This window comes from Streptomyces sp. (genome assembly GCF_031181555.1).
GTDB classification, from domain to species: Bacteria; Actinomycetota; Actinomycetes; order Streptomycetales; family Streptomycetaceae; genus Streptomyces; species Streptomyces fimbriatus.
This window is the reverse complement of the sequence record NZ_JAPSKQ010000017.1, coordinates 1-57,099: the sequence shown is the minus strand read 5'-3', so window position 1 is coordinate 57,099 and position 57,099 is coordinate 1. Positions and strand designations below refer to the sequence as shown.

At 73.0% G+C, this 57,099-nt stretch carries 52 protein-coding genes (1 of these 52 only partly in view); 31 read left to right on the top strand and 21 right to left on the bottom strand.

All coding sequences use genetic code 11. The features are described from left to right. Positions 1–783, top strand: the 3' portion of a protein-coding gene (locus tag RIM90_RS06355) for a hypothetical protein (protein WP_309059572.1). 138 nt of this gene lie to the left of the window's left edge; only the last 783 of its 921 coding nucleotides appear in the window; the start codon falls outside the window, past its left edge; the stop codon is at positions 781–783. 533 nt (positions 784–1,316) lie between these two features. On the opposite strand, the gene RIM90_RS06345 is transcribed toward RIM90_RS06355, so the two are convergent. The 4 genes from RIM90_RS06345 to RIM90_RS06330 all read right to left on the bottom strand — a co-directional run bounded on the left by RIM90_RS06345 (position 1,317) and on the right by RIM90_RS06330 (position 3,855). After that, the gene (locus RIM90_RS06345; protein ID WP_309059571.1) at positions 1,317–1,487 is read right to left on the bottom strand and encodes a hypothetical protein; all 171 of its coding nucleotides are present in this window, start codon (positions 1,485–1,487) and stop codon (positions 1,317–1,319) included. Positions 1,488–1,498: 11 nt separating this feature from the next. Next, entirely contained in the window at positions 1,499–1,909 is a 411-nt protein-coding gene (locus RIM90_RS06340; RefSeq protein ID WP_309059570.1) for a DUF2071 domain-containing protein, read from the bottom strand. 100 nt (positions 1,910–2,009) lie between these two features. Beyond that, entirely contained in the window at positions 2,010–3,104 is a 1,095-nt protein-coding gene (locus tag RIM90_RS06335) for a glutamate--cysteine ligase (RefSeq protein WP_309059569.1), read from the bottom strand. Positions 3,105–3,387: 283 nt separating this feature from the next. Next, a complete protein-coding gene (locus tag RIM90_RS06330) occupies positions 3,388–3,855 on the bottom strand; it encodes a hemerythrin domain-containing protein (protein ID WP_309059568.1) in 468 nt (155 codons plus the stop codon). A 325-nt stretch (positions 3,856–4,180) separates the two neighbouring features. Here RIM90_RS06330 and RIM90_RS06325 point away from each other — a divergent pair, with 325 nt between their 5' ends. The 4 genes from RIM90_RS06325 to RIM90_RS06310 all read left to right on the top strand — a co-directional run bounded on the left by RIM90_RS06325 (position 4,181) and on the right by RIM90_RS06310 (position 6,263). Beyond that, positions 4,181–4,585 carry a DUF1998 domain-containing protein gene (locus RIM90_RS06325; RefSeq protein WP_309059567.1) on the top strand — a complete coding sequence of 135 codons (405 nt, stop codon included), beginning with the start codon at positions 4,181–4,183 and terminating at the stop codon, positions 4,583–4,585. A gap of 226 nt (positions 4,586–4,811) precedes the next feature. After that, positions 4,812–5,231: an aspartate 1-decarboxylase gene (gene panD / locus RIM90_RS06320; RefSeq protein WP_309059566.1), complete on the top strand. Its 420-nt coding sequence runs from the start codon at positions 4,812–4,814 to the stop codon at positions 5,229–5,231. 34 nt (positions 5,232–5,265) lie between these two features. Further along, complete coding sequence (locus RIM90_RS06315) at positions 5,266–5,610, top strand: GNAT family N-acetyltransferase (protein ID WP_309059565.1); 345 nt, start codon at positions 5,266–5,268, stop codon at positions 5,608–5,610. A gap of 14 nt (positions 5,611–5,624) precedes the next feature. Next, positions 5,625–6,263, top strand: a complete 639-nt coding sequence (locus RIM90_RS06310; RefSeq protein ID WP_309059564.1) for an aspartate/glutamate racemase family protein — start codon at positions 5,625–5,627, stop codon at positions 6,261–6,263. A 499-nt stretch (positions 6,264–6,762) separates the two neighbouring features. Here the strand turns inward: RIM90_RS06310 and gndA are convergent, their stop codons facing one another. After that, positions 6,763–8,202, bottom strand: a complete 1,440-nt coding sequence (gene gndA, locus RIM90_RS06305) for an NADP-dependent phosphogluconate dehydrogenase (RefSeq protein ID WP_309059563.1) — start codon at positions 8,200–8,202, stop codon at positions 6,763–6,765. Positions 8,203–8,583: 381 nt separating this feature from the next. Here gndA and RIM90_RS06300 point away from each other — a divergent pair, with 381 nt between their 5' ends. Further along, positions 8,584–9,831, top strand: coding sequence for a transglycosylase family protein (locus RIM90_RS06300; protein WP_309059562.1), 1,248 nt, complete (start codon positions 8,584–8,586; stop codon positions 9,829–9,831). Here the strand turns inward: RIM90_RS06300 and RIM90_RS06295 are convergent. After that, positions 9,821–10,975, bottom strand: a complete 1,155-nt coding sequence (locus tag RIM90_RS06295; protein ID WP_309059561.1) for a DMT family transporter — start codon at positions 10,973–10,975, stop codon at positions 9,821–9,823. The two genes, RIM90_RS06300 and RIM90_RS06295, sit on opposite strands and share 11 nt — an antisense overlap. A gap of 210 nt (positions 10,976–11,185) precedes the next feature. Here RIM90_RS06295 and RIM90_RS06290 point away from each other — a divergent pair, with 210 nt between their 5' ends. The 6 genes from RIM90_RS06290 (at position 11,186) to RIM90_RS06265 (ending at position 20,552) form a co-directional block, all read left to right on the top strand. After that, the gene (locus RIM90_RS06290) at positions 11,186–11,941 is read left to right on the top strand and encodes a (2Fe-2S)-binding protein (RefSeq protein ID WP_375165404.1); all 756 of its coding nucleotides are present in this window, start codon (positions 11,186–11,188) and stop codon (positions 11,939–11,941) included. A gap of 38 nt (positions 11,942–11,979) precedes the next feature. Next, the gene (glgA, locus tag RIM90_RS06285) at positions 11,980–13,131 is read left to right on the top strand and encodes a glycogen synthase (protein ID WP_309059560.1); all 1,152 of its coding nucleotides are present in this window, start codon (positions 11,980–11,982) and stop codon (positions 13,129–13,131) included. 51 nt (positions 13,132–13,182) lie between these two features. Next, on the top strand, positions 13,183–14,439 hold the full coding sequence (gene glgC / locus RIM90_RS06280) for a glucose-1-phosphate adenylyltransferase (protein WP_309059559.1): 1,257 nt from the start codon (positions 13,183–13,185) through the stop codon (positions 14,437–14,439). A gap of 225 nt (positions 14,440–14,664) precedes the next feature. Continuing rightward, on the top strand, positions 14,665–17,295 hold the full coding sequence (locus RIM90_RS06275; RefSeq protein WP_309059558.1) for a PA14 domain-containing protein: 2,631 nt from the start codon (positions 14,665–14,667) through the stop codon (positions 17,293–17,295). A 248-nt stretch (positions 17,296–17,543) separates the two neighbouring features. Beyond that, positions 17,544–18,971, top strand: coding sequence for a wax ester/triacylglycerol synthase family O-acyltransferase (locus RIM90_RS06270; protein ID WP_309059557.1), 1,428 nt, complete (start codon positions 17,544–17,546; stop codon positions 18,969–18,971). Between the two features lie 105 nt (positions 18,972–19,076). Then, on the top strand, positions 19,077–20,552 hold the full coding sequence (locus RIM90_RS06265) for an SDR family NAD(P)-dependent oxidoreductase (RefSeq protein WP_309059556.1): 1,476 nt from the start codon (positions 19,077–19,079) through the stop codon (positions 20,550–20,552). Positions 20,553–20,577: 25 nt separating this feature from the next. Here RIM90_RS06265 and RIM90_RS06260 read toward each other — a convergent pair whose 3' ends face one another. Then, positions 20,578–21,027 carry a hypothetical protein gene (locus RIM90_RS06260; protein ID WP_309059555.1) on the bottom strand — a complete coding sequence of 150 codons (450 nt, stop codon included), beginning with the start codon at positions 21,025–21,027 and terminating at the stop codon, positions 20,578–20,580. Between the two features lie 472 nt (positions 21,028–21,499). Here RIM90_RS06260 and RIM90_RS06255 point away from each other — a divergent pair, with 472 nt between their 5' ends. After that, positions 21,500–21,673 (top strand): hypothetical protein, encoded by a 174-nt coding sequence (locus tag RIM90_RS06255; RefSeq protein ID WP_309059554.1) that lies wholly within the window; start codon positions 21,500–21,502, stop codon positions 21,671–21,673. A 53-nt stretch (positions 21,674–21,726) separates the two neighbouring features. Next, on the top strand, positions 21,727–22,209 hold the full coding sequence (locus RIM90_RS06250) for an N-acetyltransferase (protein ID WP_309059553.1): 483 nt from the start codon (positions 21,727–21,729) through the stop codon (positions 22,207–22,209). Positions 22,210–22,224: 15 nt separating this feature from the next. Here RIM90_RS06250 and RIM90_RS06245 read toward each other — a convergent pair whose 3' ends face one another. Then, complete coding sequence (locus RIM90_RS06245; RefSeq protein ID WP_309059552.1) at positions 22,225–22,650, bottom strand: VOC family protein; 426 nt, start codon at positions 22,648–22,650, stop codon at positions 22,225–22,227. A gap of 256 nt (positions 22,651–22,906) precedes the next feature. Further along, positions 22,907–24,250 (bottom strand): amidase, encoded by a 1,344-nt coding sequence (locus RIM90_RS06240; RefSeq protein WP_309059551.1) that lies wholly within the window; start codon positions 24,248–24,250, stop codon positions 22,907–22,909. A 314-nt stretch (positions 24,251–24,564) separates the two neighbouring features. Here RIM90_RS06240 and RIM90_RS06235 point away from each other — a divergent pair, with 314 nt between their 5' ends. Further along, positions 24,565–27,585 (top strand): glycoside hydrolase family 38 C-terminal domain-containing protein, encoded by a 3,021-nt coding sequence (locus RIM90_RS06235; protein ID WP_309059550.1) that lies wholly within the window; start codon positions 24,565–24,567, stop codon positions 27,583–27,585. Positions 27,586–27,630: 45 nt separating this feature from the next. Here the strand turns inward: RIM90_RS06235 and RIM90_RS06230 are convergent, their stop codons facing one another. Then, complete coding sequence (locus tag RIM90_RS06230; RefSeq protein ID WP_309059549.1) at positions 27,631–28,332, bottom strand: FadR/GntR family transcriptional regulator; 702 nt, start codon at positions 28,330–28,332, stop codon at positions 27,631–27,633. Positions 28,333–28,487: 155 nt separating this feature from the next. Here RIM90_RS06230 and RIM90_RS06225 point away from each other — a divergent pair, with 155 nt between their 5' ends. The 4 genes from RIM90_RS06225 (at position 28,488) to RIM90_RS06210 (ending at position 32,479) form a co-directional block, all read left to right on the top strand. Beyond that, positions 28,488–29,834, top strand: a complete 1,347-nt coding sequence (locus RIM90_RS06225; RefSeq protein WP_309059548.1) for an enolase C-terminal domain-like protein — start codon at positions 28,488–28,490, stop codon at positions 29,832–29,834. Further along, entirely contained in the window at positions 29,831–30,595 is a 765-nt protein-coding gene (locus RIM90_RS06220) for an SDR family oxidoreductase (RefSeq protein WP_309059547.1), read from the top strand. Before RIM90_RS06225 ends, RIM90_RS06220 begins: the two co-directional genes overlap by 4 nt. Then, a complete protein-coding gene (locus RIM90_RS06215; RefSeq protein WP_309059546.1) occupies positions 30,592–31,578 on the top strand; it encodes an aldo/keto reductase in 987 nt (328 codons plus the stop codon). The genes RIM90_RS06220 and RIM90_RS06215 overlap by 4 nt, the downstream gene beginning before the upstream one ends. 61 nt (positions 31,579–31,639) lie before the next feature. Then, complete coding sequence (locus RIM90_RS06210) at positions 31,640–32,479, top strand: amidohydrolase family protein (protein ID WP_309059545.1); 840 nt, start codon at positions 31,640–31,642, stop codon at positions 32,477–32,479. On the opposite strand, the gene RIM90_RS06205 is transcribed toward RIM90_RS06210, so the two are convergent. Beyond that, positions 32,467–33,888: a lipase maturation factor family protein gene (locus tag RIM90_RS06205; protein ID WP_309059544.1), complete on the bottom strand. Its 1,422-nt coding sequence runs from the start codon at positions 33,886–33,888 to the stop codon at positions 32,467–32,469. The two genes, RIM90_RS06210 and RIM90_RS06205, sit on opposite strands and share 13 nt — an antisense overlap. Positions 33,889–34,145: 257 nt before the next feature. Between RIM90_RS06205 and RIM90_RS06200 the strand changes: the two genes are divergently transcribed. Then, positions 34,146–36,242, top strand: coding sequence for a SpoIIE family protein phosphatase (locus RIM90_RS06200; RefSeq protein ID WP_309059543.1), 2,097 nt, complete (start codon positions 34,146–34,148; stop codon positions 36,240–36,242). 391 nt (positions 36,243–36,633) lie between these two features. On the opposite strand, the gene RIM90_RS06195 is transcribed toward RIM90_RS06200, so the two are convergent. The 3 genes from RIM90_RS06195 to RIM90_RS06185 all read right to left on the bottom strand — a co-directional run bounded on the left by RIM90_RS06195 (position 36,634) and on the right by RIM90_RS06185 (position 38,642). After that, the gene (locus RIM90_RS06195) at positions 36,634–37,287 is read right to left on the bottom strand and encodes a zf-HC2 domain-containing protein (protein ID WP_309059542.1); all 654 of its coding nucleotides are present in this window, start codon (positions 37,285–37,287) and stop codon (positions 36,634–36,636) included. A gap of 151 nt (positions 37,288–37,438) precedes the next feature. Continuing rightward, positions 37,439–37,960, bottom strand: a complete 522-nt coding sequence (locus tag RIM90_RS06190; RefSeq protein ID WP_309059541.1) for a hypothetical protein — start codon at positions 37,958–37,960, stop codon at positions 37,439–37,441. A gap of 136 nt (positions 37,961–38,096) precedes the next feature. Next, complete coding sequence (locus RIM90_RS06185; protein WP_309059540.1) at positions 38,097–38,642, bottom strand: sigma-70 family RNA polymerase sigma factor; 546 nt, start codon at positions 38,640–38,642, stop codon at positions 38,097–38,099. 211 nt (positions 38,643–38,853) lie between these two features. On the opposite strand from RIM90_RS06185, the gene RIM90_RS06180 reads away from it, so the two are divergent. After that, positions 38,854–40,008, top strand: a complete 1,155-nt coding sequence (locus RIM90_RS06180) for a CapA family protein (protein ID WP_309059539.1) — start codon at positions 38,854–38,856, stop codon at positions 40,006–40,008. Between the two features lie 23 nt (positions 40,009–40,031). Here the strand turns inward: RIM90_RS06180 and RIM90_RS06175 are convergent, their stop codons facing one another. Further along, positions 40,032–40,505 carry a MarR family transcriptional regulator gene (locus RIM90_RS06175; protein ID WP_309059538.1) on the bottom strand — a complete coding sequence of 158 codons (474 nt, stop codon included), beginning with the start codon at positions 40,503–40,505 and terminating at the stop codon, positions 40,032–40,034. A gap of 57 nt (positions 40,506–40,562) precedes the next feature. Between RIM90_RS06175 and RIM90_RS06170 the strand changes: the two genes are divergently transcribed. Further along, a complete protein-coding gene (locus RIM90_RS06170) occupies positions 40,563–41,378 on the top strand; it encodes an alpha/beta hydrolase (RefSeq protein WP_309059537.1) in 816 nt (271 codons plus the stop codon). A gap of 16 nt (positions 41,379–41,394) precedes the next feature. On the opposite strand, the gene RIM90_RS06165 is transcribed toward RIM90_RS06170, so the two are convergent. Together RIM90_RS06165 and RIM90_RS06160 are read right to left on the bottom strand one after the other, a co-directional pair. Then, on the bottom strand, positions 41,395–42,807 hold the full coding sequence (locus RIM90_RS06165; RefSeq protein WP_309059536.1) for an amino acid permease: 1,413 nt from the start codon (positions 42,805–42,807) through the stop codon (positions 41,395–41,397). Between the two features lie 104 nt (positions 42,808–42,911). Continuing rightward, entirely contained in the window at positions 42,912–43,373 is a 462-nt protein-coding gene (locus tag RIM90_RS06160; protein ID WP_309059535.1) for a universal stress protein, read from the bottom strand. Positions 43,374–43,537: 164 nt separating this feature from the next. Between RIM90_RS06160 and RIM90_RS06155 the strand changes: the two genes are divergently transcribed. Next, positions 43,538–44,377: a polysaccharide deacetylase family protein gene (locus RIM90_RS06155; RefSeq protein WP_309059534.1), complete on the top strand. Its 840-nt coding sequence runs from the start codon at positions 43,538–43,540 to the stop codon at positions 44,375–44,377. 31 nt (positions 44,378–44,408) lie between these two features. On the opposite strand, the gene RIM90_RS06150 is transcribed toward RIM90_RS06155, so the two are convergent. Continuing rightward, entirely contained in the window at positions 44,409–45,080 is a 672-nt protein-coding gene (locus tag RIM90_RS06150; RefSeq protein ID WP_309059533.1) for a class F sortase, read from the bottom strand. Between the two features lie 333 nt (positions 45,081–45,413). Here RIM90_RS06150 and RIM90_RS06145 point away from each other — a divergent pair, with 333 nt between their 5' ends. Beyond that, the gene (locus RIM90_RS06145; RefSeq protein WP_309059532.1) at positions 45,414–45,911 is read left to right on the top strand and encodes a hypothetical protein; all 498 of its coding nucleotides are present in this window, start codon (positions 45,414–45,416) and stop codon (positions 45,909–45,911) included. An 81-nt stretch (positions 45,912–45,992) separates the two neighbouring features. Here RIM90_RS06145 and RIM90_RS06140 read toward each other — a convergent pair whose 3' ends face one another. Then, positions 45,993–46,757 carry a DUF4239 domain-containing protein gene (locus RIM90_RS06140; protein ID WP_309059531.1) on the bottom strand — a complete coding sequence of 255 codons (765 nt, stop codon included), beginning with the start codon at positions 46,755–46,757 and terminating at the stop codon, positions 45,993–45,995. A gap of 39 nt (positions 46,758–46,796) precedes the next feature. Next, entirely contained in the window at positions 46,797–46,925 is a 129-nt protein-coding gene (locus RIM90_RS06135) for a hypothetical protein (protein WP_309059530.1), read from the bottom strand. Positions 46,926–47,622: 697 nt separating this feature from the next. On the opposite strand from RIM90_RS06135, the gene RIM90_RS06130 reads away from it, so the two are divergent. The 4 genes from RIM90_RS06130 (at position 47,623) to RIM90_RS06115 (ending at position 52,302) form a co-directional block, all read left to right on the top strand. Next, positions 47,623–48,558: an SCO0930 family lipoprotein gene (locus RIM90_RS06130; RefSeq protein WP_309059575.1), complete on the top strand. Its 936-nt coding sequence runs from the start codon at positions 47,623–47,625 to the stop codon at positions 48,556–48,558. A 343-nt stretch (positions 48,559–48,901) separates the two neighbouring features. Further along, complete coding sequence (locus tag RIM90_RS06125) at positions 48,902–49,714, top strand: SAM-dependent methyltransferase (protein ID WP_309059529.1); 813 nt, start codon at positions 48,902–48,904, stop codon at positions 49,712–49,714. Continuing rightward, the gene (locus RIM90_RS06120; protein WP_309059528.1) at positions 49,711–51,855 is read left to right on the top strand and encodes an EAL domain-containing protein; all 2,145 of its coding nucleotides are present in this window, start codon (positions 49,711–49,713) and stop codon (positions 51,853–51,855) included. The genes RIM90_RS06125 and RIM90_RS06120 overlap by 4 nt, the downstream gene beginning before the upstream one ends. A gap of 114 nt (positions 51,856–51,969) precedes the next feature. Beyond that, positions 51,970–52,302, top strand: coding sequence for a DUF4440 domain-containing protein (locus RIM90_RS06115; RefSeq protein ID WP_309059574.1), 333 nt, complete (start codon positions 51,970–51,972; stop codon positions 52,300–52,302). A gap of 1 nt (position 52,303) precedes the next feature. Here the strand turns inward: RIM90_RS06115 and RIM90_RS06110 are convergent, their stop codons facing one another. Beyond that, positions 52,304–53,188 (bottom strand): LysR substrate-binding domain-containing protein, encoded by an 885-nt coding sequence (locus RIM90_RS06110; protein WP_309059527.1) that lies wholly within the window; start codon positions 53,186–53,188, stop codon positions 52,304–52,306. A 120-nt stretch (positions 53,189–53,308) separates the two neighbouring features. Between RIM90_RS06110 and RIM90_RS06105 the strand changes: the two genes are divergently transcribed. The 3 genes from RIM90_RS06105 to RIM90_RS06095 are packed head-to-tail and all read left to right on the top strand — an operon-like array spanning position 53,309 to position 56,678. Further along, positions 53,309–53,980: a succinate dehydrogenase gene (locus RIM90_RS06105; RefSeq protein ID WP_309059526.1), complete on the top strand. Its 672-nt coding sequence runs from the start codon at positions 53,309–53,311 to the stop codon at positions 53,978–53,980. A gap of 2 nt (positions 53,981–53,982) precedes the next feature. Beyond that, positions 53,983–55,932: a fumarate reductase/succinate dehydrogenase flavoprotein subunit gene (locus tag RIM90_RS06100; protein WP_309059525.1), complete on the top strand. Its 1,950-nt coding sequence runs from the start codon at positions 53,983–53,985 to the stop codon at positions 55,930–55,932. After that, positions 55,929–56,678: a succinate dehydrogenase/fumarate reductase iron-sulfur subunit gene (locus RIM90_RS06095; RefSeq protein WP_309059524.1), complete on the top strand. Its 750-nt coding sequence runs from the start codon at positions 55,929–55,931 to the stop codon at positions 56,676–56,678. Before RIM90_RS06100 ends, RIM90_RS06095 begins: the two co-directional genes overlap by 4 nt. Positions 56,679–57,099: the final 421 nt, after the last annotated feature.

The following is a 57,099-nucleotide window of genomic DNA, read 5'->3' as shown; positions in this document are numbered from 1 at the left end:
GTGTACGCGGAGGTGCGCGCCCGCGAGGTCGCCGACGCCTGGGACGGCTCCGAAGCCGCCGGTGTGTGGCGCGAGGGCTACCACCCCGTGGAGGACGTGGTGGAGCCGCCCGAGGGAGGCTTCCACGACGAAGCCGACGAACGCGCCTTCGAAACGGGCAACTTCGCTCTGCGCGGCGGTCTTCCCGATCTCCCGCGGGAGGACGGGGAAGTGAAGTGGCAGAGGGGCGGTTCGCTCACCCTCCCGCTGATCGGGGCCCGCCAGGCGTACGAGACCCTGGACCGTGGTGACCCCGACGGACCGGGTCTCACGGTGACCGGGGCGAGGCTCGGCGAGATGACCCACGCGACGAGTCGCGGCCCGGCGACCGTTCCGGCGTGGCTGTTCACCGTGGAAGGGTACGAGACGTCCCTCACGCATGCCGCCGTCCTCCCTTCCGCGTCGCCCGCCCCGCCGATCGACGCCGCTCGTGATCCGTCCGGCAGCGAGTTGACCGCCTTGGACGGACTGGTCGAAGTGGCCCGGGACGGCCGGTCCGTCACGGTGCTGGCCCACCACGGAGCCTGCGACGACGGGCCTCGTGTGCGGGTGCTGGAAACGGACGGCAGCGTGGTCCTGTCCGCGTCCGTGGCCGGAGCGGCGGACGGTCCCTGTCCCGGCAGGAGGGACATCGATCCGGTGGAGGTGGAACTCGACCGGCCGGTCGGCGAACGGATCCTGCTGGACGCCTTCACGGGTCGGCCCGTGCCGTACGGACGGCCGGACGGGACTCCCGCGCGGTAGTGCCGGGCCGCCCGCGTCGGCCACGGAGGGCGAAGCCGTGAGGTCGCCTTCGAGCGGACGCGGGGCGTGGACGGTGCGCCGGATCCTCCGCTCCGCCGTGTGAGGAGCGCGGGAGCGTGGTGCTGTCGCCCGGCGCCCAGGCGTCCTCGCCGATCACGCGCCAGGGTCACGCACCCCTCGTGCAGGGGCCGCCACACGCCTTCGTGAACGAGGCCGCGCTGATGTCGAGCGCGTACAGGGTGGTTCCGTTCTGCATGACTGCACCTTCCGGCTCGTCCGACGCGGCCGGGTCCGGCCGCCGCCGCCCGTGGCGGGCGGGAGCGCACGGAGGGGGCGTGCCGCCTGGGTGTTTCCGCAAGTGAGCGGTGGACACAGCCGGGCAACGCCTGACGACGACCCGCCACCGCGCGTGTCACAGACTTGACCGACTCGAACGTCGCGGAAGCCGCCGCGGCGCCCGTGAGGGCGGGGAGCGACAGGAACAGGGGAACGGTGCCGGCAGGGGACGGACGCTCGTCCGGGCGGCCTGGGTGTCAGCCGGGGCCCTCCTCTGTCTCCGCCCGTCCCTTCAGGGCCTCGTCGGTGGCCTCGCCGGACGTGTCGGGCTCGGGGCGTCCTTCCTCCTCCGGGTGGACGTCCCGCTCACCCGTCTCCCGCTCCAAAGGCGACGCGGGCTCGCGCTTTCCTTCTCCGGAACTGCTCATGGCTGCCTCCCTCAGGGCTTCGCTGGGACGTACCGGGTTCCCCGGACCATGGCGTAAAACGGGGCTCGGCGAGGCTGAGCGGCAGCCGCACGCTGGTTCGTCGGCAGGGGAACCGTTCGACGTGCCCTGCGGTGCCACGTCGGACGGTGCCTGTGGTGTCGCGGGAGGTGATGCCCGGGACCCGGAGCGCGGGCGGGTCCCTTCCCCGGGGGGAGGAGGAGGAGGTGTCCGACCGGGCCGACTGTGCTGTGAGCGTCCACTCGGTGCGCCATGACGAAGGGCGTCAGTCCCACCCATGCGGCGCCGTCATACTCGTTCACGACCAGTTCCTCGGGCAGCAGCGCCTCCACCGCCCCCGGCCGGCAGGGCCGGTGGGCGGATGCCTGCGTGAGCCAGGCGGCCCGCAATGCGGGCAGGCCCACTCGCTGTTCCGCTTCATATTCCTATGCCGCCGTAGGCGGGGAATCCCCCCGCACGATCGGGGAAAACGCACGGGCACGCACCTGACGGGGCCGCGGCAGGTCAGGGCATGGTGCTGCTGTCGATGATCAGATCGGTGACCGCGGGCAGGCCGCCCCGGGCCAGGGCGGCGCGTTGCCGATCGGTACCGGTGCCGTCCTGCAGGAGCCGGTGGACCAGGGCCGTCACCTGCCGGTTGTCGCCGGACGCGTCGAGCGCGGGAGTGACGTGGCGCAGCAGCTCGTACAGCATCTCGCCGGCCCGGCGTTGCCGGCCACCGGGGTCGACCAGGGTGCTGCTCAGTCCGTGGCGGGCGGCGTGCCACATGCTCGCTTGCAGCAGTTCCTGGTCGCAGTCGAGCGCCGGAGCGCCGGCGGCGGCCTCCGCGAGCGCGGTCTCCACAAGGGCCCGGACGAGGCCCGTGAGCATCACCGCGTCGTCCGCGCGCAGCTGCACGTCCAGGCACCGGACCTCGATGGTGGGGTACCGCGCCGAGAGCCGGGCCTGCCAGTACAGCTGACCGGTGTCCGAGATCAGACCGCTGTCCAGCAGTTGCCGCACGCGCCGGTCGTGGTCGGCGATGTCGGCGAAGTGCGGGGGCATGCCGCTGACCGGCCAGCGGCTGAAGATCACGGTGCGCCAGCTGGCGAAGCCGGTGTCGCGGCCGTCCCACAGCGGAGAGTTCGCGGACAGGGCGGTGAGGGTCGGCAGCCACACCCGGATCCGGTTCAGGACCTGCACGCCGGTCTCCCGGCTGGGGACGCCGACGTGCACGTGCATGCCGTTGACCAGCTGTTCCGCCACGAGCTGGGGCGCCTGGGCGAGCATGGCCCGGTACCGGGCCTGGCTGGTGACGGCCACGGGACGGCCGTGGCGCAGTGGGGGTGTGGCGCAGGCCGCGATCCGGCAGCCGTGCCCCTCGGCGGCCGCTCCGACGGCGTGCCGCAGCCGGAGCAGATGCCCGCCGACCTCCTCCAGCGTGCCGCACACCGGCGTGGCCACCTCCACCTGCGCCTGCAGCAGCTCGCACTGCACCTCCTGGTCGGCCGCGAGGCGACCCAGGCCGACCGCGGCACGCACCTTGTCCGCCAGGGGTACCGGCAGGCCCGTGACCGGGTCGAGCAGCAGGTACTCCTCTTCGACACCGATCGTCGTCATCGATCGCCTTCTGTTCCGCCCGGATGCCGGGCTCGACATCGATGCGCCTGGCCGGTGCATCTCATCGTGATGGTCGCCTCGCAGCGGGGCATCGCGGTGACCGAGTGCCGCAGTCACCTCATGGCAAAACCTGACGCGGCGCCGCGGTGCGCTTGCGCGCCGGTGGACGCCGGCGCGGACGGCGGCGTCCACCGCTTCGCACCCAGGAGCGGCGTTCGTCCTCGGGGAGGTCGGCCTCCGCGGGTCCCGGTCCGAGCGCCGCCCGGCCCGGGACCGGCCGGCGTCAGTCCTTGCCCATGGCCTGGCGGACGGTGCCCTTGGTGCGGTCCATCACGGCGGCCACGGGGCCGAGGGCCACGTTGGCCGCGGCGGACTCGACTCCGGGGTGGGGCCGGGTGGGGGCGATGGCCTCGGCGGCCCTGACGGCCCCGGCCATGGCGGCGAGGTTGGCGTCGGTGCTGCGCCGGATGTGCGAGAACCCGTAGCGTCCCTCCGCCCGGGCGTGCCCCTGCACCCCGGTGCGCAGTTCCATGAGCCTGGGCGTGAACCCGGGGTCGTCGGTGTCCATGCCGTCCAGGGCAGCGAGGGTCTCCTCGGCCGACTTCTCCTCCGCGAGGCGGTCCCTGACGACCTGCTCGCCGCCCTCGACCGCCCTGCGGACGAAGGGGGGACGACCTCTTCCCAGCAGAGCCACTACGCCGATGTCGGGGGCCCGGTCGTCACCGGCCCGGGGCGTCTGCAGCTCGGACATCCGGGGCGGCCTCACTTCCCGCGCGGGGCGGGGTCGGGGTGCTCGCCCCCGGTCCGGACGCGGTACTCGCGGCCGAACACCGCCTCGTGCTCGGCCATGACCCTGTCGCTCGGCGGGCCTCACCGCCGTGGATCCGCTCCTGCACCTTCTCGATCCGCTCGTGGGCCTTCCGCACATGGCCCCCGCCGAGGGTGGGTGAGGGCCATGGGGGTGCCCAGCAGCTCCCGCAGGTACTGCTTGTTCGGCTCGAAGGCGAGCACGTTGGGCAGCTCGGGGCCAGGACCTCCTGCCCGACGACACCACCGGCGAGAGTGCGGCCCACCTCGTGCGCGACTGGCTCACGCCCGTCCCGGAGAGCACGGCGGCCTCGGTCCGCCGGGTGCTTCCCCCGAGCGTCCAGGACGAGATCGAGCTGGAAGGCGCGGCCACCCACCTGGAGATCAGCCGGGACGACATCGACAGCACGGTCCACACCGGAGCCGGCGGCATGCCCTCGCTGCCGCTCTTCGGCACCACACCTGGCGGGGCGGGGAACGTGATCCGGATCGGCGAGCACCTCGAACCGGTCGTCGAGGCCGCACCCGCACGCGTGGGCGGACGCGAGTGCGGCCCGGGGAGCAGCTGCCACGCGTGCCTGCGCACCTTCCGCAACGAACGCTTCCACGAGTTGCTGAGCCGCGGTGAAGCCGTCGTACTGCTCGATGCCCTGGCGGGCAGAAGCACGAGCTGAATGGTGGGCAGGCGCTTGCCCTGTGCCCTCCTCCTGTGGCCGGGACCGAGTGAGTGGAGCAGCCCGGTCCTGTCCTGGTCATTCACCAGGACAGTCGGCAACGGGTCCGTGTGGGTCCTGGAACACCTGGCGGCAGCTGACCGGACACGCGAATGGTTGTACTCTGCGGAGACCGCCCTTGACCTGCAAGAAGCAGGCAGGGAGCAGACAGACCGGGAGTTTCTCCATGCTGCGCACCATGTTCAAGTCCAAGATCCACCGCGCCACCGTCACCCAGGCCGACCTGCACTACGTGGGATCGGTGACCATCGACGCCGATCTGCTCGACGCCGCCGACCTGCTGCCCGGCGAGCTCGTGCACATCGTCGACATCACCAACGGGGCCCGGCTGGAGACGTACGTCATCGAGGGCGAACGGGGCTCCGGGGTCGTCGGGATCAACGGGGCGGCGGCCCATCTCGTGCACCCCGGCGATCTGGTGATCATCATCAGTTACGCTCAGGTCACCGACGCCGAGGCGCGGGCGCTGGAACCCCGGATCGTGCACGTGGACCGCGACAACCGCATCGTGTCCCTGGGCGCCGACCCGTCCGAGCCGGTGCCGGGATCGGACCAGCAGCGCAGCCCGCAGGCCGTCACGGCCTGACCGGGGAGGACCGAGACAGGAGCGTGACGCGTCCATGGGTGACATCGAGATCCGCGACGACCGGGCGGCGGGCCGGCTCGAGGCGGTGACGGGCGGCGAGGTCGTCGGCCGGATCGAGTACTTCGTCCTCGACGCCCCCGGGCGCGCGCTCGTGCCGGTCCACACCATCGTGGAGCCCGCCCACGAGGGCAGGGGCATCGCCGGCGGCCTCGCGCGCGAGCTGTACGCCGTCGCCGCGCGCGAGGACAGCGCGGTCGCCCCGCTCTGCCCGTACGTCGTCAAGTGGGCCGAACGCCACCCCGACCAGGCCCCGGCGGCCGGTCCGGAGCTGATCCGGGCGGCGAAGCAGTGGCTGGCGGCCCACCCCGGGCACTTCTGACCCCGGCCGTCCGCGTGCTCGCCCTCCTGCACACCTCACCCGTCCACGTCCCCGTCTTCGACGCGCTGCGCGACGAGGACCGTCCCGGCCTGGAACTGCGGCACCTCGTCGCCGAGGACCTGCTGCGCCGGGCCCGCCTCGCCGGTCCCGAGGCGGTCGCCGAGGACGTACGGGCGAGGGTGCGGGAGGCCGTCGACGGCGGGGCCCGGGCCGTGCTGTGCACGTGCTCGACCATCGGCGGCGTGGCGGAGGCGGCGGCCGCCGAGGTGGGTGTTCCCGTGCTGCGCGTCGACCGGCCGATGGCGCGCGCGGCCGTGGCCGCCGGTCCGCGTGTCGTCGTCCTCGCCGCCCTGGAGAGCACCGTGCGGCCCACGGTGGTGCTCATCGAGGAGGAGGCGCGTCGCGCCGGCCGTGCCGTCGAGGTGCGCACCGTGCTGGTCGAGGATGCCTGGGCCCGCTTCGAGGCGGGCGACCGGGAAGGGTACGTACGCCGGGTCGCGGACGCGGCCGACGAGGTCACCGGCGCCGACGTGATCGTCCTCGCCCAGGCCTCCATGGCGCCGGCCGGGCGGCTCAGCACGGCCGGCGTCCCGGTGCTGTCCAGCCCGCGCCCCGGACTCGCGGCGGGCGCGGCGGCAGCGGGCGTCCCGTAGCGGCGTCCGGGACCCCGCCGCCCGGCCGGCCGAGTGCGCCATCCGGGCCCCCGCCGTCATACGGGCGGGTGACTGAGGACGCGGCCCCCGGGTAGGCGGGGGAGTAGTCCAGAGCCGACGTCGACCGACTGGCCGGAGGACACCCGCCATGACCGAGCCGTACCCGGACCCCGTCCAGCCGGGTCCCCTCCCGGGCCCGGACCCCTCGCCCCCTCAGCCCCACCCGGTCCCGCCCCCGGAGCCGCCTCCGGGCCCCGAGCCGCCTCCGGGCCCCACGCCCCCGCCTCCCCGGCCCACCCCGCCGCCGCCGCACCCGGGCCCGCCCGAGCCCTCCCCCTCACCGATCCCGCCGGGGCCCGAACCGGTGCCCGACCCGGAGCCCGGACCGCCGCTGAGCTGAACCGGCCCACGCGCACGAGAAGGGCGGTGGACGGCCGTCGAGGCCGTCCACCGCCCTTCTCCGCGGGCCACGCCGGCCGGCGTGGCCCGCCGCGGTCCGCTACGCGGTCACCTCCGACCGGTCCCCGCCCCACAGCGTGTGGAACGAACCCTCGCGGTCCGTGCGCCGGTAGGTGTGCGCGCCGAAGTAGTCCCGCTGGCCCTGGGTGAGCGCGGCCGGCAGGCGCTCCGCGCGCAGGGCGTCGTAGTAGGCGAGGGCCGCGGCGAAACCGGGGGTGGGCACGCCCTGGCGGGTCGCGGCGACCAGCACCTCGCGCCAGTCGTCCTGCGCGTCGGCGATCTCCCGCGCGAACGTCTCGTCGGACAGCAGGCTCGGCAGGTCCGCCCGCGCGTCGTAGGCGGCGCGGATGCGGTCCAGGAAGGCCGCCCGGATGATGCAGCCGCCGCGCCAGATCGCGGAGACCGCGCCGAGGTCGATGTCCCAGCCGTACTCCTCGCTGCCCGCGGCGATCTCGTGGAAGCCCTGCGTGTACGACACGATCTTCGACGCGTACAGCGCCTGCTCCACCCGGTCGGCGAACGCCGCCGCCTCCGCCTCGCCCAGCGGCGCGGCCTTCGGACCGGCGAGACCGCGCGAGGCCTCGCGCAGCGCCGCGTGACCGGACAGCGAGCGCGCGAACACCGCCTCCGCGATGCCCGACACCGGCACGCCCAGGTCGAGCGCGATCTGCACGGTCCAGCGGCCCGTGCCCTTCTGCTCCGCCCGGTCCACCACCACGTCCACGAACGGCTTGCCCGTCGCCGCGTCCACGTGGGAGAGCACCTCGGCCGTGATCTCGATCAGGTACGAGTCCAGGCGGCCGGTGTTCCAGGTGCGGAAGATCTCCGCGATCTGCGCGGGGGAGTACCCGGCGACGTCGCGCAGCAGCTGGTACGCCTCACCGATCAGCTGCATGTCGGCGTACTCGATGCCGTTGTGGACCATCTTCACGAAGTGCCCGGCACCGTCGGGGCCGACATGGGTGACGCAGGGCGCGCCGTCGGCCGCCTTGGCGGAGATCTTCTCCAGCATCGGGCCGAGGGATTCGTACGACTCCTTCGAACCGCCCGGCATGATGCTCGGCCCGTTGAGCGCGCCCTCCTCCCCGCCGGAGATGCCGGTGCCGACGAAGTGGATGCCCCGCTCGCGCAGCTCGCGCTCCCGGCGCCGGGTGTCGGCGAAGTGCGCGTTGCCGCCGTCGATGATCATGTCGCCGGGCTCCAGCAGCGGGGCGAACTCCTCGATCACGGCGTCCGTCGGCTCGCCGGCCTTCACCATGACGACCAGCCGCCGCGGCCGCTCCAGCGCCGCCACGAACTCCTTGGCCGTCTCGGCCGCCACGAAGCCGCCCTCGTGTCCGAACTCCTCCACCAGCGCGTGCGTGCGCGCCGCCGTCCGGTTGTGCACCGCGACCGTGTAGCCGTTGCGGGCGAAGTTGCGCGCGAGGTTGCGGCCCATGACCGCGAGGCCCGTGACGCCGATCTGCGCTGAACTGCTCATGGGGTTGGCTCCTAGTGACCTTGGTGTCGGTGCTGCCGGGGTGTCGGTGCTGCCGGTCGGTGCCCGCCAGACCTGCCCCCGCCCATCCTGACGTGCCGTGCTTGCGTCCGCACGCGCGGGTCGTGCGACTCCGCGCACGCAGGCGCATACGGGCGGAAGCCCTCCCCGCACGCACCCGACGCGCTCACCCGGCGCACGCGTCCGTGCGCCCGCGGGCGGGCGCACCCGCCCGCGCGTGCGGTGTGCCGGCGGTGGCAGCGGGGCGCAACGGGGGGAGAGTCCCGGCCACTTGGCGCAGCCGTGCGGCCGATAGCCGTCTTGTCACGGCCAGTTCGCAACGCTTACTTTTGCCCCTCCTGACGCGTTGTCGAAGGGGATTCCATGGCCGTGCGCGGCCGGCACCGCCGGTACCAGCCGAACAGGATCAACCGCGCCTCACTCACCGTCACCGCGGGTGGTGCCGGAATGGCGCTCCCGTTGATGGGCACCGGCGCCGCCCAGGCCGCCGACGTGGAGACCTGGGACAAGGTCGCCACGTGCGAATCCAGCAACGACTGGGACATCAACACGGGCAACGGCTTCTACGGCGGGCTGCAGTTCACCCAGTCCACGTGGGAGGCGTTCGGCGGCACCCGGTACGCGCCGCGCGCGGACCTGGCCACCAAGGACCAGCAGATCGCGATCGCCGAGAAGGTCCTCGACGGGCAGGGCCCCGGCGCCTGGCCGGTGTGCTCGGTCCGGGCCGGACTGACCCGGGGCGGCGAGACCCCCGACGTCCGGCCGGCCGCCGACAGGTCCGACCGCGGCGGCGAGAAGAAGGACCGGAGGGCCGGCGGTGACGACCGGAAGGCCGGTGGCGCGAAGGCCGCCCGGTCCTCCGTCGAGGACGTGAAGCCGCACACCACACCCCAGTCCCGCGCGGGCCGCGCCGAGATGTACACCGTGGTCCGCGGCGACACCCTCTCCGGCATCGCGACGGACGAGCGGGTCCGGGGCGGCTGGCGGGGGCTGTACGAAGCCAACCGCTCGGCCATCGGCGCCGACCCCGACCTGATCCTGCCCGGCCAGCGGCTGGCGCTGCCCGACGGGACGGCCGCACGCCCCGCGTCGAAATCCCCGGCCCCGAAGAAGCGGTCGAAGCAGCCGAAGGCGGCCGAGCCGTCGGGGAAGAAGACCGCTCCGCAGCGCACCGGCGACCGTGCCGACCGCGCCACCGAGGCCGGCGGCACCCTGGTCGCCCCGGTGAGCGCCGCCCTCGGCACGCCGTACCACAAGGCCGGATCCGCCTGGTCGAAGGGCTATCACACCGGGGTCGACTTCCCCGTGCCCACCGGCACGTCCGTGAAGTCGGTCGCGGCGGGCCGCGTCGTCAGCGCGGGCTGGGAGGGGTCGTTCGGCTACCAGGTGGTCATCCGGCACGCCGACGGCCGCTACAGCCAGTACGCGCACCTGTCGGCGATCTCCGTGAAGAGCGGCCAGTCGGTCGTCGCGGGCCAGCGCATCGGCCGCTCCGGTTCGACCGGCAACAGTTCGGGCCCCCATCTGCACTTCGAGGTGCGGACGGGGCCCGGTTTCGGCTCGGACATCGACCCGGTCGCCTACCTGAGGGCGGGCGGCGTCAGGATTTGACGCGCATCCGGTGCCGGTCCACCGCCGGCACCGGCACGCAGGGGCCGCCGTAGAAGGGCCCGTACGACACCAGCGGCACCAGGGCGGGCTCCGGCCCGTCCAGCGGCGTCCTGGGGGAGGGCACCGGAAGCGGCCCGCGCACGTCCTCGGGGAGCCCGAGCGCGGCCAGCAACCGCTCGGCGGGGCCGGCCTCCGGCTCCGCGGCCGCCACGGACCGGGCGGCGGGGACCGTCTCGGGCACGGAGCCGGGGACGACGACGGCGGGCCCGGACGGGAGGCTCTCGGCCCGCGCGGCCGCCGTCCGCTGCTGCTCGCGCGCCAGCCGTTCCGTCGTCAGCAGGATCAGTCCGCCCGCCGCGACCACGCCACAGCTCAGCGCGAGCGCCGTGCCCGTCGTGCCGTAGCGGAAGGTCTCGCCGAACATCGTGATGCCGACCGCCGCCGCCACCACCGGGTTCACCACCGTCAGCGTCGCCAGCGGCGCCGCGAGTCCGGCACCGCGGTAGGAGGCCTGGGACAGGAGCATGCCGGCCGTGGCCAGGACGCCGATCGCCGCGAGGGACGGCAGGTCCGCCGCCGAGACCCCGCCGGTCCAGTCGACCGCGACGGTCTTGGTGAAGACGGAGGACATGCCGAACGCGATACCGGACGCGGTGGCCAGCAGGATGCTGCGCACCGCGGGATGCCGGTGCACGGCCCGGGCCGCGATCATCAGCGCCACCACCGCGACGGCCGTGACCAGCGCCGCCGCCACGCGCTGGGCGGTGTCCAGCGACTGCGCGTCGGACGCGCCGACCAGGGAGAGCAGACCGGCGAGACCCACGGTCGCCATGATGGCGCCGCGCCACGCGGTCGCCCCGGCCCTGCGGCCGACGAACAGCGCGGCCATGGGCAGCGCGAACACGATGGTCAGGGCACCCAGCGGCTGGACGAGGCTCAGCGGACCGTAGGCCAGCGCCACCACGTGCAGCAGTCCGCCGAGGCCGTTGAGCGCGACCGCCGCCCACCAGCCCGGCCGGCGCAGCGGTGCGTACTGCTGATCGCCGGGTGAGGACGCCGCGACCTGCTCCTGCACGATCGCTCCGCCGGCGTACGCCACGGCGGAGACGAACGACAGCAGCACGGACAACGCGAGGGCGCTCATCGGCTGCTCCTCTGCGTGAGGCCCGGGCACGGGACCCGGCGCGGCGAAGGGTCGGCTCTCATGACCAACACGATGCCCTGTCCGGCTGTTCCCGTCGTCGTCCCTGAGCACCCAATGGGTCGTACTGCCGATGGAGTACGACGACGCCCCCCTCATCCCCAGGGTGGGCGCCCGTGGACGGAGGGCCCCTGGTTGCCTCCCCTAGGGGACTTGGTACTACTGCACGTCGTGGACCTCGACCCCCGTCTCACCGCCCTCCGCCGCGTCGGCGGCTTCTTCGCCCTGCGCACGGCGGCAGCGGCCGTCCCGCCGCTGCCCACTCTCGCGCAGGTGTACGCGCCGCAACGCCCGGATGCCCACGGCGACTTCCTGGCCTCACGGGTGTGCGCAGTCGCCGGTGCCCTCGGCACCCCCGAGGCGCGGGTCGCCGCCTCGGTGGCCCAGCAGGGGCTCGCCGCCCGGCTGTGGTCGGTGGCGCTGGGCTGCGCCTCCCTGTACGGGGCGGTCCCCGACCTCGACCCGCGGCTGCTGCGCTGGGACCCCGACGGCACCGCCCCCGACGATCTGTGGCTGACCGACGTACGGGCACGGTCCGGCGACGCGGCGACCGTCGCGGACCTGGTGCTGCACGGCCACCTCGAACCCCTCGCCGCGGCCCTGCGCTCCCGCCACCGCCTCGCACGCGGCCTGCTGCGCGGCAACGCGGCCTCCGCGCTCGCGGGCGCCGCCCGGGAGCTGGACCGCTGGGGGCGCGGCCACGGCCGTACCGACGTCGGCGCCCGGGCCGCATCCCTCGCCGCCGAACTCCTGGCGCACCCCCTGCTCGCCGGCACCGGAACCCTCTCGGGCACCGCCTTCCGGCGGCGCAGCTGCTGCCTGTACTACCGGGTGCCGGGCGGGGGCGTCTGCGGCGACTGTTGCTTCACACGTCCGCCTCGCTCTTCCCCCCGCGCCCCGTCCGGGTGACCATGGGAGGAACGTCCGCTCAGACAGGGGGTCCACGGGTGCGAGTGGGACTGCTGACCCGGGAGTACCCCCCGGACGTGTACGGCGGCGCCGGGGTCCATGTGGAGTTCCTCGCCCGGGAGTTGCGGCCCCTGGTGGACCTCCGGGTGCACTGCTGGGGCGAGGGCCGCACGGACGGCGTGCTGCGCCACCGTCCCTGGACCGCGCTCGACGGCGCCAACGACGCGCTGCGCACCTTCTCCGTGGACCTCGCCATGGCCGCAGCCCTCCGGGGCTGCGAACTCGTCCACTCCCACACGTGGTACGCCAACCTCGGCGGCCATCTCGCCAAGCTGCTGCACGGCGTCCCGCACGTGATGACCGCCCACTCCCTGGAGCCGCTGCGCCCCTGGAAGGCCGAGCAGCTCGGCGGCGGCTACGCCCTGTCCGGCTGGGCCGAGCGCACCGCCGTCGAGGCCGCCGACGCGGTGATCGCCGTCTCCGGCGCCATGCGCGGGGACATCCTGGCCTGCTACCCGGCGCTGGACCCCGGCCGGGTGCACGTCGTGCACAACGGCATCGACACCGACCTGTACCGCCCCGACCCCGGCACCGACGTCCTGGACCGCATCGGCCTCGACCGTTCCCGCCCGTACGTGCTGTTCGTCGGCCGCATCACCCGCCAGAAGGGCGTGCCCCACCTGCTGCGGGCGGTGCGCGGCATCGACCCGGCCGCGCAGGTCGTGCTGTGCGCGGGCGCCCCGGACACCCCCGAGATCGACCGGGAGTTCCGCGAGCTGTACCAGGAGCTGAGCCGGGTCCGCGAGGGCGTGCACTGGATCCCGCGGATGCTGCCCCGCCCGGAGGTGATCCAGCTCCTCACCCACGCCACCGCGTTCGTCTGCCCCTCGGTGTACGAGCCGCTCGGCATCGTGAACCTGGAGGCGATGGCCTGCGGCACCCCGGTGGTGGCCTCCCGGGTCGGGGGCATCCCCGAGGTCGTGACGGACGGCGAGACCGGGGTGCTGGTGGAGGCGGACGACGACTTCGAGGCGGGTCTCGCGCGGGCCCTCGACTCGGTCCTCGGCGATCCGGACGCCGCGCGGCGGATGGGCGAGGCCGGGCGGGAGCGCGCGGTCGGGGAGTTCGGCTGGGACGCGGTGGCCCGCCGTACGGTCCGGCTCTACGAGGAGGTCCTCGAACAGGCTTAGTCCCGCCTGTCCGGGGCAGTCTTGGGGAAATCCGGCGTGAGGGGAGCGGCCATGCGTCGATGGGGGTACCCCCGCTCGAGCGAAGCCGAGAGTGGGGGAGGTCCTTCGGTCCTGGGAATCGTGCTGGCGGGCGGCGAGGGCAAGCGGCTGATGCCCCTCACGGCGGACCGCGCCAAACCGGCGGTCACCTTCGGCGGCACGTACCGCCTGGTCGACTTCGTCCTGTCCAACCTCGTCAACGGCGACATCCTGCGCATCTGCGTGCTCACGCAGTACAAGTCGCACTCGCTGGACCGGCACATCACCACCACCTGGCGGATGTCCAGCCTGCTCGGCAACTACGTCACGCCGGTCCCCGCCCAGCAGCGCCTCGGCCCGCGCTGGTACCTGGGCAGCGCCGACGCCATCCTGCAGTCGCTGAACCTGGTCTACGACGAACGGCCGGATTACGTGGCGGTGTTCGGCGCCGACCACGTGTACCGCATGGACCCGCGCCAGATGCTCGCCCAGCACGTCGAGAGCGGCGCCGGGGTCACGGTGGCCGGGATCCGGGTGCCGCGCTCGGAGTCCTCCGCCTTCGGGGTGATCACCCCGGGTGCGGACGGCCGGACCGTGGAGCGCTTCCTGGAGAAGCCCGCCGACCCGCCCGGACTCGCCGACGATCCCGAGTGCGTGTTCGCCTCCATGGGCAACTACCTCTTCACCACCAAGGTCCTCATCGAGGCGCTCCAGCGGGACGCCGAGGACGAGAAGTCGGTGCACGACATGGGCGGTTCGATCCTGCCCCAGCTCACCGAGCGGGGCGAGGCCGCCCTGTACGACTTCAGCACCAACCACGTGCCCGGCGAGACCAGCCGCGACCAGGGCTACTGGCGGGACGTCGGCACCCTGGACGCGTACTACGAGGCGCACATGGACCTGATCGCCGAGCGCCCCGCGTTCAACCTCTACAACCGGCAGTGGCCCGTCTACACCCACTCCGGCCAGCTCTCGCCCGCCCGCTTCAACGCCGGCGGCATGGCGAGCGAGTCCATCATCAGCGCGGGCTGCCTGATCCGGGGCCAGGTCACGCGGTCCGTGCTGTCGCCGGGCGTGGTCGTCGATCCGGGGGCCGTGGTGCAGGGCTCGGTGCTGCACGACAACGTCCACGTCGGGCGGGGCGCGGTGGTGCGCGGGGCGGTGCTCGACAAGAACGTCGAGGTGCCGCCGGGCGCGGCGATCGGCGTCAACCCGGAGCGGGACGCGGAGCTGTACACGGTGTCCAAGGGCGGGGTGATCGCCCTCGGGAAGGGACAGCGGGTGCCGTAGCGGCGGCACGGGGGGCGCGTGGGGCCCCGGTCGGTCGTGGTGACCACCGGGGCCTTTGTCATGTCCCTGGACGGACGGCGGAATCCGTGCTGTTATGCCAAGTACTGTTCATGACAACGTTGTACGACCGCGTGCAACGCACACAACGGAACACAAGGAAACGCCGAGCACTGAGCACCACGTACTGAGCAGCGAGCCGTCACCTTCCTCACCGACGGAGGATCCGTGCGCATCAGACGACTCAGAAACCGTTTCGCGCTTCTCCTGGCCGCCGCACTGGGAACCGCCGGCCTCACCGCCACCGGCCCGGCCGCGACCGCGGCGGAGGACGACCCGGTGGAGATCCACGGCCTGAAGGGCGAGTACTACACCCACTCCGCCCCCGGCGCCTTCGACTTCCACGAGCTCAAGGCCACCGCCTTCGACCCGCACCTCGACTTCGACAACCTGGAGCCGCGCCTGAACGTCACCACCGGCCGGTCGGACGACGTCAGCGTCCGCTGGACCGGGAAGATCGTGCCGGAGAAGACCGGTGCCCACACCTTCTCGATCATCGGGGACAACGGCTTCCGCCTGTGGATCGACGGCCGGCTCGCCATCGACCACTGGGTCGACGACTGGGACCGCGAACAGACCGCCGAGCCGATCGAGCTGACCGCCGGCCGGGCCCACGACCTCAAGGTCGAGTACTTCGAGCACTACGGCGGCTCCAACCTCCACCTGCGCTGGACCGAACCCGGCGGCACCAAGGAACCCGTTCCGCAGTCGGCGTTCCGCCTCCCCGACGGCTTCGACTACGACGGCGCCCTCGCCGCCACCGTCCTCGCCTCCGGCCGCACCCTGAAGCTCGACTTCCCCCGGCCGCTCGCCGCGCCCCCGGCCGGATTCACCGACCACCTGAACGCGGTGATCGGCGGCGCCGAGTGGCCCCTGAAGTCGGCGAAGCCGGACCCGGCCGATCCCAGGGCGCTGCTCGTCACGCTCGCCGAGCCGGTCGTCGGCAACAAGACCGGCACCGCCCGCGGCAGCGCCGACGTCCGCTACGACGGACAGGGCGGCCTGACCTCCGCCGACGGCGACCCCGTGGACGCGTTCCTGAGCAGCGGCCCCAACCGCTCCACCCACGAGCTGCGCACCAGGTGGGCCGACGAGGTGGGCCCGGACAACGCCCTTCCCGAGTACCCGCGCCCGCAGCTCACCCGGAAGGACTGGCGCAACCTCAACGGCCGCTGGCAGTTCGCCGCCGCCGAGGAGGGCGAGCGGCCGCCCGTCGGGAAGACGCTCGAGGAGCGCATCCTCGTCCCGTACCCGGTGGAGTCCCAGCTCTCCGGGATCCAGCGGCACGAGGACCGCATGTGGTACCGCCGCACCTTCACCGTCCCCCGGGACTGGCGCATCGGCTCCGCCAAACGGCTGCGGCTGAACTTCGGCGCCGTCGACTGGCGCGCCGAGGTGTACGTCAACGGCACGAAGGTCGCCGCGCACGAGGGCGGCTACGACAAGTTCGGCGCCGACGTCACCGACGCGCTGAAGCCCGGTCGCACCCAGGAGCTCATCGTCGGCGTGTACGACCCCACCGACGCCGCGCACGGCGAGAACCCGCCGCTCGGCAAGCAGCGCCTGGACCCCAGCGGCATCTGGTACACGCCCAGCTCGGGCATCTGGCAGACGGTCTGGATGGAACCGGTCGCCCCCGACCACGTCGACTCCCTCGAACTCGTCCCCGACGTGCCCGGCGAGCGGCTCACCGTGAAGGCGAAGGGCGTCCGGGACGGCGTACCGGTCACGGCGACCGCGTACGACGGGGGGCGCGAGGTCGCCACGGCGAGCGGCCGCACCGGGCAGCCGCTGACCCTGAGGATCGAGGACCCGCGCCTGTGGTCGCCCGACGACCCGTTCCTGTACCGGCTGAAGGTCACCGTCGGCGACGACCGCGTCGGCAGCTACTTCGGGATGCGCTCCATCGCCGTCGAGCAGGTGGACGGCGTGCCGCGCACGGTCCTCAACGGGGAACCGGTCTTCCTCATGGCCACCCTCGACCAGGGCTTCTGGCCCGACGGCCTGCACACCGCGCCCACCGACGAGGCCCTCGCGTACGACCTGCGCATGCACAAGAAGCTCGGCTTCAACTCGGTGCGCAAGCACATCAAGGTCGAACCGGACCGCTGGTTCTACTGGGCCGACCGGCTGGGGCTGCTGGTGTGGCAGGACATGCCCTCCATGACGGCCGGGGTGAACCCGGGCGCCGAGGCCCGCGCCCGTTACGAGCGGGAGATGAAGGAGATGATCGACGAGCACCTCAGCAGCCCGTCGATCGTCATGTGGGTCACCTTCAACGAGGGCTGGGGCCAGTACGACGTCGGCCGCGTCGCCGAACAGGCCAAGGCCTGGGACCCCACCCGCCTGGTCAACAACCAGTCGGGGCTCAACCTCGGCGCCGACGGGGGCACCGGCGACATCATGGACGAGCACGGTTATCCCAGCCCCGCGCTCCCGCCCCGCCCGGACGGGAAGCGCGCCCTGGTCAGCGGCGAGTACGGCGGCCTGGGCCTCGCGGTGCCCGGGCACGCCTGGTCGGTGCAGCAGTCGTACGTCGACGTCGACCCGGCGACCTACACCGACGACTACCTCACCAAGCTCGACGAGGTGCGCGCGCTGGTGTGCCGGGGCAGCAACGGCGCCGTCTACACCCAGATCACGGACGTCGAGGGCGAGCTCAACGGTCTGCTCACCTACGACCGCCGCGTCATGAAGCCGGACGTGGCCCGGGTGAAGGCCGCGCACGAGGCCCTGATCCGGGACGCCTCCCGGGCACGGCCCGCGGGCTGCCCGGCCCCGGAGGGCGCCGCCCGATGAGGGGCTCCACCGGCGGCCCGCGCCCGTCCGGGTGGCGTAGGACACCCGGGGAGGCGCGGACCGCGCCGCCGTAACCCCGCCGGTCACCCGAGTTCCGCCCCTTCCGCCGCACCGTCGGAAGGGGCGGAGACGCCACATGATGTTAACTGTGCGTAGCCGGATCGTGCTTGACCGTAATCGGTCGGAGGCGATTGACTGCTGATCCGTCCCGCGCCCGATCCGCCCCGTTGCCGATGAGAGGCAAGCCCGTGACCGCAGACCCGCTCGCTCCTCTCGACCTGGCGTTCTGGAACCTGGAGTCCGCCGGCCATCCCATGCACCTGGGGGCGCTCGGCGTCTTCGCGGCCCGCTCGCCCTCCGCGGGCGCCCACGCGGCCGACCTGCTCGCCGCCCGGGCCGCCGCCGTACCCGGCCTGCGGATGCGCATCCGGGACGTGTGGCAGCCGCTCACCGCGCGGCCGTCGCTCTCGGCGCTCCGGCGCCCGTGGCCGGCCCCGGGCGAGTCGCTCGCCTCCGCCCTGCGCCGCCCGCTCGCCTCCGCCCTGCGCGGGCCGTTCGCCTTCGGTGGCGCCGCGCGGGAACCCGACCCCGGCTTCGACCCCGTGGACCACATCCGGCTGCACGCCCCGGCCGCCGACTTCCACGCCGCGGCCGGGCGGCTCATGGAGCGCCCGCTGGAGCGCAGCCGACCGCCCTGGGAGGCCCATGTGCTGCCGGGACAGGACGGTGCCTCGTTCGCGGTGCTGTTCAAGTTCCACCACGCCCTCGCCGACGGGCTGCGCGCCCTCACCCTGGCCGCCGCGCTGATGGACCCGATGGACCTGCCCGCACCCCGGCCCCGCCCGGCCGAGCCGCCGCGCGGGCTAATCCCGGACGTGCGCAAGGTGCCCGACCTCGTCCGGGGCGCCCTGTCCGACGCCGGACGGGCCCTGGACATCGGCGCCGCCGTCGCCCGGTCCACCCTCGACATGCGGTCCTCGCCCGCGCTCGGCTGCGCCCCCAGCGGCACCCGCCGCACCGCCGGCGTGGTGCTCGACCTCGACGACGTGCACCGGATCCGCAAGAGCGTCGGCGGCACCGTCAACGACGTACTGATCGCGGTCGTCGCCGGCGCGCTGCGCCGCTGGCTCGACGAGCGCGGCGACGGCAGCGAGGGCGTCGCCCCCCGCGCCCTCGTCCCCGTCTCCCGGCGCCGGCCGCGCACCGCCCACCCGCAGGGCAACCGGCTCTCCGGGTACCTGCTGCGGCTGCCCGTCGACGAGCGGGACCCGCTCGCGCGCCTCGCCCTGGTGCGCACCGCCATGGACCGCAACAAGGACGCCGGTCCCCACCGGGGCGCCGGTGCCGTCGCCCTGCTCGCCGACCACGTGCCGCCGCTCGGCCACCGGCTCGGCGGACCGCTGCTCGGCCAGGCGGCCCGCCTCTGGTTCGACGTCCTGGTCACCAGCGTGCCGCTGCCCGGCTTCGGCCTGAAGCTCGGTGGCGACCCGCTCGGCGCGGTCTTCCCGCTCGCGCCGCTGGCCCCCGGACACTCCCTCGCGGTCGCGGTCTCCACCTACCGCGGACGCGTCCACTACGGGCTGGTGGCCGACGGCGCGGCCGTCCCGGACCTCGACCGGCTGGCCGCCGCGGTGACCGAGGAGGCGGAGACACTGATCGACGCCTGCGACACCTGATCACCGCGGGTTTGGCGCTGCGGCCCGACGCTCCGTAAAATCCCCCGTTCGACAGCGGGCGCGATACGGAGCGCCGCGACGGCAGAGCGGGAAACGGCAGCGGCGATGACGGTGACAGAGGACGGCCCCCGGGCCACGGACGCGGTGGCACACGGGCCCGGCATCGACCCGGAGCGGCTCGCCGTCTGCCTCAGCGTGCTCGAGGAACTCGACAAGCTCGACGTCGACCACCCGGACGCGATCCTGGTCCGCCGGGCCACCTCGCACATCTACCGCACCGTCAAGCAGCGCCGGCGCCAGGAACGCCGGGCCGCCAAGACCGCCCACGACAGGGCGGTCACCGAGGCCACCGCGACCGGCTCCGCCGAGCGCATCGACGACGAGACGGAAGGCATCCTGCCGTCCTCCCGCGTCGCGCCCGGTCAGATCGCGGGGATCCTCCAGCGCCCCCGCTCCTGCTACGTCTGCAAGACCCGCTACGTCGAGGTCGACTACTTCTACCACCAGCTGTGCCAGAAGTGCGCCGCCGAGAACCGGGCCCGGCGCGACGCCCGCACCGACCTCACCGGCAAGCGCGCCCTGCTCACCGGTGGCCGCGCCAAGATCGGCATGTACATAGCGCTGCGGCTGCTGCGCGACGGCGCGCACACCACGATCACCACCCGCTTCCCGAACGACGCCATCCGCCGCTTCAAGGCCCAGCCCGACAGCGACGAGTGGATCCACCGGCTGAAGATCGTCGGCATCGACCTGCGCGACCCCGCCCAGGTCGTCGCGCTCGCCGACTCGGTCGCCGCCGCCGGACCGCTCGACATCCTCATCAACAACGCCGCCCAGACCGTCCGGCGCTCCCCGCAGGCCTACAGCGAGCTGGTCGCCGCCGAGTCCGCCCCGCTGCCCGCCGGTGAACTGCCCGCGGCCGAGGTGATCGGCACCTTCGGCTCCGGCGCGGTGGCCGAGCTCCCGGTCGCCGGGAGCGGCGCGCTCACCGCGCAGGACGTCACCGACCTGGCGCTGGTCTCCGGCTCCGCCTCCCTGGAGCGCATCGCCGCCGGCACCGCGATCGACGCCGGTGGTCTGGTCCCGGACCTGCACGACACCAACAGCTGGGTGCAGACGGTGGAGGAGGTCACTCCGGTCGAGCTGCTCGAGGTCCAGCTCTGCAACTCCACCGCGCCGTTCCTCCTCATCAGCCGGCTCCGCCCGGCCATGGCGGCCTCCCCGGCCCGGCGGAGGTACATCGTGAACGTCTCCGCCATGGAGGGCGTCTTCGCCCGCGGCTACAAGGGCGCCGGCCACCCGCACACCAACATGGCCAAGGCCGCCCTGAACATGCTCACGCGCACCAGCGCCCAGGAGATGTTCGACAAGGACCGCATCCTGATGACGGCCGTCGACACCGGCTGGATCACCGACGAGCGCCCCCACCCGGACAAGGTGCGCCTCGCCGAGGCCGGCTTCCACGCCCCGCTCGACCTGGTCGACGGCGCGGCCCGCGTCTACGACCCCATCGTGCGCGGCGAGGCGGGCGAGGACCTGTACGGCGTCTTCCTGAAGGACTACGCGCCCGGCAAGTGGTGACGGCGGCGGACGGACCGGCGGCCCGTCAGTCGACCGCGCCCAGCCGTGAGTTGCGCGCCGCCAGCAGCTCCAGCACGGTGCGCCAGTCCTCCAGGACCCCGGCGTCGAAACAGGTGGCGCGGGCCTCCTCGTCCGCAGCGCGCAGGGTGAGGAGGTCGTCGTCGGCGGGAGGGCCGCTTCGAGGGTGACGGCGGACCAGGCCGGCGACCCGCTCGCCGAGCAGGGCCCGTATCGCGTCCGCCGCACGGTCGGCCCGTCCCACCGGTTCGGCCGGCCACAGCAGCAGGCCGACGGGCCGCACCAGGCCCGCCACCTGGAGCTCCTTGTCCGCGGGCCGGCCGCGGCGCAGCAGCGCGGCGGTCCGCAGCGCGTGCTCGTGGGCGTCGACCGGGGTGCCGCCCCGGCCCGGCACCTCCCGGGTGCCCCGACACGCGTACAGCAGGTCCATCAGCTCCTCGACGGTGCGCAGCTCCATGCGCCGGTCCTCCCGGGAGACAGCCGTTGCCGTGCGGCAGCAGACCATGACGAGCTTGCGTGTCGGCCAACGGGACCTGAACTTCGCCATGACCACGCGGTCTTCCCGAGAACGCCGACGCCGTGTAGTCCGAATGAGTGACCGGGCAAAGTGCGTGCATGCCTAAATAGGGGCACATTGGGGGGCGTTGAGTACGGCGCGACGCGCGATTGTTACCCTCGGTTTTGAGCCCCATCGAGCAGGGGGCCGCTCATTTGGTTACCCTGATGAGGACGGACAGCAGCAAGGGTCCTACCCGCACCCACGGTCCGTCATGGGACAAGCCGGTTCACAACGGCCTGCTCTCCCTCGAGTTACCGGCGCCACCGCGTCCGAACCGCTTTCGATACAGGCCCGAGCGGACGTCCGGCGCACGGCGCGGCAGGACCGGCGCAGCACGTCCCTAGGGTGACCGACACATAAGGAGTGCGCGGTGACACCGGAGAAGACGAAACGCGAACAGCGTCCCAAGGAACGCCCGGAGCGCGCGGGCCGCCGGCCCGGGGAGCTCGGCAGCCTGGACGTGTGGGCCCGGTCGGCCCCGATCCGCCTCGCGGGTTACGAGGACGACCTCGCCGAGCCCCACATCCTCCCCAGCGTCGACTGACATCCGCCACCCCTTCGCGATCGCCGGTCGCACGGCATGCCAGACTCACGTCCATGCCGATCAGGGAAGCGACCTCCGACGACTGGCCGCGCATCTGGCCGTTCTGGCACCGCATCGTCGCCGCGGGCGAGACCTACACGTGGGACCCGGGCACCTCCGAGGAGGACGCCCGGGCCCTGTGGATGAACCCGGCCAAACAGGTCTACGTCGTCGAGGACGACTCCGGGGCCGTCGTCGCCTCCGCCTACCTCACCCCCAACTACGGCGGTCCGGCCGCCCGGATCGCCAACGCCGGTTTCATGGTCGACCCGGACCGTGCCGGCCGGGGCCTCGGCCGCGTCCTCGCCGAGCACGTCCTGACCGAGGCCCGGGCGGCCGGCTACCGGGGCATGGTGTTCAACGCCGTCGTCGAGACCAACCCGGCCGTGAGGCTGTGGACGTCCCTGGGGTTCGAGATCCTCGGGACGGTTCCCGAGGCGTACGAGCATCCCCGGCACGGCCGGGTCGGGCTGCACATCATGTACCGGGCGCTGTGACCGGGGGTCCCGTCTCTACGGCCGGACGTAGGGCCGGGTCATGATCTCCATGTTGTGGCCGTCCGGGTCGTCGAAGTAGGCGCCGCGACCGCCGAACAGGTCGTTGACCCGGCCGGGCTCGGTGTGCCCCGGGTCGGCGTAGTAGGTGACCCCGACCGCCTCCAGGCGGGCGATCATCGCGTCGAACCGCTCCCCGGGCACGAGGAACGCGTAGTGCTGCGGCTGTATCGGCTCGTCCCGCTTCTCGTAGAAGTCGAGCGTCACCCCGTTGCCGAGGTCGACGGGCAGGAACGGCCCGAACGGGGCGCCGACCTCCAGGCCCAGGATCGCGGCGAGGAACTCCGCCGACAGCCGCCGGTCGTGGGCGTGGACGACGGTGTGGTCCAACCGGACGGTCGTGGCGGGCGGTTCGGTCGTGGAAGAGTGCTGTGCTTCGGGCATGGCTGGATTCGTCTCCGGGTTGTCGTCTCCGTCGGGGACGCCGCGCGAGAGGCGCGGCGGAAGGAACGCGGAGAAGGAGGCGGGGCGCGTGCCCCTCCCGGCTGTCGGCTCCGCTCGAGCGGGGGGAGGCCCCCCACCGGCCTCACACCGAGGCCGGGAGCGCCTTACGTGTATGGCCCACGGCCGACCCGGCAGTCACCCGGCCGACCCTAGGCGCCCGCCGCGGACCACGGCAACACCGTTTCCGGCCGGGGCGCTACTCCAGGGGCGCGATCCGCTGCCACGGGTGCCGCTGTTCCAACTGCCCGGCGATCTCCAGCAGACCCGCCTCCGACCCCGGAGGGCCCACCAGCTGGACCGCGCAGGGCGCGCCGGACGGCAGGGTTCCGAACGGGACGGACATCGCGGGCCAGCCCGTCAGGTTCCAGGGCGGGGTCAGCGGTGAGTACGCCGAGTTGGCGGCCACGTTCCGCAGCCAGCCCCGCTCGTGCCAGGGCGCGGCCTTGGGGGAGCGGCGGGCCAGCGCCGGGGTGAGCAGGACGTCGTACTCGGCGAAGAACGGCTCCAGCCGCTGCCGCAGCCGCTCCCGGCCGGCCCCGGAACGCACGGTGTGCTCGCAGCGCCGGCCGATGGCCGCGTGCACCCGGGTGCGCCGCGTCAGCAGCCGGGCGTCGACACCCCGTGCGTCCACGGCCGTCCCCGCCGTCCAGTGGGCCAGCGCGGTCACGCCCAGCGACACCGGGTACGGCGGATCGGCCCGCCGCACCTGGTGCCCGGCCTTGATCAGCACCCCGGCGGCCTCCCGGGCGGCCGCCGCGTACGGCCGGGTCACGGGGGCGCCGGCCAACGGGCTGCGCAGGGACACGGCGATCCTGCGGGTGTCGTTCCCGGGGCGGCGCACGGCCCCGGCGCCGGCGAGGACCTCGAGCATCAGACGGGCGTCCTCGACCGTCGTGGCGAGCGGCCCGTTCTCCGACATCCCGAACCAGTCACCGTCCCCGATCCCCGCGGGCACCACCTCGCGGCCCGGCTTGATGGTGACCAGGCCGCAGTTGGCGGCCGGTATGCGCAGCGAACCCATCCCGTCGTTGCCGAGCGCGATCGGCACCATCCCGGCGGCGACGGCGGCCGCGCTGCCCCCGGACGACCCTCCCGCGGTACGCGCCGGGTCCCAGGGGTTGCGGGCGGTGCCGTGGACGCCCTCGGTGGTGCCGAAGACGCACAGCTCCGGCACGTTCGTCAGCCCCACGACCACCGCGCCCGCCGCCCGCAGCCGGGCCACCGTCTCGTGGTCCCGTCCGGCGGGCGTGTCCGGGGTCGCGGCGGACCCGACGCGCATGCTCTCGCCGCGCACGGCGAGGTTGTCCTTGACGGCCACCGGCACCCCGGCCAGGGGCAGTTCGCCCAGCCCGGCGCGAGCGGCCACCTCGTCGGCCTCGGCGAGGGCGGCCTCGGCCCGTACCGTGCGGAAGGCCCCGATGCGCCCGTCGAGCCGCTCGATCCGCGCGAGGTGCTCCGCGACCACCTCCCGCGGCGCGACCCGCTTCTCCCGTACGGCGGCGGCGATCTCGACGGCGGTCCGGCCGACCCAACTGGTCACCTTCGGCTCCTCGTGGCGAGGGGGAACAGGGCAGTGCGTACCGGCGAGTACGCAGGGAGAACTGTGCCCTGGCCAGGGCCTCACGTCGAGAGTCCGGGCGACCGGGCCGGTGCGTTCACCACCGGCCACGGGCCGCGGGCGCCGGATCGCCGGCGGCCCCCGGCCCGAACCGGGGGAGCGCCGGAGGTGATTCGAACCGCGCGCGGTGGGGGAGCTGTACACCACGTCCGGACGCGTGACCCCGCGCCCACCTGGTGACCACCGCCCTGAGCGGCCGACCCGTCCACCCCCGCCACCGCTACGGAGCACCCCGCATGCATGACGACCGCACCCTGGTCGAAGCCCGCCTCAGGCGTGTCCTCGACGAGCGCATCCGTCCCGCCGTGTACCCCGAGTCCGTCCCCCTCGAGGTCGCGGTGTGGCACGCACCCGGAGAACCCGTCCCGGTCGCCGAGGGCCTCGCGGCCGAGCCCGAACCCGTCGAGGCGGGCGCCCGCTGGGGTGCTCCCTGGGGCACCAGCTGGTTCCGGGTCACCGGGACCGTCCCCGAGGCGTGGGCCGGGAGGACCGTCGAGGCGATCCTCGACCTCGGCTTCGACGAGGACATGCCCGGATTCCAGTGCGAGGGCCTGGTCTACCGGCCCGACGGCACTCCGGTGAAGGGCCTGAACCCGCGCAACCAGTGGGTGCGGATCGGTGCCCCCGTCGAGGGCGGCGAGGAGGTGCGCCTGCACATCGAGGCCGCCTCCAACCCCGTCATCCTCGGCCACCACCCCTTCCGGCCCACACCACTCGGCGACAAGGACACCGCCGGCGGCGAACCGCAGTACACGCTCGCCCGGATGGACCTCGCCGTCCTCGACGAGACCGTCTGGCAGCTGGTGATCGACCTGGAGGTGCTCGGCGAGCTGATGGCCGAGCTGCCGGTGGAGTCGCCGCGCCGCTGGGAGATCCTGCGAGCGGTGGAGAGCGCACTGGACGCGATCGACCTCCAGGACGTGAACGGCACGGCGCAGCGCGCCCGTTCACGGCTCACCGGCGTCCTCGCCGCGCCCGCCGTGCCCTCCGCCCACCGCATCAGCGCCGTCGGGCACGCGCACATCGACTCGGCGTGGCTGTGGCCGCTGCGCGAGACCGTGCGCAAGGCCGCCCGTACGGCGGCCAACATGACCGCGCTGCTCGACGACGAGCCGGAGTTCGTCTTCGCCATGTCCCAGGCCCAGCAGTGGGCGTGGGTGAAGGAGCACCGGCCCGAGGTGTGGGTCCGGGTCAAGAAGGCCGTGGCCGACGGGCGGTTCGTGCCGGCCGGCGGCATGTGGGTGGAGTCGGACACCAACATGCCCGGCTCGGAGGCGATGGCCCGGCAGTTCGTGCACGGAAAGCGGTTCTTCCTCGACGAGTTCGGCATCGAGAACGACGAGGCGTGGCTGCCGGACACCTTCGGCTTCGCCGCGGGCCTGCCCCAGATCATCAGGGCGGCGGGCTCCCGGTACCTGCTGACGCAGAAGATCTCCTGGTCGCGGACGAACACGTTCCCGCACCACACCTTCCGGTGGGAGGGCATCGACGGCACCCGGATCTTCACCCACTTCCCGCCCGTCGACACCTACAACTGCTCGATGAGGGGCGGCGAGATCGCCCACGCGGTCCGCAACTTCCGGGACAAGGGCGTCGCCCGGCGCTCGCTGGCGCCCACCGGCTGGGGCGACGGGGGCGGCGGCACCACCCGGGAGATGGTCGCCAGGGCGGCCCGGCTGAGGGACCTCGAGGGGTCGGCGACCGTGACCTGGGAGACGCCGGCCGCGTTCTTCGCGAAGGCCGAGGCCGAGTACCCGGAACCGCCCGTCTGGGTCGGCGAGCTCTACCTCGAACTGCACCGCGCCACCCTCACCAGCCAGGCCGGGACCAAGCAGGGCAACCGGCGCGGCGAACACCTCCTGCGCGAGGCCGAGCTGTGGGCGGCCACGGCGGCCGTGCGGACCGGATTCCCCTACCCGTACGCGGAGCTGGACCGGATCTGGAAGACGGTGCTGCTGCACCAGTTCCACGACATCCTGCCCGGCTCCTCCATCGCCTGGGTGCACCGCGAGGCCCGCGCGACCTACGAGCGGATCGCGGAGGAGCTGAACGGCATCGTCGAGGCCGCCCAGCGCGCCCTGGCCGGCGAGGGCACCACCCCGCTCGTCTTCAACGCCGCCCCGCACTCCCGCGCGGGCGTCCCGGCGGGCGGTGCGCGCACCCCGGCGGAGCAGGGGCGTACGGAGCTGTCGGGCCGTGCCGGGGGCGGGTACGTCCTGGCCAACGGGATCCTGCGGGTCGAGATCGACGTCCGGGGCCTGGTGGTCTCCGCCCGCGACATCGAGGCCGACCGCGAGGCCATCGCCCCCGGGCGGGCCGGCAACCTCCTCCAACTGCACCCGGACTTCCCGAACATGTGGGACGCCTGGGACGTCGACGCGTTCTACCGCAACACGGTCACCGATCTGACCGACGTGGACGAGATCGCCGCCGGGGAGGACGGCGCGTCGGTGCGGGTCGCGCGTTCCTTCGGCGGCTCCCGGGTCACCCAGGTGCTGTCGCTCGCGCCGGGGGAGCGGCGGCTGGTGGTGGACACCGAGGTCGACTGGCACGAGACGGAGAAGTTCCTCAAGCTCGCCTTCCCGCTCGACCTGCACGCCGAACGGTACGCGTCCGAGACCCAGTTCGGGCACGTCCACCGGCCCACGCACACCAACACCTCGTGGGAGGCGGCCAGGTTCGAGGCGTGCAACCACCGCTTCGTCCACCTGGAGGAACCGGGCTGGGGCGTCGCGGTCGTCAACGACTCGACGTACGGCCACGACGTGACCCGTACCGTCCGCACCGACGGCGACCGCGGTACGACCACCACCGTTCGTGTCTCCCTTCTGCGCGCCCCGCGCTTCCCCGACCCCGAGACCGACCAGGGCGTGCACCGCTTCCGGCACGCGCTGGTGCCGGGCGCGGGGATCGGCGACGCGGTGCGCGAGGGCTGGCGGATCAACCTGCCCCAGCGGCGGCTCACCGGGGCCGGCGAGGTCGCCCCGCTGGTGACGGTCGACCAGGAGTGCGTGGTGGTCACGGCGGTCAAGCTGGCCGACGACGGCAGTGGCGACGTCGTCGTCCGCTTCCACGAGGCCCACGGGGGCCGTGCCCGCGCCACGCTCACCACCGGGTTCGCGGCCGCGGACGTCCAGGTGACCGACCTGCTGGAACGCCCGCTGGCGGACACGGAGCCGCCGGGCCTCGACGACGGCCGGATCCGCGTACGGCTGCGCCCCTTCGAGCTGATGACGCTGCGGCTGAAGCGGGCCTGACCCGTGCGCCGGGACCGGTCCGGCCGCGGTCCGGTCCCGCGCCCCTCAGCCCGCCGTCCGCGCCCGCAGCCACTCCTCGACCTCGCCCACGTGTGCGGCCGCCGCCGCCCGCGCGGCCTCCGGGTCGCGGGCGACGAGGGCGCGGTGGATGGCGGCGTGTTCGCGGCGGGTGCGGGCGAAGGCGTCCTCCTCCTGGTAGCCGCGCCAGACCCGGGCGCGCAGGGTCCGCGAGGACAGCCCGTCCAGGATCGCGGCCATGGTCTCGTTGCCGGCCGCCGCGGCGATCTCGCGGTGGAAGGCGAGATCGTGGGCGAGGATCTCCTCGGGATCGTCGGTGGCGTTCATCGCCGCCAGGCGCCTTCCCACCTCGGCCAGCCGGTCCGGCGTGATCCGCGCCGCCGCCAGCGCGGTCGCCGTCGACTCCAGGACCCGCCGCACCTCCAGCAGCTCGACCAGCCGCCGCCCCCGGGACAGATCGGCCACCACCCCGAACGTCTCCAGCAGGTCCGCGGCCTCCAGCCGCGTGACGTAGATGCCCGAGCCGTGCCGGGCCTCCAGCACGCCCAGCACCGTGAGCGCACGGATCGCCTCCCGCATCGAACTGCGGGACATGCCCAACTGGGCGGCGAGATCCCGCTCGGTGGGCAGCCGTTGCCCCGGTGCCAGCCCGCCTTCGGCGATCATCGCCTTGATCCGCTCGATGCCGCGCTGCGTCACGGTGCCCTTCCGCGGGGCCGTCTCCTCCACGCCGCTCCTCCACTCACCGGGTGCGTCGCAGTCTAACGACGGAAGTGGTCCGACCATGTGTGCTCGAAAGGGCGGTTCATTGCGTCCGGGGGGTGTTCCCGGCGGCAAGTGGTCTGATAAGTATGCGGTCATCGTCGCCCAGCGAAAGGCCCTCCGTGCCCCCGCAGCCCGTCCGCGTCACCGCCGTCGACACCTACGACGTCCGGTTCCCCACCTCCCGCGAACTCGACGGCTCCGACGCGATGAACCCCGACCCCGACTACTCGGCGGCCTACGTCGTCCTGCGCACCGACGCCGCCGACGGCCACGAGGGGCACGGCTTCGCGTTCACCATCGGCCGGGGCAACGACGTCCAGGTCGCCGCGATCGAGGCGCTCCGCGGCCATCTGGTCGGACGGTCCGCCGACGAGCTGTGCGCCGACCCCTCCGTCCTGAACCGCGACCTGATCGGCGACAGCCAGCTGCGCTGGCTCGGACCCGAGAAGGGCGTGATGCACATGGCGATCGGGGCGGTCGTCAACGCGGTCTGGGACCTGGCCGCCAAGCGCGCGGACAGGCCGCTGTGGCGGCTGCTCGCCGAGGCCGACCCCGCATGGCTCGTCCGGCAGGTCGACTTCCGCTACCTCACCGACGCCCTCACCCCCGAGGAGGCCCTGACCCTCCTGCGCCGCGGCCGGGAGGGCGCCGAGGAGCGCACGGCCCGGCTGCTGGAGCGCGGCTACCCCGCGTACACCACCTCACCCGGCTGGCTCGGCTACGACGACGACAAGCTGGCCCGGCTCGCCGCGCGGGCGGTCGCCGACGGCTTCCGGCAGATCAAGCTCAAGGTCGGAGCCGATCTGGAGGACGACATCCGGCGCTGCCGGGTCGCCCGCGCGGTCGTCGGACCGGACGTGCGCATCGCGGTCGACGCCAACCAGCGCTGGGACGTGGCCGAGGCGATCCGCTGGACCAGGGCGCTCGCCGCGTTCGACCCGTACTGGATCGAGGAGCCCACCAGCCCCGACGACGTCCTCGGCCACGCGGCCGTCCGCCGGGCCGTCGCCCCGGTGAAGGTGGCCACCGGCGAGCACGTGCAGAACCGGATCGTCTTCAAGCAGTTCCTCCAGGCCGGCGCCCTCGACGTCGTCCAGATCGACGCGGCCCGCGTCGGCGGGGTCCCCGAGAACCTGGCCGTCCTCCTGCTCGCCGCCAAGTACGGCGTGCCGGTGTGCCCGCACGCCGGCGGAGTCGGCCTGTGCGAACTCGTCCAGCACCTGTCGATGTTCGACTACGTGGCCCTCTCCGGCACCACCGAGGACCGCGTCATCGAGTACGTCGACCATCTGCACGACCACTTCCTCGACCCGGTGGTGGTCCGCGAGGGTCACTACCGGGCCCCGCTCGCACCGGGCTTCTCGGCCGCCATGCGCCCGGAGTCCCTCGCCCGGTACACCTACCCCGACGGCGCCTTCTGGGCCGCCGACACGGACCCGCAGAAGGAGAAGGAGCAGGTGGCATGAGCGACTTCGAGGGCCTGACGGCCCTGGTCACCGGCGGGGCCTCCGGCATCGGCCGGGCCGCCGCGGACCTCCTGGCGGAGCGCGGCGCCCGGGTGGCCGTCCTCGACCTGGACCCCTCGTCCGTCGGCGCGCCCCTCACCGGGTACCGCGCCGACGTCACCGACGACACCTCGGTGCGCGCGGCGGTGGCCGCCGCCGTGGACGGCCTCGGCGGCCACGGCGTCCTCGACGTACTGGTCAACAACGCCGGCATCGGTGCGCAGGGCACCGTGGAGGCCAACTCGGACGACGAATGGCACCGCGTCTTCGACGTCAACGTCCTCGGCATGGTCCGCACCGCCCGCGCCTGTCTGCCGCACCTGCGCGCCTCCGCGCACGCGGCGATCGTCAACACCTGCTCCGTCGCCGCCACCGCGGGCCTGCCGCAGCGGGCCCTGTACAGCGCCACCAAGGGCGCCGTGTACTCCCTCACCCTCGCCATGGCCGCCGACCACGTCCACGAGGGCATCCGCGTCAACTGCGTCAACCCGGGCACGGTCGACACCCCCTGGGTCGGCCGGCTGCTCGACGCGGCCGACGACCCGGCCGCCGAACGCGCCGCCCTCGAGGCCCGCCAGCCCACCGGCCGCCTGGTCTCGGCCGCCGAGGTCGCGGGCGCCATCGCCTACCTGGCGAGCCCGCTGTCCGGCGCCACCACCGGCACGGCCCTCGCGGTCGACGGCGGCATGCAGGGACTGCGGCCGCGCCCGGCGGACCGGTGAACCGGCTCGGCCGCAGCGGCGTCGAGGTCACCGGCCTGGCCTTCGGCAGCTCCGGGATCGGCAACCTGTACACCGAGGTCGGGGAGGAGGCGGCGCACGAGACGGTGCGGGCCGCCTGGCGGCGCGGCATCCGCTACTTCGACACCGCGCCGCACTACGGCATCGGCCTGGCCGAACGCCGCCTCGGCGCGGCCCTGCGGGAGTACCCGCGCGAGCAGTACACCGTGTCCACCAAGGTGGGTCGCCGCCTCGAACCCGCCGACGCCGGCGGCGACGACCTCGCCCACGGCTTCGCCGTGCCCGCCACCCACCGCCGCGTCTGGGACTTCAGCGCCGACGGCGTACGGCGCACCCTGGAGGCGAGCCTGGAACGCCTCGGCCTGGACCGCGTCGACGTCGTCTACCTCCACGACCCCGACGACCACGCCGAACAGGCCTTCCGCGAGGGCTACCCGGCCCTGGAGGAGCTCCGCGCGGAGGGCGTCGTCGGGGCGATCGGCGCGGGCATGAACCAGACCGCGATGCTCACCCGCTTCGTCCGCGACACCGACGTCGACGTCGTCCTGTGCGCCGGCCGCCACACCCTGCTCGACCAGAGCGCCTCGGCCGCGCTGCTGCCCGCGGCCCTGGAACACGGCACGTCCGTCGTCATCGGCGGTGCCTTCAACTCCGGTCTGCTCGCGGACCCCCGGCCGGGCGCCACGTACGACTACGCGCCCGCGCCCGCCGCGCTGCTGAACCGCGCCCTGCGCATCAGGGAAGCGGCCGAACGCCACGGCACCACCCTGCGCGCCGCCGCCCTGGCCTTCTGCGCCGCCCACCCGGCGGTCGCGAGCGTGCTGGTCGGCGCCCGCTCGACGGCCGAAGTCCACGACTGCGCCGACCAGTTCGCCACCCCGGTGCCCGCCGCCCTCTGGCAGGAGCTGCGCGACACCGGCCTGCTGCCGTCCGACGCACCCGTCCCCGCCGAGGAGCCCTCGTGAGAGTCGCCCCGCACACCCGGGGGCGCCCCGACCCGGTCCCGCCCGGAGTGGGGGAGCCGCCGTGACCGTCGACGCGCACCACCACGTCTGGGACCTGTCCGTCCGCGACCAGGACTGGATCACCGGACCCGGCCTGCGGCCCCTGCGCCGCGACTTCACCATGGACGACCTGATCCCCCAGGCGAGGGCGGCCGGTGTCGAGCGCACCGTCCTCGTCCAGACGGTCACCGTCCCGGAGGAGACCCCCGAGCTGCTGGCCCTCGCCGACGCGCACGAGCCGATCGCCGGCGTCGTCGGCTGGACCGACCTCACCCGCCCCGGCGTCGCCGACGAACTGGCCCGGCTGCGCGAACTGCCCGGCGGACAGTACCTGAAGGGCGTCCGCCACCAGGTCCAGAGCGAGCCCGACCCCGAGTGGCTGCTGCGGCCGGACGTACAACGCTCACTCGCCGCCGTGGCCGACGCGGGGCTGGCCTACGACCTGGTGGTGCTGCCGAGCCAGCTCCCGGCGTGCGTCCGGGCGGCCGCGGCGCTGCCGCGGCTCACCTTCGTCCTCGACCACGCGGGCAAACCCCCCGTCGCCTCGGGCACGCTCGAACCCTGGGCGTCCGACGTCCGCGCCCTGGCCGCCCTGCCGAACACGGTGTGCAAGCTCTCCGGCCTGGTCACCGAGGCCGACCCGGCCTCCTGGAGCATCGACGGCCTGCGCCCGTACGCCGACGTCGTGCTGGACGCCTTCGGGCCCGGCCGGCTGATGTTCGGCTCGGACTGGCCGGTGTGCACCCTGGCGGCGGCGTACGGCGACGTCCTCTCCACCGCGCGGGCGCTGGCCCGGGGCCTCGGCGCCACCGAACGCCGTCAGCTCTTCGAGACCACCGCCGTCCGCGTCTACGGCCTCTGAGCCGGCTGTGCCAGCCGGGTCGGCGGCAGGAACTCCCGCACGTACGTCCGCTCCCAGCACGCGCCCGTCTCCCGCAGCTCCCGCCAGGTCGTGTAGCGGTAGCGGAACAGGCGGGCGCGGACGTACCGGGGCGGCGCGTCCGGCGGGAACGGGGAGCGGCGCAGCAGCCTCAGCGTGTCGCGGTCGTTCTCCAGCAGGCGCTCCACCAGCGCGCCGAACCACGGCCCGGCGTACGCGGGCGACAGCGCGGCGAACCACATCAGCCAGTCGAGCCGCAGATGGTACGGGGCGAACTGGCGCGGCCAGCGCCGCGGATCACCCGGCTTTCCCTTGAACTCGTACTCCCGCCAGTCGGAGTCCTGCCGGGCCGCCTCGTCCGCCGTGCCCTCGATCACCACCTCGTACCGGACCCGGCTGACGCTGCCGAACGCCCCGTAGGTGTTGACCAGGTGCAGCGGGTCGAAGGAGCGGTTCATCACCTGGCGGCGGGAGAGCATGTTGCGCACCGGACGGTAGCTGAGGGCGAGCAGCAGCGCGGACACCGCGAGGACGACCACCACGTACCACAGCGGCGGGCCGGGCACGTCCGGCGGGTCGGCCGGGAAGGCGACCGCCGACAGGGCCAGCACGATCGTGATCCAGTTCAGCCAGGCGAAGTTGCCCGACAGCACCAGCCACAGCTGGGTGACGATCATCAGCGAGGCGGCGGCCGTGGCGACCGGCTGCGGGGCGAACAGCAGGAACGGCACGACGAGCTGGGTGACGTGGTTCGCGGCCACCTCCACCCGGTGCAGCGGCTTGGGCAGGTGGTGGAAGAACCAGCTCAGCGGCCCCGGCATCGGCTGCGTCTCGTGATGGTGGTCCAGGCAGGTCAGCTTCCGCCAGCACTCGTCGCCGCGCAGCTTGATCAGCCCCGCGCCGAACTCCACGCGGAACAGGATCCACCGCAGCAGGAACAGCACGACGACCGGCGGGGCCACCTCGTCGTTGCCGAGGAAGACGGCGAGGAAGCCGACCTCCAGGAGCAGCGACTCCCAGCCGAACGAGTACCAGGTCTGCCCGACGTTGACGATCGACAGGTACAGCGCCCACGGCACCAGCCACAGCAGCATCCCGCCCCACAGCGGCAGCAGCGAATCCAGCCCCGCGAGCAGCGCCGCCGACACCGCGCAGCCGGACCACGCGCACAGCGCGAAGAACCGGTCCGAGTAGTGCAGGTGGAACAGGCTCGGCGACCGGCGCGCCGGCACCCGCTCGACGAAACGCGGCACCGGCAGCATGCCGCGCTCCCCGATCAGCGCACGGAACTGCAGCGCCGCCGTCAGGAACGCGACCAGGTACAGCCCGGCCAGCGACCGCTGGAAGACCAGCCGGGTCAGCCAGTAGTCGGATGCGGTGAACCACTCCACGGCACTGCGCTCCCTCCGCCATTGTCCCGCCGGACCTTCCATCGCCCCCTGTGACTCCCCGTATGCCACCGCGCGGCCTGTGCAACCCGCGTGGAGGAAGCGCGCAGGAGTCGCACAGATCCCCGAAAGCCGCGACGGCGGACCGCATCCTCGAAAGCCTCCGCGACGTCTTCCCCCACGGACGGCGGCCGTGCCGGGCGGTCCGCTCTTCCGGCACAGCGGTCGAAGAATCGGACGAACCCTGGCAAGGTGGGCCCATGGCTGATCGGGGAGCGAGCGCCCCGTCACTCCCGGACGACTGGCCGGACCACCCGGATCCGATCCTGGCGCTCAACCGCATGGGGAGCTTCGACTGGGACCTGGACACCGGGGTGATGCAGATGGACGCCCGGGCGCACGAGATCTTCGACGTGCGCCCCGACGAGTACGACGACCGTCCCGAGAGCCTGGGGAAGCGGGTCCCGCCCGGCGAGGCCCGGCGCCTGGACACCACCGTGTCGCAGGCGCTGAAGGACGGCAGCGAGAACTACGGCGCCTACTTCCGGGTCCGCTGCCGCGACGGCTCCCTGCGCTGGACCCACACCCAGGGCTACATCCGCCGTGACGAGACCGGACGGCCCCGCCGCATCATCGGCATCGTCCGGGACGCCACCCAGGAACTCGCCGACAGCGAGGCCCGGCGCGAGCAGGCCGCCCAGGAGGACGCCCGCCGCCGGCAGACCAACATCGTCCAGCTCGCCACCGCCGCCCTCGCCCACGCCCGCACCGTGCAGGACGTCATCGACGTCCTCAAGGACACCCACGGGCTCACCCATCTGGGCGCCACCAGCCTCGTCATGGGTCTGGTCGAGGCCGACCGGATCCGGCTCATCGCGGAAGGCCCCGAGGACAGTTTCGTGCCGGGCACCGAGGTCACCCGGATCGACGAGCCGTACCCGATGAGCGAGGCGGTGCGGACCCTCAGTCCGCGCTTCATCGAGTCACCGGAGGAGTTCGCCGAGCGCTACCCGCGGCTGTGGCAGGGCATCACCGGGCTGAACATCACCTCCGCCGCCTATCTGCCGCTCATCGTCCAGGCCCGCCCCATCGGCGCGATGGGCCTGCTGTACAGCGACCGGCGCGGCTTCTCCGCCGAGGAGCGCAACGTCCTGGTCGCCCTGGGCAGCAGCATCGCCCAGAGCCTGCAGCGCGCGATGTTCTACGAGCAGGAGATGGACCTCGCCCAGGGCCTGCAGCAGGCCATGCTGCCGCGCACCATCCCCAGCGTGCCCGGCGCCGACGTCGCCGTGCGCTACCGGGCCGCCACCATCGGCGGCTCCGTCGGCCGGGACATCGGCGGCGACTGGTACGACCTGATACCGCTGCCCGGGGGCCGGGTCGGCGCCGTCATCGGTGACGTCCAGGGCCACGACACCCACGCCGCCGCCGTCATGGGACAGCTGCGCATCGTGCTGCGCGCCTACGCCGCCGAAGGGCACCCGCCGGCCACCGTGATGGCCCGCGCCTCCGTCTTCCTGCACGAACTCGACACCGACCGCTCCGCGACCTGCCTCTACGCCGAGGCCGACCTGTCCACCGGCGTGCTCCAGATGGTCCGGGCCGGTCACATCGAGCCGCTGGTGCGGCGCACCGACGGCTCCTGCCACCGCGTCTTCGTCTCCGGCGGGCTGCCGCTCGGCCTGTCCGCCGAGTTCGGGCGGCTCGACTACCCGGTCAGCACCATGGAGCTCGACCCCGGCGACACCCTGCTGCTGTGCACCGACGGCCTGGTCGAGCAGCCCGGCACCGACCTCGACGACGGCATGGAGGCCCTCTCCGCGCTCGTCACCACCGGCCCCGACGACGTGCGCGAGCTCGCCGACCGGCTCATCGACGCGGCCGGGGAACGCGGCGGCGGCGACGACGTGGCCCTGCTCCTGCTGCGCCGCCGCGCCCTGGACAGCCCGCGCTCCGGCGGCCGGTTCCAGCAGCACGTGGCACCCGGCGATCCCGAGGCACTCTCCGAGGCCCGGCGCATGATCCGCACGGCGGTCAGTTCCTGGGGTGCCCGGGACCGCGCCGACGAGGTCGAACTGGTCGCCGACGAGATGATCACCAACGCCCTGATGCACACCGAGGGCGCCGCGGTCGTCACCCTCCGGGCCCTCACCGGCAGCGAGCGGCGGCTGCGCGTGGAGGTCGAGGACTCCTCCAGCGCCCTGCCGCGCCGCCGCGATGCGGGGGAGTCGGGCGTCTCCGGCCGCGGCCTGCTGCTGGTCGAGATGCTCACGGACGTCTGGGGGGTGGAGGCACGCGGCGGCGGCAAGTGCGTGTGGTGCGAGTTCGTCGTCGCCAAGGAGCCCGACCCGGTCTGACCCCGCCCCCGGTCGCGCTCTCGCCCCGTGCCGGAACTCCCCGGGGCCGGGGCGCCCGAGGACCTCCCCGCCGGCCACGGGACCGTACGCGTACCGCCCGTGGTGACCAGCGCCCCGAAGACCCGCGCCCCGCCCCCGACGGCCGTCGAGGGCCGGCACCGGAAGCGGGCCCGCGGCGTACGTCGCGGCCGGTCCGCAGGAGGTCCGGGCGTCACCCGGCTCGGCCCGGACCCGCCGGCCGGCGACTTCGACGAGCGGCGCACGGCGGATCCGCCGCCCGGCGAACGCCGACAGGCCAAGGGCGCGCTGCCCGGCCTGCCGGACCGGCGGCACATCCCCGGCCGGCCGCGGGCCCTCCCGGCTGCTCAGCCGGGGCCGCGCCGGTTCCGGCTCACCGGGGCCGCAGGGTCACCAGGTGCTCGCCGTCCGCGGTACGGACCTCGTAGCGGGCGATCTCCTCGGGGTGCAGGGCGGATCCGCCCAGCATCGTGCTGGGCCGGGCGTCGTGCCGGGGCACGCTCCAGCTGGTCGCGGTCTCCTCGGAGCCGTCACGGCCGACCACCACCAGATGGCAGGCGCGGGGACCCGCCCCGTCCTTGACCTTCAGCTCCACCTGACTGCCCCAGGCCTCGTCCTCCGTGGTGACCTGCGCCCACACCCCGGACCGCTCGTCGGTCGCCGCGATGCTCACGGCGGCCCCGCCACCGTCGCCCGTCACCATCGCGACCGCCGGCGCGGACACCGCGCACACCACCGAGGCGGCCAGTGCGAGCAGCATCCTGCGGCGCCCCGCCCGGTTCCGGGCCGCCACCTGGGACAGCAGCCGGTCCAGCATCCTCGGGCCCGGCTCGGCCAGCGGATGCACCAGCCGCGGCGTAGAGCGCCGGTACAGCATCAACTGCCGTGCGGTCGGGCCGAATTCGGTCACCTGGGCAGCGCAGCTGGGGCACTCCATGAGGTGGTCCTCGAAGCGGAACGCCTCCGCCTCGTCCAGCACGCCGAGCGCGTAGGCGCCGACGTCGCGATGCCTCTCCAGGGACCTCATGCCGAATCCTCGTGCCGTTGGGTGGGGGTGGGGTCACTCCTTGCTCCCACCGGTACGCACCAGGCAGCCGGATCACTCAAGCAACGTGCCGAATCGTGACCGAAGGATTCGGAGCCCTCCGGCCCGCGGATTGGTCGGATCCCCGAGGAATCTAGAAAAGGTGGATGGCGAGGTGGCCGAGCGGCAGCCCGAGCTGCCAGGCCGGCGTCCACACCTTGGGCCCCTCGTCCTCACCGGCCACCGAGCCGCCGCCCGGCACCGCGTTCAGATCGGGCGCGAGCAGCTCCGTCTCCTGCAGCCAGCGCCAGGCCTGCCGGGCCAGCTCCAGGTCCGCCTCCGGCGCGGCACCGCCGGACGCGGCGGCGTCCGCGGCCAGGTGGGCCAGGCGTTCCTCGACCCACTCCTGCCACGGCTGGTCGTACGCGGTCAGCGACAGCCAGGTCTCCAGCTGGGTGACCACCCGGACGCCGGACAGCTCGCCGTCGGTGTCGGACAGGAAGACGGTCAGCGCCAGCGCGTCCCGGCCGGCCCGGAACTCGAAGGACGTCGGCGGCATGAGATCGCCGCTGCGCAGCAGTTCGTCGGCGATGTACTCGGCGTACAACCAGGCCATGGGGACGGTCAGTTCACCGTCGCCGGAGCCGTCCGTGCTCTCTTGACCTCTGTGCAGCATCCCTTCCTGCCTTCCTCCGGTACGTGCGCGTCGCCCGACCCCGGATCCCCGGTCCGGAACACGGATGAGGACAGCCGATTACTCAACGGGGGTCATCGGCAAGGCGCTTTACGGAGGTTTGACCCGACGTCCGGTTTCACCGCAGGTCGGCGGCGTATCCCGGAAGCACCCGGCGCAGGGCACGCAGCGCGTAGTACGCGCGGGACTTCACGGTACCGGGTGGAATCCCGAGGGCCGCCGCGGCTTCCGCCACACTCGCCCCCTGGAAGTACACGAGCACCAGTACTTCACGGTGCTCCGGAGTGAGTGTCTTCACAGCCTCGCGGACGTCGAGCGTGGCCGCGGCCCGCTCGGCGTGGTCGGAGATCACCCGCGCGTTCTCCAGCACGGCGTCCCCGACCTCGGCCGGCCGCGCCTGCCGGGCACGCCGCGCGTCGATCGCGAGCCGCCGCGCCACCGTGAGCAGCCAGGGCCGCACGGAGTCGAAGTTCTCGGCGCGCAGGGCCTCGGGATGCTGCCAGGCGCGCACCAGCGTCTCCTGGACCAGGTCCTCCGCGCGCTGCCGGTCTCCGTCGCAGAGCCGGAGCAGCAGCGCGAAGAGGGGCCGGCCGTGCTCGCGCTGCAGTGCGGCGAGCTCGTGCTCGGCGGTCGTCCCGTTCGTGAGTGTGATTCCGGCCGTCATGGCCGTATGGCAGCGTACGGCGCCCCCCGGGGACAGGGCGCGCGCAGGGGCGTGCGACGGACGGTCGATCGCGTCGACGAACGGTTCGACGAACGGTCGGGGCGGCGGTTCTCACACGCCGGACGGCCTAATGAGCGTGTCGGAGCAGCGGCAGCCCGTAACCGGATTCTTACCTGTTCACCAGTAAATACGACTACAGCGGAGTGAAGTGATGATCACACGCAGTAGACAGGTGGCCGTGGCCCTGACCGTCGTCCTCGCCGCGGGTGCCGCCTGTCAGGCCCGTGACCACCGACCGCCGGAATCCGGCCGTCCGGCCCCTTCCGCCACGCCGGCCCGCGGCTTCACCCTGGTGGCCTCGGGGGACGTGCTGCCGCACGCCTCGATCATCGAACGCGCCCGCTTCGACGCGGGCGGCACCGGTCACGACTTCCGGCCGATGCTCTCCGGCATCCGCTCCGTGGTGGAGAGCGCCGACGTGGCGCTGTGCCACATGGAGGCCGTGTACGGCGCGAACGGCGACTACACCGGCTACCCCGTCCTCACATCCCCGCCCGAGGTGGCCCGGGATCTCGCCGCCACCGGCTACGACGGCTGCTCCACCGCCTCCGACCACACCCTGGACGACGGCCCGGACGGCATCCGCCGCACCCTGGACGCCCTCGACCAAGCGGGCCTGCGGCACGCCGGCTCGGCGCGCACCGAGCAGGAGGCCCGCACGGCGGCCGTCCTGCGGGCGGGTCCGGCACGCGTCGCCCACCTCGCCTACACCCGCGGCACCGACGGCCTCCCGCTGCCGCCTGACCTGCCCTGGGCGGTGAACCTCATCGACGAGGCGCGGATCATCGCCGACGCCCGGGCCGCGCGCAGGGCCGGAGCCGACGTGGTCGTCGTCTCCCTGCACTGGGGCACCGAATGGCAGGAGGCCCCCGACGAGCAGCAGGTCACCCTCGCCCGCTCGCTCACCGCCTCCCGCACCGGGGACCGCCCCGACATCGACCTGATCCTCGGTACGCACGCGCATGTCCCGCAGGCCTACGAGAAGGTCAACGGCACCTGGGTGATCTACGGGATGGGCGACCAGATCGCCGGTGAGATGTTCAACCACGAGGGCGTCCGGGACCCGCGCGGCAACCGGTCCACGCTCGGCCGCTTCACCTTCGCCCCGCCGGCGCGTCCGGGCGGCCGCTGGGAGGTGACCCGGGCGGAGTTCGTCCCGCAGCTCTTCGACGTGGACGCCGGACGGGTGGTCAACCTCAACCGGGCGCTCGCCGAGGGCGCCGAGGTGCGGGCCGTGCGCGACCGGATCCGGGACGTGGTGCTGAGCCGCGGCGCGGCGCAGGACGGACTGGTCATGGGGGAGTAGGACCCCCGGGCCGCGGGACGCGGTCAGTTCACGTCGACGTGGTCGAAGAGCTTCAGCATCTCGGCCAGCACCCGCACACAGGTCCGTACGTCGGCGTCGGTGAGACCGCCGCCCACGTCCCGCAGCACGGCGTGCTCACGGGCGACCACGGCCGCGATCGCCGTCCGGCCCTCGTCCGTGAGCCGGATCAGCGAGGACCGCTGGTGCGCGGGGTTGGGGATGCTCTCCACCAGCCCCCGCGCCGCGGCGTCGTTGACCATGCGCTGGACGAACTGGCGGCTGATCGCCTGGGCGCGGCCCATCTGCGGGACGGTCATCGGCCCGTGTTTGTGCAACAGGTCCAGCACGGCGCGCACGCCGACGGAAAGCCCCTCGACGGCCTCGCCCTGCTCGACCTTGCGCTGCACCCGCCGGTACAGCGGGCCGACCAGATCGAACACCTCCATCAGGCGCGGGCCCAGTTCGTCGGGCGGCAGGGGCTTGTCGGTGTCGTTCACCCCACCATCATGACACCTTGGTTGCCAAACCTCTCGGAAAATGACACCTTGGTTGTCATGAATGGCGCTTCCGAACTCCGCTCCTTCGCCTCCTCCGACGGCGACCTCGCCTACCTCGACACCGGATCCGGTGACCCTGTCGTCCTGATCCACTCCGGATACGTGGACCACCGCGTCTGGGACGCCCAGATTCCGGCCCTCGCCGCCCACTACCGGGTGATCGCGCCGGACGTCCGCGGCCACGGGTCCTCGGCCAACGCGACCGAGCCGTTCCGCTGGGCCGACGACCTCGCCGGTCTGCTGCGCCATGCCGGCGCCGGACCCGCGGTCCTCGTCGGCCTGTCGATGGGCGGCGTGATCGCCACCGACACGGTGCTGGAGCACCCGGAACTCGTCCGCGCGGTGGTCACCTGCGGCGCCGCGACCGGAGACTTCCAGTACACCGATCCCTGGCACCGGGAGATCCAGGCCGAAAGCGCCCGGGCGCTGGGCGCCGGTGACATCGAGGGCTGGCTCAAGGCCTTCCTGAGCGTCGCGCCCGGCCCGCACCGGACCGCCGGCGACATCGACCCGGACATCCTGCGCCGGCTGCGCGAGATGGCCCTCCACACGCTCTCGAAGCACACACCGGACGAGAAGGACCAGCACGTACCCGTGACCGGCTCCTGGGCCCGCCTGCCGCAGATCGGCGTCCCGGTGCTCACCGTCAACGGCGGCCTCGAACCCGACGACATGCACGCCGCGGCCGAGCGGCTCGCCGGTGCCGTCCCCGACGGCCGGTCCGTGACCATCGACGGCACCGGCCACTACCCGAACATGGAACGCCCCGAGGTCTTCAACCGCGTCCTCCTGGACTTCCTGGGCGCTCTCTGACGCTCCTGGCCGTCTCCTAACGCCGCGCCAGCTCCGAGCGCCGGTAGGAGTACGCGAAGTAGATCACCAGCCCGAGTGCGAACCACACGGCGAACCGCGCCCAGGTCTGCCACTGCAGGAACGTGATCAGCCAGATCGAGAAGACCACACCCAGCGCCGGCACCACCGGCATCCACGGCGTGCGGAAGGTGCGCGGCAGCTCGGGCTGCCGGTAGCGCAGCACGATCACCGCCGTGCACACCACCACGAACGCCAGCAGGATGCCGATGTTGGTGAGTTCGGCCGCCTCGCCGATCGGCAGGAACCCGGCGATGGCGGCCGACCCCACCCCGACGATCCAGGTGACCCGCGTGGGCACGTGCCGCGTCGGATGGGTCTTGGCGAACCAGCGGGGCAGCAGCCCGTCCCGCGACATGGCGAACCAGACACGCGTCACACCCAGCATGAACGTGAACATCACCGTGAGGATGCCGATGATGGCGCCCACCGCGATCAGGTTCGCGAGCCCGCCCAGGCCCGCCGACTTGAACGCGGTGGAGAAGCCGCTCTCCGGGTCGATGTCCCGGTAGTCCTGCATGCCCGTCAGCACCAGGCAGGCCGCCACGTACAGGACCATCGAGATGGCGAGCGAGTAGATGATCGCCTTCGGCATGTGCCGCTGCGCGTCCTTGGACTCCTCGGCCGCCGTCGACATCGCGTCGTAGCCGAACACCGCGAAGAACACCGTCGCCGCGCCGGTGAACGCCCCGCCGACCCCGTACGGGAAGAACGGGTTGTAGTTCGTGGTGTCGACGTGGAACACGCCGACCGCGATCACCAGCAGCACCACCAGGACCTTCAGCACCACGACCACCGTCTCGAAACGGGCCGCGTTCTTGATGCCGAGGTTCAGCAGGAAGGCGATGAGCAGACACAGCAGCGCCGCGAACAGGTCGACGCGGTGACCGTCGCCGGTGCCCGGCGCGCCCAGCATCCAGTTCGGCAGATCGGCGCCCATCTCGTTCACCAGGAAGCTGAAGTAGCCGGAGATGCCGATCGCGACCACCGCCACGATCGCGGTGTACTCCAGCAGCAGGTCCCAGCCGATGAACCAGCCCGCGAGCTCACCGAGCACCGCGTAGCCGTAGGTGTACGCCGAACCCGCCTTCGGGATCAGACCCGCGAACTCCGCGTACGACAGCGCGGCGGCGGCGCTGGCGACACCCGCGATGAGGAACGAGATCAGCACCGCCGGCCCGGCCGTGCCGTTGGCCACGGTCCCCGCGAGCGTGAAGATGCCGGCGCCGATGATGCCGCCCACGCCGATCGCGGTCAGCTGCCCCAGACCCAGGGTGCGCTCCAGCCGCGTGCCCTCGCCGACTTCCGTTTCCTCGATGTGCTCGATGGGTTTGCGGCGGAGAATTCCCTCACCCATCCGGAACCCGGCCATGCGCCTCACCTCTTTGCGACAGGCAAACGGCTGACGGCGGATCATGATGCCCCCACCGGGTCGCCGACGGAAGGCGCCACGCACGTCGCGGGCACGCTCCAGCCCTACGGCACCACCGTCACCGGCCAGCGCCCCGCCTTCACCAGCCGCACCGCGACCGACCCGACGATCCGGTGGCCCGCCCGCTCGGAGGCGCCCACCACGACCGCGTCCGCCTTGAGGTCGTCCGCCGCCTTCACCAGGCCGTTGTAGGGGTCGCCGCGGAACGTGTGGAACTCCCAGCGGAGGCCGGAGATCCCCCTCACCCGCTCGGCCGCGTCCCGGATCTGCGCCGCCAGGTCCTCGGCGATCTCCTCGGTCACGTCGGCGATCGGCGCACCGAGCGCGGCGCCGGCGGCCATCACCGGCTGCACGTACACCGCCGCGAGCAGCGCACCCTGGCGCCGGGCCAGCCCGGAGGCGTACGCCGCCGCGCGCAGCGAGGAGTCGGAGCCGTCCACTCCGACGACGATCACCTTGGGACCGTCCGTGCCCCGTTCGAACCGGGGGGAGGGCTGGTGCGTCACACCGGCGAGGCTATCGGACACCACCGCACCGGCCGACGCGCCCACGGCCGGTGTCCCGCCCACGGCCGGCGCCGCGGCCGACCGGTGGGCCGAGCGGGTGGAATCGTGCCGCCGACCCGGTACCGCCGGGGGGCGCCGGCCTTCCGCGGGGCGACTGATGAGTCATGCAGAAGGATCAGTTGCTCACGCGCCGCCGGGCGTTGGTCGCCGGCGCCGCCGCCCTGGGCGCGGCCGGTGCGGCCGGAGTGCTCGCGACCGGCACCGGGGACCGGGCCGCCCGGCCGGCCGTGCCCGCCACCGGCGCCCAGGCCGCCCGCCGCCCGCTCAAGCCCTCCGCGTACCGCCTCCAGCCCCTGACCGGTTACGGCCCGCCGGGCACCGTGGCCGGCCGGACCCCGGTGCGCGGCGCACCGCTGCTGCGCCTGTCCGGGCGCGGCCGCATCATGGTGCTGACCTTCGACGACGGCCCCGATCCCCGCTACACCCCGGACATCCTGGACACACTGGCCCGGTACGAGGTGCGGGCGATGTTCTTCGTGTGCGGGGAGATGGCGGCCGGGAACAGGGACCTGCTGGTCCGGATGGCCGACGAGGGGCACGTCGTCGGCAACCACACCTGGTCGCACCCCCTGCTCACCCGCCTGGGCCGCGGCCGGATCCGCTCGGAGATGGAACGCACCAGCGACGTCGTCGAGACGGCCTGCGGCGAACGCCCCGAATGGTTCCGCGCGCCGTACGGGGCCTGGAACCGCGCCGCCTTCCAGCTCGGAGCCGAACTGGGCATGGAGCCCCTGGCCTGGACGGTCGACACCCTCGACTGGACCACGCCCGGCACCCGCACCATCGTCGACCGGGTGACGGACGGCGCCGCCCCCGGTGTCGTGGTGCTCTCGCACGACGCCGGGGGCGACCGCTCCCAGAGCGTGCGGGCCCTGCGCGCCTATCTGCCCGAACTGCTGGACTCGGGGTACCGGATCACCGTGCCCCGCCGGCAGTACGCCTGAGCGGTCCCCGCCCGCCCGGACACAGGACCGCTCAGCGCACCTCGACCAGGCGGGCGAAGGCGACGACGTTCCCGTCGTAACCGTTCTGCTCGGAGAAAGCACCGCCGCAGGTGATGACCCGCAATTCCGCGGTCCCCTTGGAGGCGTAGACCCGGTCGCCGGGAAAGTTGTTCTTCGCGAAGACCTCGATGCCGTAGATCTCGAATACGGCCGTCTTCGCGTCCTTGCGCGCGATCTCGACGCGATTTCCCTTCTTCAGCGCTCCGAGTCCGTAGAACACGGCCGGTCCCTGGTGGTTGTCGACATGGCCGACGACGACCGCCGTGCCCTTCTCGCCGGGCGAGACGGCGCCGGTGAACCAGCCCGCCAGATTCGGGTCCTGGGGCGGTGGCGCGTCCACCCAGCCCTCCGCGTCCAGCCCCACCGGCATGATCGGCGCGTCGACCTGGATCGCCGGGATCCTGACCCGGTCCGGTACCGCGTACGGCAGCGGCTGGACCGCGCCGGCCACAGCGCTGTCGGCTGCCTGGCTGTCGGCGGCGGCCGCGCTGGCCGGCTGCGGCGGACCCACGTCGAATTCCCCCGAACCGTTCCGGATGAGCGCGAGGCCGGTGAGCAGAACCAGCGCTATCACGCCCCAGGGGGCGCGCTTCCTCCGCGGCGCCTCTTCCTCCTCGGCTTCGGCCGGCCAGAAAGCAGACATTCGCCTTCCCCTCTCGACACGGCCGTCACCGTGTCGCTCGCGCATATCAGAACGCTAAGCGCCGCGCGCGGAACCGGCGACGGGGCGGCGGCGAACGGGTGGCCGCCGCGGCGGGGGGTGCGCCATCCGGGGTGGCGCCGGACGAAGATTTTCTGACGGCCCGTGACCTGCGGTGATATCTCCCTCCCACGGCCTTTCGCGGGATGCGGTCTCACCAGTACGGACCATTCCCGAAATGCGGGCCCGGGCACCGCAACTGAGGGTCTTTCCGGGAGACGTTTTCTCGCCGATCGACCGGGGACGGGACCCGGGGCGTCTTCCGCGGAGGATCACATGCGCAACTCACGTGCCCTGGCGGCCGCGGGCGCCGCGGTCGCCGTCCTCGGGGTCACCGCCCCGGCGGCCGTCGCGGACGCCGGGCGGGTTCCCAGTCCGTCCAACATCGTCGCCCTGCCCAGCGTCATCGCCCCCGGTGGCCAGCTGACCATCACGGTCGACGGCTGCCCCCACGGAGGCACGGCGACCTCCAACGCGTTCCCGAAGACGAACCTGACGCCCATCCGCGGTGGCAACGACACCGCGAAGGGCACCGCCACCGTCAACGACGACGCCCGCGCCGGTTCGTACGACATCACGGTCCACTGCTCCGGCAGGAGCCTGACCCGGCCGGCCGCCTTCACCGTCATCGGCGGCGTCCGCGGCGGCATCGGCGGCAGCAGCACCAGCGGGGCGACGCCGACCGACATCGCCATCGGCGGCGGGCTGGTGGCCGCGGCGGTCGTCGGCGGCGGTGTCTTCTGGATGCGCCGCCGCGCCGAGAAGCACATCTGAGCCGCCGTTCCCCTCCGGGCAGCCGTTCCGCACGTGACGAGAGGACTTCGCCCCGGATCCCCACCGGATCCGGGGCGAAGCTCAGTCCCCGATGTGCGGGAAGAGCCGCAGGAACGGGTCCGCCGACGCGGCGATGCCCCGGCTGTAGGGGGCGTCGAAGTCCCAGATGAGGAAGAGCAGGAAGGCGATCAGTGCGGAGAACAGCCCGGCGAGGACCAGTTCGCGGGTGGTGCGCCGGATCTGCAGCGCGAAGATCATCCCGATGGTGACGACGGCCCCGGTGACCAGGCCGAACCACACCACGCCCGGCATGGTCTCCCCGGTCGACTCCGCCCGCGCGCTGCGGGCCTGGTCGGCGGCGGCGACCTGGTCCACGAGCGGCTGGTAGGCCTGCGCCTCGAAGTCCGTCCGCGGCCGGTAGTCGGTGACGTCGCGGCGGACCCGGTCGAGCAGTTCGGTGCCGCGTTCGGTGACCCGGCCGTCGTCCGCCATGGTCCGCCACTCGGTGGTGACGACGTGTCCGACATAGGCGTTGACATCGTCCCGGATGCGGTCGCGGACCTCGGCGGGGTAGACCCGCACCCGCTCCGAGATCTCGTGCAGTGCCACCGCCTCCGCCCGCACGTGCTCCTGGGCGGCGCTGCGCCCCTCCCAGACGCCGGCGATGGCGAGGCCCAGGACGATGGCGTACACCACACCGATCCACATCGTCATGTACTCGATGACGTCCGGGGTCTCGCTGGGATCCTCGTCGTCGGCCGCCCGGCGGTGCCGTACGAGGGTGATGACGACCACCACGGCACAGGCGGCCAGCATCGCGAGGGTGAGAACAAGCCATTCCGGCAAGAGGTGCCTCCAGGAGCGGTCGGGCAGGAGCGGTCGGGTTCAGCGCGGGCGCAGCGCGGCGACGGCGACCACCGCGGGTGTCGTGATGAGCAGGACGAAGGTGAGCGGTGACGTGGTGCTGCGGGAGGGCCGCCGGGCCGGTGCCGCCCGGTACGGCGGGTAGTGCACGGGGGTCGCGGACGGAGAGGGCTCGGGCGTGACCGACGGTGCCGGGGGCGGCGAGGGGCGCTGCGACGGCGGGGGCGTGGGCGCGGGCCGGGCGGGAGGCGGCGCCGGGCGGGCGGCGGGCGGGGGCGACGGGGGTGGCGGCTCGGGTTCCGGGGTGGGGGCGGGTCTCGGTGGGGGAGGCGGGGGCGGCGTCGGCTCCGGCGGGGGCGGAGGCGGAGGCGGGGGTACCGGCGTGGGAGTGGGGGTGGGGCTGGGCGTGGGGGTGGGGCTGGGGGACGGCGGGGGCGGTGCGCAGGGTGGGGGCAGCGGCCAGGAGGCGCTTCCCGCGACCGCCACCGCCTCCGTGCCGCCCGGCCCCGTCGAGGCGTACGCGCAGGCGTCGGCCACCGCCGCACCGGGCATCCCGGCGAGTGACCAGATCAGCGTCGCCACGGCCAACACGCGGGCGCCGGCGCGGGATTGGGTCGGTACGAATGCTTGCACGACGATGATCATGAGGTGTGATCCGCCGGGGCGCGCCCGGGAGTCGGATGATTACCCCGAAAGGAGTCACTTCCGGTGAACGTTGACGGAATCGAAGGCTCCGGAAAGAAATCCGGGCCCCCGTTGAACACCGCCGGTGCTCCCGTGCGTACCCATCGTCGAGCGGCGGCACAGCAGGGCGCTGCAACACCCTTGCGATGATGTGGAGTTGACGATGAAGACCACCTGGCGGACCGCCTCGCTCGTGGCGAGCGCCGCAGCGGTGCTGGCCCTGACGACGGCATGCGGTCAGGAGGCTCCGCCACAGGCCGACAGCCAGAACGTCGGCGCCACGGCGGGTGCCGGGGACTACGCCGGCATCGGCGCCGGGGCCGACAAGGCGGGCAGCGGCGCCCAGACCTCGCAGAGCCCGTCCGGCGCGGCGGGTGAGCTGGCCGTCTCCACCAACGCCGAACTCGGCGAGGTGGTGACCGACAGCCTGGGCCTGACCCTGTACCGCTTCGACCAGGACGCCGCGGAGCCGCCCAGGTCCAACTGCGACGGCGACTGCGCCAAGACCTGGCCGCCGGTGCCCGCCGACGACGCCACGGCCGGCGAGGGGATCGACGAGTCGCTGCTCGGTGAGGTCGTCCGGGCCGACGGCACCAAGCAGCTCACCGTCGGCGGCTGGCCGGCCTACCGCTATGCCAAGGACGTCAACGCCGGTGACGTCAAGGGCCAGGGCGTGGGCGGCAAGTGGTACGCGCTGAACCCCGAGGGCAAGAAGGCGCAGGCGGCCGAGCGGCCCGGCCTGTCCACCCGCCAGGACCCGGAGCTCGGGGAGATCGTCGTCGACCGCAACGGCATGACCGTCTACCGCTTCATGAAGGACGAGGCCTGGCCGAAGCCCGTGTCGGCCTGCACCGGCGCCTGCCTGGAGAAGTGGCCGGTGGTGTCGCCGGTCGCCTTCGAGGACACCAAGGGCATCCAGAAGAAGGGCTACATGACCTTCACCCGCCCGGACGGCGCCGACCAGCAGACGATCGACTGCTGGCCCGTCTACACCTTCGCCGGTGACAAGGCTCCCGGCGACACCAACGGTCAGGGCGTCGGCGGCACCTGGTATGCCGTGCGGCCCGACGGGAAGCCGGTCGGCGCGTCGGAGAAGTAGCAACCTCCCCAGGGTGTCGTCCGCTCCGACGCCGCCGGCCCCGGGTCCGCCCCTCCGCAGCCCGCGGAGGGGCGGACCGTTTTGTCGTGGTTCACCGGAACTCGTGGAATTATCGGTGCTCTTCTCCTCGAACCGCCGAGTGTTCCCGAGAACTCCCGGGCGTACCGGAACTCTCCGGAATGCCGCGGGCACTTTCCGTGTGCATCCACAGGGGTGCCAATTAGGCACGTGCCACTGGCAGTGACCGGGAACGGATGGTCAATTTCCGTTTGGGGTCGCTCCTTTGGCGGGCGATCAGTAGCCTCTGCTCGAACACCGGATCGCCTGAGCCTTGGAGAGGTACATGGAACGTCCCGCCTGGGCCCCACGGAGCATCGACATCTCGGTGCCGAGCGTTTCCCGGATGTACGACTACTACCTGGGCGGTTCGCACAACTTCGAGGTCGACCGGGAAGCGGCCCGCAAGGCCATGGAGTTCATGCCGGGGCTGCCCAAGATCATGCAGGCGAATCGTGCCTTCATGCGGCGGGCGGTGCGTTTCGCGGTCGACGAGGGCATCACCCAGTTCCTGGACATCGGCTCCGGCATTCCGACCTTCGGCAACGTCCACGAGGTGGCCCAGGCGGCCGACCCGGCCGCGCGCGTGGTGTACGTCGACCACGACCCGGTGGCCGTGGCACACAGCCAGGCCGTTCTGGAGGGCAACGACGGCGCGGACGTCGTGGCCGCGGACCTCCGCAAGCCCCGGGAGATCCTGGACAGTCCCGAAGTGCGGCGGCTGATCGACCTGAATCGGCCGGTGGCGCTGCTTCTCGTTGCCATACTGCACTTCGTGGAAGACGCGGACGACCCGTACGCGGCGGTGACCGAACTGCGCGAGGCCCTTGCGCCCGGCAGCCTGCTCGTGCTCACCCATGCCTCGTACGAGGGAATCCCGCTGCCGCCGGACCGGGCCGAGGGCGCGGTGGACGTGTACAGGGACATCCGCAACCCGCTGATCATGCGCTCGCGCGACGAGATCGCGCGGTTCTTCGAGGGGTACGACATGGTGGAACCCGGACTGGTGCCGATGCCGCGGTGGCGGCCGGACACCGCACCGGAGGAGGAGGATCCCTACGCCTTCTCCGGTTTCGCGGGCGTGGGGCGTACGGCGTGAGCGTGGAACCGGACGGGCCGGAGGACAGACTGCGCCGGTTCGCGACGATCTGGAGCCGGGCGGTCTTCCCGGTGACCTCGACGTCGTCGACCCGGCCGGAGTTCGAGGCGCGACTGCTGCCGCTGGCCCGGCTGCTCAGCGAGGCACTGCGGGCCAGGACCTTCGATCCGGACGCGGGCAGGACGGTCGGCGCCGCGCTGGTGGAGGCGCACTGCACCGACCCCGAGGCGCTCAGCCGGACCCTGGACTGCGTGGACGCCTACCTCGTCCTGTACTGCGGCGGGGACGGCGACCGCGAGGACCTGCGGGCGCGCTGCGCCAGGCTCCAGCACGCCATGGCCGCCGGGTTCGCGCAGGCGCTGCGGCAGCGGACCCTGGCCGAGCAGGAGTCCATCGCCCAGGCCGCGCTGCAGGCGCAGGGCGTGGTGGCGCAGGCGCTGCACGCCACCGAGGCCAGGTTCCGCGCGGTCTTCGAAGGCGCGGCCATAGGGATCGGCATCGCCGACCTGGACGGCAACGTCCTGCAGGTCAACGGCGCGCTGCGGCGCATGTTCGGCCTGTCCGAGCAGACCCTGCGCGGCCGCAACGTCATGGAGTGGACCCACACCGACGACGCCCCGCAGACCTGGAAGCTCTACGAGGAGCTGGTGCGCGGCGAGCGCGAGCACTACCACCTCGAAAAAGCGTTCAACCGGCCCGACGGAACGGTCCTGTGGACCAACCTGACGGTGTCCCTGCTGCGCGACGCCGACGGCGCCCCGCAGTACCAGCTCGCCCTCATGGAGGACACCACCGAGCGGCGGCTGCTCAACCTCCGGCTGCGCTACGAGGCCACCCACGACGCGCTGACCGGGCTGCCCAACCGCACGTTCTTCTTCGAGCGCCTGGAGAAGGCACTGAACGCCGGCGACGGCCAGCGGTTCGGCCTGTGCTACCTGGACCTGGACGGCTTCAAGACCGTCAACGACAGCCTCGGGCACGCGGCCGGGGACCGGCTGCTCGTCGAGGTCGCCGACCGGCTCCAGTCCTGCGCCACCGCGCCCGGCGAGATGGTGGCCCGGCTCGGCGGCGACGAGTTCGTGGCGCTGACCACCGGCCCCGACACCCGGCGCACGGTCGACGAGCTCGCCGCCCGCATCATGAACGCGCTGCTCGCCCCCATCAGCGTCGACGGCCGGGAGCTGACCGTGCGCGGCAGCATCGGCATCGTCGAGGGACCGGCCGGGGAACGCAGCGCGGCGGAGGTGCTGCGCAGCGCCGACATCACCATGTACCGGGCCAAGTCGGCGGGCGGCAACCGGTTCGAGATCGCCGACCCGGAGGCCGACGCCCGCGCCATCACCCGGCACGGACTCACCACCTCGCTGCCGACGGCCCTGGACCGGGGCGAGTTCTTCATCGAGTACCAGCCGCTGGTGCACCTCGGCGACGGGAGCGTCCGCGGCGCCGAGGCGCTGGTGCGCTGGCTGCACCCGCAGCACGGCGTCCTGTCCCCGGACCGGTTCATCCCGCTCGCCGAGCACACGGGGCTGATCGTTCCGCTGGGACGCTGGGTACTCGAGCAGTCGGTGCGCCAGGCCCGCGAGTGGCGGGAACGGCACGGCGGCGAGGAGGCCGTGGGGTCCCTGCGCATCAACGTCAATCTTTCGCCCTGCCAGCTCACCCACCCCGGGCTGGTCCAGGACACCGTGGACATCCTGGAACGCACCGGCGTGGAGCCGGACGCGCTGTGCCTCGAGGTGACCGAGTCGGCGCTGATCGGAGCCGACGACGACCTGCTGAAGCCGCTGCGCCGGCTCGCCGAGATGGGCGTCGACATCGCCCTGGACGATTTCGGCACCGGCTACTCCAACCTCGCCAATCTGCGCCGGCTCCCGGTGAGCGTGCTCAAGCTGGACCGCTCCTTCACCCAGAGCATGCAGCAGTTCCCGGCCGACCCCGTCGACCTCAAGATCGTCGAGGGGATCGTCTCGCTGGCCCACAGCCTCGACCTGGCGGTGACGGTGGAGGGCGTGGAGACGGGAGCCCAGGCCGAGCAGTTGCGCATCCTCGGCTGCGACACGGCCCAGGGCTGGTACTACGCCCGTCCGGGGCCGCCGGAGCGGCTGCACGAGCTGACCCTGGTGGACGCGACGAGGTGAGGGCCGTGACCCGGTTGCGGGGATGCCGGGGGTGCGGGTGATCATGTGGGGGTGACCTGCGAAACCCGCGAAGCGGACGCGGTGAGGGAGGCGATCGAGGGCGAACTGCGCCTCATGGACCCCGCCGTACGCTCCTCCCGCACCGAGGCCGTGCGTCTGCTGGACCCGGAGTTCACCGAAGTGGGCGCCTCGGGCCGGCGCTACACGTACGAGGACACGGTCGAGGGGCTGCCCGACAAGCCGGGCAGCGCGGCGGACGGCCCGGTCTACGAGCCGTCGGAGATCACCGGCGTCCTCCTCGCGCCCGGCCTGGTGCACCTCACGTACGAGACCCGCTTCGACGGGCACCGGGCCCGCCGCAGCTCCCTGTGGCGCAAGCGCGACGAGGAGACGGGCTGGCGCATGTACTACCACCAGGGCACCCCGGTGCCGCCGGACGTCGACTAGGTCATCTCTCCAGCAGCATCCGCTGGAGCTCCCTGGCCGCCCGGGGCGGAGCCACGTCGCTGCGGTGGGCCAGGGCGATGGTCCGGTGCAGGCCCGGGCGGGCCAGGGGCGTCACCCGCAGACCGTGCCCGGACCGCGCGGCCACCATGCGCGGGACGACGGCGACGCCCAGTCCCGCCCGCACGAAGCCCAGCACCGCGTCCATCTCGCCGCCCTCCACCGCGAACTCCGGCTCGAAGCCCTCCGCGCGGCACGCGGCCACGGTCAGCTCGCGCAGGTCGTAACCGTGCCGGAACATCACCAGGCGTTCCCCCTCCAGGTCGGCGATGCGCACGGTGCGCCGCCCCCGTCCCGGTTCCGGGGCGTCCGGGGAGGACACCACCACCAGGTCCTCGCGCAGCAGTTCCACCGTGGTGAGCGCGGGGGAGGGTGTCGGCAGGGGCAGGACGACCAGGGCCAGGTCCAGGGCGCCGCGGGCCAGCTCCCGTACCAGATCGTGCGAACCGCCCTCCTCGACGAGCAGCCGGACACCCGGGTAGCGGTCGTGGAAGGCCCGCAGCACGTCCGGCAGCAGGCCGGTGCACAGACTCGGCGTCGCGCCCAGCCGCACCCGGCCGCTGCGCAGCTGCACCAGCTCCTGCACCTCGTGCCGGGCGGTGTCCGCGTCCGCCAGGATCCGCCGGGCCAGCGGCAGCAGCGCCTCGCCCGCGTCCGTCAGCGTGATGTTCCCGCGCGCCCGCAGGAACAGGTCCGCTCCCAGTTCCCGCTCCAGCGCCTTGATCTGCTGCGACAGCGACGGCTGCGCGACATGGACCATCTCCGCGGCCCGGGTGAAGTGCCGGGTCTCGGCCACGGCCACGAAGTACTGGAGCTGCTGGAACTGCATGGCTCCATCATAGGGCGTCCCTATCGAAACCAGCCGCACCATGTCTTGGACCGATAGGGTCCTTCGGCCCTAGCGTTGGGTGACATGGCTCTGGCAACGCGGACGGACCGACGGCCGTCCATGGCACGCACCGTGTGGGACTCGACCGTCGGCAAGAAGACAGTGATGGCGGTCAGCGGCCTGATCATGCTGCTGTACCTGGTCGTCCACATGATCGGCAATCTGAAGATCTTCTTCGGGGCCGGCGAGTTCAACCACTACGCGCACTGGCTGCGCACCGTCGGTGAACCCTTCATGCACTACGAGTGGACGCTGTGGCTGGTCCGCGTCGTGCTGGTGATCGCGGTCGTCGCCCACGCCGTCTCCGCGTACCAGCTCAGCCGCCGCGACATCAGGGCGCGGCCCAGCAAGTACGTGCACAAGAAGCCGCGGGCGAGCTACGCCACGCGCACCATGCGCTGGGGCGGGATCATCCTCGGCCTGTTCATCGTCTGGCACGTCCTGGACCTGACCACCGGCACCGTGCACTCCGGCGGCTTCGAGGCGGGCAAGCCCTACCAGAACGTCGTGGACACCTTCTCCACCTGGTACGGCAACGCGATCTACATCGTCGCGATGCTCGCCGTCGGCCTGCACATCCGGCACGGCTTCTGGAGCGCCGCCCAGACCCTCGGCGTCGGCAGCCGTACCCGCGACCGCGCCCTGAAGGCCGTCGCCAACGTCCTCGCGCTGCTGCTCACGGCCGGCTTCCTCGCCGTACCCGTGGGCGTCATGACCGGAGTGGTGAGCTGACCATGACTTCCTACACCGACTACACGACCGGCGCGCCGGTCGTCGACACCAAGGCCCCCGCCGGCCCGATCCACGAGCGCTGGGACAAGCGCCGCTTCGAGGCCAAGCTGGTCAACCCCGCCAACCGGCGCAAGCACACGGTCATCGTCGTCGGCACCGGCCTGGCCGGCGGCTCCGCCGGGGCCACGCTCGCCGAACAGGGCTACAAGGTCGTCCAGTTCTGCTACCAGGACTCCCCGCGCCGGGCCCACTCCATCGCGGCGCAGGGCGGCATCAACGCGGCGAAGAACTACCGCAACGACGGCGACTCCGTCCACCGCCTGTTCTACGACACCGTCAAGGGCGGTGACTTCCGCGCCCGCGAGTCCAACGTGCACCGCCTCGCGCAGATCTCCGTGGAGATCATCGACCAGTGCGTGGCGCAGGGCGTGCCCTTCGCCCGCGAGTACGGGGGCCTGCTGGACACCCGTTCCTTCGGCGGCGTTCAGGTCTCCCGCACCTTCTACGCCCGTGGCCAGACGGGCCAGCAGCTGCTGCTGGGCGCCTATCAGGCGCTGTCGAGGCAGATCGCGGCCGGCAACGTGGAGATGCACCCGCGCACCGAGATGCTCGACCTGATCGTCGTCGACGGACGGGCCCGCGGCATCGTCGCCCGGGACCTCGTCACCGGGAAGATCGACACGTACTTCGCGGACGCGGTGGTCCTGGCGAGCGGCGGTTACGGCAACGTCTTCTACCTGTCGACGAACGCCATGAACTCCAACGCGACCGCCGTCTGGCGGGCGCACCGGCGCGGCGCGTACTTCGCCAACCCCTGCTTCACGCAGATCCACCCCACCTGCATCCCGCGCACCGGCGACCACCAGTCCAAGCTGACGCTGATGAGCGAGTCGCTGCGCAACGACGGCCGCATCTGGGTGCCGAAGGCGAAGGGCGACGACCGGCCGCCGAACAGGATCCCCGAGGACGAGCGCGACTACTACCTGGAGCGCATCTACCCCTCCTTCGGCAACCTGGTGCCCCGCGACATCGCCTCCCGCGCCGCCAAGAACGTCTGCGACGAGGGCAGGGGAGTGGGCCCCGGCGGGCAGGGCGTCTACCTCGACTTCGCGGACGCCATCAAGCGGATGGGGCGCAAGGCCGTCGAGGCCAAGTACGGCAACCTCTTCGACATGTACCAGCGGATCACCGACGAGGATCCGTACGAGGTGCCGATGCGGATCTACCCCGCCGTGCACTACACGATGGGCGGCCTGTGGGTCGACTACGACCTGCAGACCACCGTCCCCGGCCTGTTCGCGATCGGCGAGGCCAACTTCTCCGACCACGGTGCCAACCGCCTCGGCGCGTCCGCGCTGATGCAGGGCCTGGCCGACGGCTACTTCGTGCTGCCGGCGACCATCAACGACTACCTGGCCCGCAACCCGCACCAGGACGAGGTCGCCCCCGACCACCCGGTGGTGCAGGAGGTGCTGGCCGAGACCGAGGACCGGCTGAACCTGCTGCTGTCCGTCGACGGCGACCGCACGCCGGACTCCTTCCACCGCGAACTCGGCGAGCTGATGTGGGAGTTCTGCGGGATGGCCCGTTCCGACGCGGGGCTGCGCAAGGCGCTGGAGCGCATCCCGCAGATCCGCGAGGAGTTCTGGCGGCGCATCAAGGTGCCCGGCACCGGCGAGGAGCTCAACCAGTCGCTGGAGAAGGCCAACCGCATCGTCGACTACCTCGAACTCGCCGAGCTGATGTGCCTCGACGCGCTGCACCGCACCGAGTCCTGCGGCGGTCACTTCCGCGAGGAGTCCCAGACCCCCGACGGCGAGGCGGAACGCAAGGACGAGGAGTTCTCGTACGCCGCCGCCTGGGAGTTCACGGGCACCGGCACGGCACCCACCCTGCACAAGGAAGACCTCGTCTTCGAGTACGTCCACCCCACCCAGCGGAGCTACGCATGAAGCTCACCCTGCGCGTCTGGCGGCAGAAGAACGCCGACGCCGACGGCACCATGTCCACGTACGAGGTGGACGGCATCTCACCCGACATGTCCTTCCTGGAGATGCTCGACACCCTCAACGAGGAGCTCATCCTCAAGGGCGAGGACCCGGTCGCCTTCGACCACGACTGCCGCGAGGGCATCTGCGGCGCCTGCTCGCTCGTCATCAACGGCGACGCCCACGGGCCCGAGCGCACCACCACCTGCCAGCTGCACATGCGGTCCTTCAAGGACGGCGACACCATCGACGTCGAACCGTGGCGGGCCGCCGCCTTCCCGGTCGTGAAGGACCTGGTGGTCGACCGGTCCGCCTTCGACCGGATCATCCAGGCCGGCGGCTACATCACCGCCCCCACCGGCTCCGCGCCCGAAGCCCACGCCACGCCCGTGCCGAAGCCGGACGCGGACCTCGCCTTCGAGCACGCCGAGTGCATCGGCTGCGGGGCCTGCGTGGCGGCCTGCCCCAACGGGGCGGCGATGCTGTTCACCTCCGCCAAGATCAACCACCTCAACGTCCTGCCGCAGGGCGCGCCCGAGCGCGAGACCCGGGTGCTGGACATGGTGGCGCAGATGGACGAGGAGGGTTTCGGCGGCTGCACCCTCGCCGGCGAGTGCGCCACCGCCTGCCCGAAGGGCATCCCGCTCACCTCCATCACGAACATGAACAAGGAGTGGCTGCGGGCGACCCGGAAGGCCGCGAAGAGGTAGCGGCGGTCCGCACGGAGGGAGCGGCAGGCAGCACAGAGAGGGCGGCAGGCCGCACAAGGGAAACGTTCGCCGGCACGAGGCGGACGGGCGGGGCCGGGAGTGGTGCTCATACCCGGCCCCGCCTCGTACCCCGCGCGGGGACGGCGGCTGCCGCACCCCGTGGGTGTCTGCGCCGCATGAGCTTCGGACGTCAGGGAGGGGAGCGGTTTCCCGACGTCCGCGCGGTGGCGGCGGGCGCCTGTGCCGAGCACGGCCGGCCCGGTGCGCACCGGCGAAGTGACCGCAGCGCGCCCGGAGCACGGCCGGCCCGTGGGGCCCTCGGCCGCGCGGGCGCACGTCGTTCAACATCCCCACATCCGCGCTCCCGGCACAGGTCACGCAGGCGCCAACCGGTATCGGAAGAACAGGAGCGGCGGGCCGC

Coding starts and splice junctions, on each gene's coding strand:
- RIM90_RS06345 (WP_309059571.1), bottom strand. CDS start 1,487: ATGAGCAGTTCCGGAGAAGGAAAGCGCGAGCCCGCGTCGCCTTTGGAG.
- RIM90_RS06335 (WP_309059569.1), bottom strand. CDS start 3,104: ATGACGACGATCGGTGTCGAAGAGGAGTACCTGCTGCTCGACCCGGTC.
- RIM90_RS06330 (WP_309059568.1), bottom strand. CDS start 3,855: ATGTCCGAGCTGCAGACGCCCCGGGCCGGTGACGACCGGGCCCCCGAC.
- panD (WP_309059566.1), top strand. CDS start 4,812: ATGCTGCGCACCATGTTCAAGTCCAAGATCCACCGCGCCACCGTCACC.
- RIM90_RS06315 (WP_309059565.1), top strand. CDS start 5,266: ATGGGTGACATCGAGATCCGCGACGACCGGGCGGCGGGCCGGCTCGAG.
- gndA (WP_309059563.1), bottom strand. CDS start 8,202: ATGAGCAGTTCAGCGCAGATCGGCGTCACGGGCCTCGCGGTCATGGGC.
- RIM90_RS06300 (WP_309059562.1), top strand. CDS start 8,584: ATGGCCGTGCGCGGCCGGCACCGCCGGTACCAGCCGAACAGGATCAAC.
- RIM90_RS06295 (WP_309059561.1), bottom strand. CDS start 10,975: ATGAGCGCCCTCGCGTTGTCCGTGCTGCTGTCGTTCGTCTCCGCCGTG.
- glgC (WP_309059559.1), top strand. CDS start 13,183: ATGCGTCGATGGGGGTACCCCCGCTCGAGCGAAGCCGAGAGTGGGGGA.
- RIM90_RS06265 (WP_309059556.1), top strand. CDS start 19,077: ATGACGGTGACAGAGGACGGCCCCCGGGCCACGGACGCGGTGGCACAC.
- RIM90_RS06260 (WP_309059555.1), bottom strand. CDS start 21,027: ATGGAGCTGCGCACCGTCGAGGAGCTGATGGACCTGCTGTACGCGTGT.
- RIM90_RS06250 (WP_309059553.1), top strand. CDS start 21,727: ATGCCGATCAGGGAAGCGACCTCCGACGACTGGCCGCGCATCTGGCCG.
- RIM90_RS06245 (WP_309059552.1), bottom strand. CDS start 22,650: ATGCCCGAAGCACAGCACTCTTCCACGACCGAACCGCCCGCCACGACC.
- RIM90_RS06235 (WP_309059550.1), top strand. CDS start 24,565: ATGCATGACGACCGCACCCTGGTCGAAGCCCGCCTCAGGCGTGTCCTC.
- RIM90_RS06220 (WP_309059547.1), top strand. CDS start 29,831: ATGAGCGACTTCGAGGGCCTGACGGCCCTGGTCACCGGCGGGGCCTCC.
- RIM90_RS06200 (WP_309059543.1), top strand. CDS start 34,146: ATGGCTGATCGGGGAGCGAGCGCCCCGTCACTCCCGGACGACTGGCCG.
- RIM90_RS06195 (WP_309059542.1), bottom strand. CDS start 37,287: ATGAGGTCCCTGGAGAGGCATCGCGACGTCGGCGCCTACGCGCTCGGC.
- RIM90_RS06190 (WP_309059541.1), bottom strand. CDS start 37,960: ATGCTGCACAGAGGTCAAGAGAGCACGGACGGCTCCGGCGACGGTGAA.
- RIM90_RS06185 (WP_309059540.1), bottom strand. CDS start 38,642: ATGACGGCCGGAATCACACTCACGAACGGGACGACCGCCGAGCACGAG.
- RIM90_RS06180 (WP_309059539.1), top strand. CDS start 38,854: ATGATCACACGCAGTAGACAGGTGGCCGTGGCCCTGACCGTCGTCCTC.
- RIM90_RS06170 (WP_309059537.1), top strand. CDS start 40,563: ATGAATGGCGCTTCCGAACTCCGCTCCTTCGCCTCCTCCGACGGCGAC.
- RIM90_RS06165 (WP_309059536.1), bottom strand. CDS start 42,807: ATGGCCGGGTTCCGGATGGGTGAGGGAATTCTCCGCCGCAAACCCATC.
- RIM90_RS06155 (WP_309059534.1), top strand. CDS start 43,538: ATGCAGAAGGATCAGTTGCTCACGCGCCGCCGGGCGTTGGTCGCCGGC.
- RIM90_RS06150 (WP_309059533.1), bottom strand. CDS start 45,080: ATGTCTGCTTTCTGGCCGGCCGAAGCCGAGGAGGAAGAGGCGCCGCGG.
- RIM90_RS06145 (WP_309059532.1), top strand. CDS start 45,414: ATGCGCAACTCACGTGCCCTGGCGGCCGCGGGCGCCGCGGTCGCCGTC.
- RIM90_RS06130 (WP_309059575.1), top strand. CDS start 47,623: ATGAAGACCACCTGGCGGACCGCCTCGCTCGTGGCGAGCGCCGCAGCG.
- RIM90_RS06125 (WP_309059529.1), top strand. CDS start 48,902: ATGGAACGTCCCGCCTGGGCCCCACGGAGCATCGACATCTCGGTGCCG.
- RIM90_RS06115 (WP_309059574.1), top strand. CDS start 51,970: ATGGACCCCGCCGTACGCTCCTCCCGCACCGAGGCCGTGCGTCTGCTG.
- RIM90_RS06110 (WP_309059527.1), bottom strand. CDS start 53,188: ATGCAGTTCCAGCAGCTCCAGTACTTCGTGGCCGTGGCCGAGACCCGG.
- RIM90_RS06105 (WP_309059526.1), top strand. CDS start 53,309: ATGGCACGCACCGTGTGGGACTCGACCGTCGGCAAGAAGACAGTGATG.
- RIM90_RS06100 (WP_309059525.1), top strand. CDS start 53,983: ATGACTTCCTACACCGACTACACGACCGGCGCGCCGGTCGTCGACACC.
- RIM90_RS06095 (WP_309059524.1), top strand. CDS start 55,929: ATGAAGCTCACCCTGCGCGTCTGGCGGCAGAAGAACGCCGACGCCGAC.